Annotated in this window: 35 protein-coding genes; 14 read left to right on the top strand and 21 right to left on the bottom strand. The window is 74.5% G+C overall.

All coding sequences use genetic code 11. From position 1 onward, the window contains the following. The first annotated feature begins 445 nt into the window (after nucleotides 1–445). Together ACWEV0_RS25900 and ptsP are read left to right on the top strand one after the other, a co-directional pair. The gene (locus ACWEV0_RS25900; RefSeq protein ID WP_453151864.1) at nucleotides 446–895 is read left to right on the top strand and encodes a PTS sugar transporter subunit IIA; all 450 of its coding nucleotides are present in this window, start codon (nucleotides 446–448) and stop codon (nucleotides 893–895) included. Between the two features lie 83 nt (nucleotides 896–978). Continuing rightward, complete coding sequence (gene ptsP, locus ACWEV0_RS25895) at nucleotides 979–2,649, top strand: phosphoenolpyruvate--protein phosphotransferase (protein ID WP_453151863.1); 1,671 nt, start codon at nucleotides 979–981, stop codon at nucleotides 2,647–2,649. A gap of 72 nt (nucleotides 2,650–2,721) precedes the next feature. On the opposite strand, the gene ACWEV0_RS25890 is transcribed toward ptsP, so the two are convergent. Further along, nucleotides 2,722–3,648 carry a hypothetical protein gene (locus ACWEV0_RS25890; RefSeq protein ID WP_453151862.1) on the bottom strand — a complete coding sequence of 309 codons (927 nt, stop codon included), beginning with the start codon at nucleotides 3,646–3,648 and terminating at the stop codon, nucleotides 2,722–2,724. Between the two features lie 28 nt (nucleotides 3,649–3,676). Next, nucleotides 3,677–5,005, bottom strand: coding sequence for an MFS transporter (locus tag ACWEV0_RS25885; protein WP_453151861.1), 1,329 nt, complete (start codon nucleotides 5,003–5,005; stop codon nucleotides 3,677–3,679). A 48-nt stretch (nucleotides 5,006–5,053) separates the two neighbouring features. Here ACWEV0_RS25885 and ACWEV0_RS25880 point away from each other — a divergent pair, with 48 nt between their 5' ends. Next, a complete protein-coding gene (locus tag ACWEV0_RS25880; RefSeq protein ID WP_453151860.1) occupies nucleotides 5,054–6,370 on the top strand; it encodes an aminotransferase class I/II-fold pyridoxal phosphate-dependent enzyme in 1,317 nt (438 codons plus the stop codon). Between the two features lie 78 nt (nucleotides 6,371–6,448). On the opposite strand, the gene ACWEV0_RS25875 is transcribed toward ACWEV0_RS25880, so the two are convergent. Further along, complete coding sequence (locus ACWEV0_RS25875; protein WP_453151859.1) at nucleotides 6,449–8,425, bottom strand: acetoacetate--CoA ligase; 1,977 nt, start codon at nucleotides 8,423–8,425, stop codon at nucleotides 6,449–6,451. A 213-nt stretch (nucleotides 8,426–8,638) separates the two neighbouring features. Here ACWEV0_RS25875 and ACWEV0_RS25870 point away from each other — a divergent pair, with 213 nt between their 5' ends. Further along, nucleotides 8,639–11,035, top strand: a complete 2,397-nt coding sequence (locus tag ACWEV0_RS25870) for a glycoside hydrolase family 31 protein (RefSeq protein WP_453151858.1) — start codon at nucleotides 8,639–8,641, stop codon at nucleotides 11,033–11,035. 234 nt (nucleotides 11,036–11,269) lie between these two features. Here ACWEV0_RS25870 and ACWEV0_RS25865 read toward each other — a convergent pair whose 3' ends face one another. Continuing rightward, complete coding sequence (locus ACWEV0_RS25865) at nucleotides 11,270–11,788, bottom strand: NUDIX domain-containing protein (RefSeq protein ID WP_453151857.1); 519 nt, start codon at nucleotides 11,786–11,788, stop codon at nucleotides 11,270–11,272. Nucleotides 11,789–11,856: 68 nt separating this feature from the next. Here ACWEV0_RS25865 and ACWEV0_RS25860 point away from each other — a divergent pair, with 68 nt between their 5' ends. From ACWEV0_RS25860 to ACWEV0_RS25850, 3 genes are all read left to right on the top strand, one after another. Then, nucleotides 11,857–12,714 carry a M15 family metallopeptidase gene (locus ACWEV0_RS25860; RefSeq protein ID WP_453151867.1) on the top strand — a complete coding sequence of 286 codons (858 nt, stop codon included), beginning with the start codon at nucleotides 11,857–11,859 and terminating at the stop codon, nucleotides 12,712–12,714. A gap of 111 nt (nucleotides 12,715–12,825) precedes the next feature. Further along, on the top strand, nucleotides 12,826–13,299 hold the full coding sequence (locus ACWEV0_RS25855) for a Zn-ribbon domain-containing OB-fold protein (protein WP_453151856.1): 474 nt from the start codon (nucleotides 12,826–12,828) through the stop codon (nucleotides 13,297–13,299). After that, on the top strand, nucleotides 13,296–14,483 hold the full coding sequence (locus ACWEV0_RS25850; RefSeq protein WP_453151854.1) for a lipid-transfer protein: 1,188 nt from the start codon (nucleotides 13,296–13,298) through the stop codon (nucleotides 14,481–14,483). The genes ACWEV0_RS25855 and ACWEV0_RS25850 overlap by 4 nt, the downstream gene beginning before the upstream one ends. A gap of 96 nt (nucleotides 14,484–14,579) precedes the next feature. Here ACWEV0_RS25850 and ACWEV0_RS25845 read toward each other — a convergent pair whose 3' ends face one another. From ACWEV0_RS25845 to ACWEV0_RS25830, 4 genes are read right to left on the bottom strand one after another with little or no spacing between them, the layout of a single operon-like run. Then, nucleotides 14,580–15,191: a GTP-binding protein gene (locus ACWEV0_RS25845; protein ID WP_453151853.1), complete on the bottom strand. Its 612-nt coding sequence runs from the start codon at nucleotides 15,189–15,191 to the stop codon at nucleotides 14,580–14,582. Further along, nucleotides 15,172–15,579: a DUF742 domain-containing protein gene (locus ACWEV0_RS25840; RefSeq protein ID WP_453151852.1), complete on the bottom strand. Its 408-nt coding sequence runs from the start codon at nucleotides 15,577–15,579 to the stop codon at nucleotides 15,172–15,174. The genes ACWEV0_RS25845 and ACWEV0_RS25840 overlap by 20 nt, the downstream gene beginning before the upstream one ends. A 26-nt stretch (nucleotides 15,580–15,605) precedes the next feature. Beyond that, on the bottom strand, nucleotides 15,606–16,046 hold the full coding sequence (locus ACWEV0_RS25835; protein ID WP_403796555.1) for a roadblock/LC7 domain-containing protein: 441 nt from the start codon (nucleotides 16,044–16,046) through the stop codon (nucleotides 15,606–15,608). Continuing rightward, complete coding sequence (locus tag ACWEV0_RS25830) at nucleotides 16,043–18,880, bottom strand: sensor histidine kinase (RefSeq protein ID WP_453151851.1); 2,838 nt, start codon at nucleotides 18,878–18,880, stop codon at nucleotides 16,043–16,045. The genes ACWEV0_RS25835 and ACWEV0_RS25830 overlap by 4 nt, the downstream gene beginning before the upstream one ends. A gap of 460 nt (nucleotides 18,881–19,340) precedes the next feature. Between ACWEV0_RS25830 and ACWEV0_RS25825 the strand changes: the two genes are divergently transcribed. Then, complete coding sequence (locus ACWEV0_RS25825) at nucleotides 19,341–19,724, top strand: hypothetical protein (protein ID WP_453151850.1); 384 nt, start codon at nucleotides 19,341–19,343, stop codon at nucleotides 19,722–19,724. A gap of 22 nt (nucleotides 19,725–19,746) precedes the next feature. On the opposite strand, the gene ACWEV0_RS25820 is transcribed toward ACWEV0_RS25825, so the two are convergent. Together ACWEV0_RS25820 and ACWEV0_RS25815 are read right to left on the bottom strand one after the other, a co-directional pair. Then, nucleotides 19,747–20,394 (bottom strand): response regulator transcription factor, encoded by a 648-nt coding sequence (locus ACWEV0_RS25820; protein ID WP_453151849.1) that lies wholly within the window; start codon nucleotides 20,392–20,394, stop codon nucleotides 19,747–19,749. Next, the gene (locus ACWEV0_RS25815) at nucleotides 20,379–21,662 is read right to left on the bottom strand and encodes a sensor histidine kinase (protein ID WP_453151847.1); all 1,284 of its coding nucleotides are present in this window, start codon (nucleotides 21,660–21,662) and stop codon (nucleotides 20,379–20,381) included. The genes ACWEV0_RS25820 and ACWEV0_RS25815 overlap by 16 nt, the downstream gene beginning before the upstream one ends. A gap of 152 nt (nucleotides 21,663–21,814) precedes the next feature. Between ACWEV0_RS25815 and ACWEV0_RS25810 the strand changes: the two genes are divergently transcribed. Beyond that, complete coding sequence (locus tag ACWEV0_RS25810) at nucleotides 21,815–22,258, top strand: hypothetical protein (protein ID WP_453151846.1); 444 nt, start codon at nucleotides 21,815–21,817, stop codon at nucleotides 22,256–22,258. A 7-nt stretch (nucleotides 22,259–22,265) separates the two neighbouring features. On the opposite strand, the gene ACWEV0_RS25805 is transcribed toward ACWEV0_RS25810, so the two are convergent. The 5 genes from ACWEV0_RS25805 to ACWEV0_RS25785 form a co-directional block, all read right to left on the bottom strand. Further along, a complete protein-coding gene (locus ACWEV0_RS25805; RefSeq protein ID WP_453151845.1) occupies nucleotides 22,266–27,026 on the bottom strand; it encodes a hypothetical protein in 4,761 nt (1,586 codons plus the stop codon). A gap of 59 nt (nucleotides 27,027–27,085) precedes the next feature. Beyond that, entirely contained in the window at nucleotides 27,086–27,985 is a 900-nt protein-coding gene (locus ACWEV0_RS25800; protein WP_453151844.1) for a hypothetical protein, read from the bottom strand. Beyond that, complete coding sequence (locus ACWEV0_RS25795) at nucleotides 27,982–28,509, bottom strand: hypothetical protein (protein WP_453151842.1); 528 nt, start codon at nucleotides 28,507–28,509, stop codon at nucleotides 27,982–27,984. Before ACWEV0_RS25795 ends, ACWEV0_RS25800 begins: the two co-directional genes overlap by 4 nt. Next, nucleotides 28,506–30,032: a hypothetical protein gene (locus ACWEV0_RS25790; protein ID WP_453151841.1), complete on the bottom strand. Its 1,527-nt coding sequence runs from the start codon at nucleotides 30,030–30,032 to the stop codon at nucleotides 28,506–28,508. Before ACWEV0_RS25790 ends, ACWEV0_RS25795 begins: the two co-directional genes overlap by 4 nt. Before the next feature lie 107 nt (nucleotides 30,033–30,139). Then, nucleotides 30,140–30,841 (bottom strand): GntR family transcriptional regulator, encoded by a 702-nt coding sequence (locus ACWEV0_RS25785; protein ID WP_453151839.1) that lies wholly within the window; start codon nucleotides 30,839–30,841, stop codon nucleotides 30,140–30,142. 71 nt (nucleotides 30,842–30,912) lie between these two features. On the opposite strand from ACWEV0_RS25785, the gene ACWEV0_RS25780 reads away from it, so the two are divergent. The 3 genes from ACWEV0_RS25780 to ACWEV0_RS25770 are packed head-to-tail and all read left to right on the top strand — an operon-like array spanning nucleotide 30,913 to nucleotide 33,169. Continuing rightward, complete coding sequence (locus tag ACWEV0_RS25780) at nucleotides 30,913–31,677, top strand: LamB/YcsF family protein (protein WP_453151866.1); 765 nt, start codon at nucleotides 30,913–30,915, stop codon at nucleotides 31,675–31,677. Further along, nucleotides 31,674–32,300, top strand: coding sequence for a 5-oxoprolinase subunit B family protein (locus ACWEV0_RS25775; RefSeq protein ID WP_453151838.1), 627 nt, complete (start codon nucleotides 31,674–31,676; stop codon nucleotides 32,298–32,300). Before ACWEV0_RS25780 ends, ACWEV0_RS25775 begins: the two co-directional genes overlap by 4 nt. Next, a complete protein-coding gene (locus tag ACWEV0_RS25770) occupies nucleotides 32,297–33,169 on the top strand; it encodes a 5-oxoprolinase subunit C family protein (RefSeq protein ID WP_453151837.1) in 873 nt (290 codons plus the stop codon). Before ACWEV0_RS25775 ends, ACWEV0_RS25770 begins: the two co-directional genes overlap by 4 nt. A 37-nt stretch (nucleotides 33,170–33,206) precedes the next feature. On the opposite strand, the gene ACWEV0_RS25765 is transcribed toward ACWEV0_RS25770, so the two are convergent. From ACWEV0_RS25765 to ACWEV0_RS25740, 6 genes are all read right to left on the bottom strand, one after another. Continuing rightward, nucleotides 33,207–36,812 (bottom strand): hydantoinase B/oxoprolinase family protein, encoded by a 3,606-nt coding sequence (locus ACWEV0_RS25765; protein WP_453151836.1) that lies wholly within the window; start codon nucleotides 36,810–36,812, stop codon nucleotides 33,207–33,209. Beyond that, nucleotides 36,809–37,696 (bottom strand): SGNH/GDSL hydrolase family protein, encoded by an 888-nt coding sequence (locus ACWEV0_RS25760; RefSeq protein WP_453151835.1) that lies wholly within the window; start codon nucleotides 37,694–37,696, stop codon nucleotides 36,809–36,811. Before ACWEV0_RS25760 ends, ACWEV0_RS25765 begins: the two co-directional genes overlap by 4 nt. Beyond that, nucleotides 37,693–38,814: a glycosyltransferase gene (locus tag ACWEV0_RS25755; RefSeq protein ID WP_453151865.1), complete on the bottom strand. Its 1,122-nt coding sequence runs from the start codon at nucleotides 38,812–38,814 to the stop codon at nucleotides 37,693–37,695. Before ACWEV0_RS25755 ends, ACWEV0_RS25760 begins: the two co-directional genes overlap by 4 nt. A gap of 167 nt (nucleotides 38,815–38,981) precedes the next feature. Then, nucleotides 38,982–40,115, bottom strand: coding sequence for a glycosyltransferase family 4 protein (locus ACWEV0_RS25750; protein ID WP_453151834.1), 1,134 nt, complete (start codon nucleotides 40,113–40,115; stop codon nucleotides 38,982–38,984). A gap of 188 nt (nucleotides 40,116–40,303) precedes the next feature. After that, nucleotides 40,304–41,725 (bottom strand): HEAT repeat domain-containing protein, encoded by a 1,422-nt coding sequence (locus ACWEV0_RS25745; protein ID WP_453151833.1) that lies wholly within the window; start codon nucleotides 41,723–41,725, stop codon nucleotides 40,304–40,306. Nucleotides 41,726–41,966: 241 nt separating this feature from the next. After that, nucleotides 41,967–42,365 (bottom strand): ankyrin repeat domain-containing protein, encoded by a 399-nt coding sequence (locus ACWEV0_RS25740; protein WP_453151832.1) that lies wholly within the window; start codon nucleotides 42,363–42,365, stop codon nucleotides 41,967–41,969. Between the two features lie 344 nt (nucleotides 42,366–42,709). Between ACWEV0_RS25740 and ACWEV0_RS25735 the strand changes: the two genes are divergently transcribed. Then, nucleotides 42,710–42,904 carry a hypothetical protein gene (locus ACWEV0_RS25735; RefSeq protein WP_389213023.1) on the top strand — a complete coding sequence of 65 codons (195 nt, stop codon included), beginning with the start codon at nucleotides 42,710–42,712 and terminating at the stop codon, nucleotides 42,902–42,904. Nucleotides 42,905–42,941: 37 nt separating this feature from the next. Then, the gene (locus tag ACWEV0_RS25730) at nucleotides 42,942–44,567 is read left to right on the top strand and encodes a hypothetical protein (RefSeq protein ID WP_453151831.1); all 1,626 of its coding nucleotides are present in this window, start codon (nucleotides 42,942–42,944) and stop codon (nucleotides 44,565–44,567) included. The last annotated feature ends 308 nt before the right edge of the window (nucleotides 44,568–44,875 follow it).

The following is a 44,875-nucleotide window of genomic DNA, read 5'->3' as shown; positions in this document are numbered from 1 at the left end:
ACTCACCCTCGCGGGCTTTCCTCCGGGCGCTTCCTTCGTTTCCGACTCTATCAGATCTTTCCGATCCGATTTCCTCGGTGCTTTCCGGTCCCTTTTCCTGGCGTTTGCCTTCGGGTCCTTCCGGCGGGGTCAAACACTACCAGGCTTTCTCGGTCCCCCTGACCACATCCTCCGCGAGCATGCAGAGGTGTAGACCACTGAGGTTAGGATCTGGCTTGATAGGTGCTGCGGACCCACGACTCAGCGTCGCGTTGGGGTCACGCAGGAGTACGACAGTACATCCCACCGTCACTTGACGCAAATCGTTTCCGGTAGTCCCTAGGTCCGCCAACCGGTACATCTCGTGCGGAACCGGGACTTCCTATGACATAGGCTTCTCAACCAGTACGCCGTCCAGGACAGGTAGTGACGGCGTAACACCATCTCCGCCCCTGGGAGGCATCCCATGACATCCGTGACGTCGCCACTCGCTGGACGCGCCATCGGTCTCGCCGCTGTACCCGACCCCGTCTTCTCCGGTGCGATGGTCGGTCCCGGCACCGCCATCGACCCCGTCCGTGGGCCCGGCGAGGCGGTGTCGCCCGTCGACGGGATCATCGTCTCTCTGCACCCGCACGCGTTCGTCGTCGTGGACGACCAGGGCCACGGCGTACTGACGCACCTCGGCATCGACACCGTTCAGCTCAACGGTGAGGGCTTCGAGCTCCTCGTGAACAAGGGCGACACCGTGCAGCGCGGACAGGCGGTCGTGCGGTGGAACCCCGGCGAGGTCGAAGCAGCCGGCAAGTCCCCCATCTGTCCCGTCGTGGCGCTCGAGGCCACAACCGACTCCCTCTCCGATCTCGTCGAGGCCGGGGACGTGAAGGCCGGCGACGCGCTCTTCTCCTGGAAGTGACCGCCGGCTCGTCCTTCCGACGAGCGCGCATACGACATTGAACGACGCGGCGGCCCGGCCGCCGCTCTATCGGAGACGGTGAGATGGAGACAACGCTGCGAGGCGTCGGTGTCAGCCATGGGGTGGCCATCGGCGAGGTCCGGCACATGGGCACGGCGGTCCTGGAGCCGCCGGCCAAGCAGATTCCGGCCGAAGAGGCGGAGCGCGAACAGGGGCGCGCCCGTCAGGCCGTGGAGGCTGTGGCCGCTGACCTGATCGCTCGGGGCAACCTGGCCGGCGGCGAGGCCCAGGCGGTGCTCGAGGCCCAGGCGATGATCGCCCAGGACCCGGAGCTGATCGCCGACGTCGACCGTCGGATCGCGGTCGGCAGCACCGCCGAGCGCGGTATCTACGACGCGTTCTCGCACTACCGGGAGCTGCTCGCGGGTGCCGGTGAGTACATGGCCGGCCGGGTGGCCGACCTGGACGACGTGCGGAACCGGATCGTGGCGCGCCTGCTCGGCGTGCCGATGCCTGGTGTGCCGGACAGTGACGAGCCGTACGTGCTGATCGCCCGGGACCTGGCGCCGGCCGACACCGCGCTGCTCGACCCGGCGCTGGTGCTCGGTTTCGTGACCGAGGAGGGCGGGCCGACCAGCCACAGCGCGATCCTCGCGCGGGCGCTCGGTGTGCCGGCCGTGGTCGCGCTGCCGGGTGCGGGCGAGCTGGCCGAGGGGACGGTCATCGCGGTGGACGGTTCCACCGGCGAGATCTTCGTGGAGCCGAGCGAGGAGAAGAAGGACGCGCTGACCCGCGCCGCCGAGGAGCGCAAGGCCGCGCTGGCCGCCTCCAGCGGTCCGGGTGCGACGTCGGACGGGCACAAGGTGCCGCTGCTCGCGAACGTGGGCGGTCCTGCGGACGTGCCGGCGGCGGTCGAGGCCGGTGCCGAGGGCGTGGGCCTGTTCCGTACCGAGTTCCTCTTCCTGGACGACAGCGCCAAGGCTCCGTCCCAGGAGAAGCAGATCGAGGCATACCGCAAGGTGCTCGAGGCGTTCCCCGAGGGCCGGGTGGTCGTGCGCGTGCTCGACGCGGGCGCGGACAAGCCGCTGGACTTCCTGACGCCGTCGGACGAGCCGAACCCTGCGCTCGGCGTCCGGGGTCTGCGGACGCTGCTCGATCACCCCGAGGTGCTTCGGACCCAGCTGACGGCGCTGGCGAAGGCCGCCGAGGGTCTGCCGGTGTACCTGGAGGTCATGGCGCCGATGGTGGCCGACCGTACGGATGCGAAGGCGTTCGCCGACGCGTGCCGTGAGGCGGGGCTGCGGGCCAAGTTCGGCGCGATGGTGGAGATCCCGTCCGCCGCGCTGCGGGCACGCTCGATCCTGCAGGAGGTCGAGTTCCTGTCCCTGGGCACGAACGACCTGGCGCAGTACACCTTCGCCGCCGACCGTCAGGTGGGTGCGGTGTCGCGGCTCCAGGATCCGTGGCAGCCGGCGCTGCTCGACCTGGTGGCGCTGTCCGCGGAGGCGGCCAAGGCCGAGGGCAAGAGCTGTGGTGTGTGCGGTGAGGCCGCGTCGGATCCGCTGCTCGCGTGTGTGCTGACGGGTCTGGGTGTCACCTCCCTGTCGATGGGTGCGGCGTCGATTCCGTATGTGCGGGCGACGCTGGCGAAGTACACCCTGGCGCAGTGCGAGCGTGCGGCGGCCGCGGCGCGTGCGGCGGACACGGCGCACGACGCGCGGATGGCCGCGCAGGCGGTGCTGTCCGGGGAGTGATCCGGCGGGCCGTGACCGGTCCGGTTGTCGATGGGGCTTCCCGCCACGAGGTGGCGGGGAGCCCCTTCGGCGTCAGTGGGGGTGGTGGCCGGTGTCGTCGGGGGTGAGGGGGAAGCCGGCGCAGTAGTCGACGTGGGGTTCAGGGCTGATGGGTTCGCCGGTGCGGGCGTCGGTGCAGTAGGCGTCGAAGACCTCGGCCTCGGTGAGGGCGACGAGCCGGCCGAGGTGGAGACGCCAGCCGTGGAGGCGGTCGGGGGCGCCGGGGGTGCTGGTGCGCAGGACGACTCCGCCGGGGGTGGAGCGGGCGATGCCGGCGGCGAGGACGGTGACGAACTCGGCGCCTTCGGCGGTGTCGAGGAGGGCCGGGCCCGTGCCGTCGCGGGTGGTGTGGAGGAGGGCGATGAGCTGGTCGGCCTCGGCGGGGACGCTGCAGACGAGGTGGTGGGTGCCGGGTCCGGCGGCGTCGAGGAGGCTCAGCAGGAGCTGGGAGGCGCGGTCGAAGGAGGCGCGGCCGATGTCCTGTCCGCAGTCGGCGCAGGTGCCGGCGTCGGTGAGGAGCATGGTGGCGTACTCCCAGGTGGCGCGGCGGACGGCGGTGTCGACGAGGAGCGGGACGAGGGCTTCGAGGGACTGTCCGGTGTAGGTGACGCGGGGGCCGCCGGCGGCGCGTTCGGCGGTGTAGCGGCTGCGGCTGGCGGGGTGGTCGGGGTCGAGGCCGGTGTCGGCGCAGTAGTCGGCGTACTCCTCGGGGTCGAAGAGGGCGACGGTGGTGTGGCCGCCCTGGGCCGCGAGTGTTTTGAGGAGTTCGTCGACGTGGGCGAGGTAGCGGGTGTGGTCGTCGAAGACGAAGGTCTCGTACTGCCGCATGGCGGTGAAGTCCTCCTCATCGGCGAGGAGGGCGACGGTGCCCGCGATCTCGCGGCGCAGCGCGCGGCGGAGCGCGGTCGTGGTGGTGCGGGCCTTGCCGGGTGTGCCGGGTGTGCGGTGGTGCTGGTTCATCTCTCCCCCTGGAAGTGAGCACGGTCGATCAGTGCTCACTCACCGTAACCGTCGGCACTGACAGTGACGGCTGCTCGGTCGTCGGGGCGGCGGGTTCGGCGGGAGCCGCGGGCTCGTTCCGTTCGACGCGGCCGCGGATCAGCCGGTGCTGGGCGGCTCCCGTGGCGACGAGGGCGAGGCCGAGGACGGGCCAGGCGAGGGCGCCGGCGGTCATGACGCCGGTGATGAGGAGGGGTCCGGCGAAGCGCTGGCTGGACTGGGCGAGGCCGTGCACGCCGAGGTAGGAGCCCTGGGCCTCGGCGGGGGCGAGGGCGACGGAGAGTTCCCAGGAGGCGGTGGCGTGGATGATCTCGGCGAAGGTCAGGGCGATGACGGCGACGGCGAGGGCCGTGATGGCGAGGCTGCGCCCGCCGGCCGCGGAGGCGGCGAGGGCGAGGGTGCCGACGACCCAGAGGCCGACGAGCGGGACGATCAGGCGCCGGGCGGCGCGGGTGGTGGCGCCGAAGCGGGCGAGCGGGACCTGGAACAGGACGACGAGGACGGTGTTGAGGACCAGGAGCAGCGGCGCGAGGCCGACGGGGGCGGCGGTGGCGTGGACGATCCAGAGCGGGATGGCGACCTGGAGGATCGTGTCGTCGAGGAAGAGGGCCGCGTCGGTGGCGGTGTAGGCGAGGAAGGTGCGGTCGCGCCAGGGGTTGGCGGGGCGGGCGGCCTTGGGGTGGCCGTCGGTCGCGGCGGCGACGACGCGGGCGGGCGCCGGGGGTTCGGCGCAGCGCAGGGTGAGGACGGCGATGACGAGGTAGGTGACGACGTTGCCGACGAGGAGGAGTCCGTAGGCGCGGGTGCTGCCGGTGGCGAGCGCGGCGGCGGCGCCGAGGCCGCCGAGGGACCAGCCGATGTTGACGGTGGTGCGCTGGATGGCCTGGTAGCGGACGCGGTCGGGGCCGGCGAGCCGGGCGGCGTACAGCTTGATGAGGACGCTGCCGGCGCGGTCGGGCAGGGCGCCGAGGGCCGAGTAGAGGGTGAGGAGGAGGAAGTTGTCCGTGGTGAGGAGGGCGAGGAGGGCGGCGCCGCGCATGAGCTGGGCGGCGGCGATGACCCGGACGAGGGGGAAGCGGTCGGCGAGGCGGCCGGCGAGCGGGGCACCGGCGATGCCGACACCGCCGGCGACGGTCATGAGGAGGCCGACCTGGCCGAGGCCGAGCCCGGACACGTAGGTGAAGTAGAGCGCGGTGCAGCCGGCCCAGAGGCCGGTGCCGGTCTTGTCGATGATGCTGACGACGAGCATCCGGCGGCCGTCGCGGCCTCCGGGTATGCGGTCGAGAGCGGTGCGGTGCCACGCGGTACGACGGCTCACTCGGTTCCCCCTTGACAACGAGTTTTGTATTGATACATAGTTCGGTACGTGGCAACACAATATGCGATCACAGGGGCGACGGCCAAGGGGATTGCCGCGTCCGTCGAGCGCGGGGTGGCCGAGGGCGAGCTCGCGCCGGGCGACGCGCTGCCTCCCGTACGACGGCTCGCCGACGAGCTCGGCGTGAGTCCGGGCACGGTGGCGACGGCGTACAAGGAGCTGCGGCAGCGCGGTCTCGTCGTCACGCGCGGCCGGGGCGGCACGGTGGTCGCGGAGGCGCCGGCAGTGGCCTCGCGGCGCCCGCCGCGGGTGCCGCCGGGCCTGGTCGACCTGGCCGGCGGCCATCCGGACCCGGCCTTCCTGCCGGTGCTGCACCCTCCGGCCGAGGTGCGCCCGTCCTTCGGCTCGCACCGCGCCGCGCCGCGGCTCGGCAGGCTGGAGGAGCTGGCGCGGGCCTGGTTCGCCCGGGACGGCGTGCCGGCGGAGCGGGTGACGTTCGCGTACGGGTCGCTCGACTGCATCGCCCGACTGCTCTCGGTCGAGCTGCGGCCCGGCGACGCCGTGGCGGTCGAGGACCCCGGCTTCCATCATCTCCTCGACCTGGTACCGGCCCTGGGTCTGCGCATGGTGCCGGTCGCCGTGGACCGCGAGGGCATCACTCCCGAGGCCCTCCGCACCGCGCTGAAGGCCGGGGTACGGGCCCTGGTGTGCACCCCGCGCGCCCAGAACCCGACCGGGGCGTCCTTCTCGTCCGCCCGGCGCGACGAACTGGCGGCATTGCTCCGGGAGTTCCCCGAGGTCCTGATCGTCGAGGACGACTACACCGTGGAGATCGAGGCTCCGCCCGCGCCCACTCTCGGCGCGGCGGGTCTGGAGCGCTGGGCGCAGGTGCGGACCGTGTCCAAGCGGCTGGGGGTCGACCTGCGGTGGGCCGCGGTCGCCGGTGATCCGGTGACGATCGCCCGGCACGACGGGCGGATGCTGATGACCTCCGGCTGGGTCAGCCACGTCCTTCAGGAGACGGTCGTCGGGCTGCTGGCCGATCCGGCGGTGTCCCGTCTCGTGGCGGCCGGCGAGGCCGCCTACACGGAGCGGCGGGAGACGCTGATCGGCGCGCTCGGCTCGTACGGCATCCGCGCGACGGGCGGCGGGATCAATGTGTGGGTGCCGGTGCGCGACGAGTCGGCCGTGGTGAACGGGCTGCGGACCCAGGGTTGGTGGGTGGCGGCCGGTGCCCGGTTCCGGATCGCCGCGCCCACCGGCGTACGGATCACGACGGCGACCCTACTGCCCGCGCAGGCCCAGCGGCTCGCGGCGGACTTCGCGGCGGTGCTCGGTGACGCGCAGGCGACCTACGGAGGCTGACCAGGTGCACGGTGAAGGGCCCCGCGCGGGTGCGCGGGGCCCTTCACCGGATGGCTGGCGAGGCCCTTCCACGGCTGCCTACTGGGCGGCCTTGCGGGTGCGGGCCAGCTCCTCGTAGAAGGCGAGCAGGTCGATGTTGTCGACCGAGCCCGGGTTGACCGCCTTGGCCATCGGGGTGCCCTGGAGGAGGCGCTTGACCGGTACCTCGATGCGCTTCCCGGTGAGGGTGTGCGGGACCGCGGGGACCTCGATGATGTCGTCGGGGACGTGGCGCGGGGAGAGTTCGGTGCGGATCGTGCGCTTGATGCGGCCGATCAGCTCCTCGTCGAGGGTGGCGCCGTCGGCGAGGTGGACGAACAGCGGCATCCAGTAGCCGCCGTCCGGTTCCTCCAGGCCGATGACGAGGGACTCCCGGATCTCCGGAAGGCGCTCGACGGCCTCATAGATATCGGCGCTACCCATACGCACGCCCTGTCGGTTCAGGGTGGAGTCGGAGCGGCCGTGGATGATCACCGAGCCGTGGTCGGTGAGGGTGATCCAGTCGCCGTGGCGCCACACGCCCGGGAACATCTCGAAGTAGCTGTCGCGGTAGCGGCTGCCGTCGGGGTCGTTCCAGAAGTGGATCGGCATCGACGGCATGGGGTTGGTGACGACGAGCTCGCCGACCTCGCCGACGAGCGGCTTGCCCGAGGGGTCCCAGGACTGCAGGTCGGTGCCGAGGCAGGCGGCCTGGAGCTCACCGATGTGCACCGGGAGCGTGGGAACGGCTCCTGCGAAGCAGGAGCAGACGTCGGTGCCGCCGCTGACGGAGGCGATCCACAGGTCCTCGCGGACCTCGTCGTGCAGCCAGCGGAAGCCGTCGGGCGGCAGCGGGGAGCCGGTGGTGGCCACGCACTTCACCCGGGACAGGTCGAAGTCCCGGCCAGGGTGCACCTCGGCCTTGGCGCAGGCCATGACGTACGCGGCGGAGGTGCCGTACAGGGTGGCCCCGGTGCGCTCGGCGACGCGCCACTGGGCGCCGGTGTCCGGGTAGCCGGGGCTGCCGTCGTACAGGACGACGGTGGTGCCGGTGAGCAGGCCGGAGACGAGGAAGTTCCACATCATCCAGCCGGTGGAGGTGTACCAGAAGAACACGTCGTCCGGGCCGAGGTCGCAGTGCAGGCCCAGCTGCTTGACGTGCTCGACGAGGATGCCGCCCTGGGACTGCACGATCGCCTTGGGCAGGCCGGTGGTGCCGGACGAGTACAGCACCCACAGCGGGTGCGAGAACGGGACCTGTTCGAAGACCGGCTCGGTGTCGGCGGCGGTCAGCGCGGACCACTCCAGGGCGCCCTCGGGGGCCGGGGTGCCGAGCAGCGGGATGTGCACGACCGCGCGCAGCGAGGGCAGCTCGGCGCGCAGCTCGGCGACGGTGTCGCGGCGGTCGTGCTCCTTGCCGCCGTAGCGGTAGCCGTCGACGGTGAACAGGACGACGGGCTCGACCTGCTGGAAGCGGTCGAGGACGCTGCGGGCGCCGAAGTCGGGGGCGCAGGAGGTCCACACGGCGCCGACGGCGGCGGTGGCGAGGAGGGCGACGACCGCCTCGGGGATGTTGGGCAGATAGCCGCTGACGCGGTCGCCGGGCCGGACGCCGAGGCCGCGCAGTTCGGCGGCGAGGGAGCCGACCTGGCGGCGCAGCTCGGCCCAGGTGACCGGCTTCGGCTCATGTGTCTCGTCCACATGGAGCAGGGCCGTGTCATGGGGGCGCTGTTCGGCGGCGCGCAGTGCGTGCTCGGCGTAGTTGAGGGTGGCGCCGGGGAACCAGTCGGCGCCGGGCATGGCGCGGTCCCCGAGGACGCGCTCGTACGGGGTGGCGAAGCGGAGGTCGAACCATTCGGCGACGGCGGCCCAGAAGGCTTCGAGTTCCTCGACGGACCAGCGGTGCAGGGCCGCGTAGCCGCCGTCGGCGGGCGCTCCGTGGCGCTCGGCCGCCCAGGCCTGGAAGCGGGTGACGGCGGCCGCGGCGACACGGTCCTCGTCGGGCTGCCAAAGCGGCTCGGTCTGCGCTGATGTCATTGGGTCGGCTCCCTGGCTGTACGCGGGGTCTGCGTGTGTCGCGCACGTGCGGGGTGTGCGCGTGACGCGGCTGACAGGGACGATGCCATGTGATCCTCTTTCGCACCAGGGTTCCCCGCCCATGGTCCGGTAGCTGAATATGTGCTCCCACCACGGGTGAACGGCAGTTGAACGAACCTCGCGCGCCCCTTCGCGGATGGCAGGGTGAGCCGCATGGACGGTCGTGAGCTGGTGCGTTCGGTGCGGGAGCTGGGTTCGGTGCAGGGGTTGCGGGCGGTGCGGTCGGCGTGGCGGCAGCGCCGTGCGGACGCGCGGGCGCTGCCGCCGCGCGGTGCGGAGCGGGCCCGGGTGCCCGGTGCGGTGGCGGACGTAGAGCCGCTGCCGGGCGGCGGAATCGTCCGCTTCGCCCGCTCCGAGCTGCGGGTTTCGGTGTCGGCCGGCGGCACCGTGTTCTGGGGTTGGGACGGGGCGGGGCAGCTGCCGTCGTACGCGCTGGCGGGCGAGCCGCCCGAGCCCGACCCGCGGGCCGTCCTGGAGCCGGACACCGACGGCGGCTGGCGAGTGGTGTCGGAGCGGGTGACGGTCGCGGTGTCCCGGCACGGGGCGGTGGAGGTGCGCACGCCGGGCGGGGTGGTGCTGCGCCGGGACCTGCCGCCGCGCTGGTGGGAGCCGGTGCGGGAGAGTCCCATAGGGCGGGGCCGGGCGGAGCGTCCGACAGGGCAGGGCGGGGCGGCGCGGTGGGTGCAGCGCAGCGAGGTGCCGGCGGACGCGCGGTTCTTCGGGCTCGGCGGGCGGGCCGCGGGGCCGCGGCTGCGGGACGGCTCGTACCGGCTGTGGAACACCGACCCCAAGGGGAGCTTCTCCCCCGGCGACGACCCGCTGTACATCACCATGCCGGTGCAGCTGGTGGTCGCCGACGCAGGCACGCATCTGGCCTTCTACGACAACACCTGGGACGGACGGGTGGTCCTCGCCGAGGGCGAGGAGGGCGCCGGGTCCGGGCATGACCGGCCGGGCACCAGCGAGGTGCGGATGGACGGCGGCCCGCTGCGCTGCTGGGTGGTCGTCGGCACGCCCGCGCGGGTGCTGCACGGCTGGGCGGCGCTGACCGGCGCGCCCGCGCTGCCGCCGGCCTGGGCGCTCGGGCCGCAGCACGCACGCTGGGGCTTCGGCAGCGAGCGGGAGGTGCGGCGGGTGGTCGACGGCTACCTGGACCGGGGCCTGCCGCTGTCCGTGCTGCACCTGGACATCGACCACTACGACGGGCACCGGGTGTTCACGGTCGACCGGGAGCGGTTCCCCGATCTGCCCGGGCTCGCGGCGAAGCTGCGCGAGCGCGGGGTGCGGCTCGTGTCGATCGTCGACCCGGCGGTGAAGGCGGAGCCGGGTAATCCGGTCTATGACGGCGGGCGGGCAGCCGGGGCGTTCGTCCGGGACGACCGGGGCGACGAGGTGCGCGGCGTGGTGTGGCCGGGCGAGTGCGCCTATCCGGACTTCACCGATCCGCGGGCGCGCGAGTGGTGGGGCACGCTGTACGAGGAGCGGCTGCGGCAGGGCTTCTCCGGGGTGTGGCACGACATGAACGAGCCGGTCTCCTTCGCCCCCTTCGGCGACCAGACGCTGCCCCGCTCCGCCCGGCACAGCCTGGAGGGCCGTGGCGGCGACCACCGCGAGGCACACAACGTGTACGGGCTGACCATGGCCCGCGCCGGTTACGAGGGGCTGCGCCGACTGCGGCCGGAGGAGCGCCCGTTCCTCTTCTCGCGCTCCGGTTGGGCCGGAATGCAGCGGTACGGGGGGACCTGGTCGGGCGACGTCTCGACGGGCTGGCCGGGGCTCCGGGCCTCGCTGGCGCTCGTCCTGGGGCTCGGGCTGTGCGGGGTGCCGTACTCGGGGCCGGACGTGGGCGGCTTCGACGGCAGCCCGACGCCGGAGCTGTTCCTGCGCTGGTACCAGCTGGGGGCCTGGCTGCCGCTGTTCCGCACCCACGCGGCGATCGACGCGGGGCGCCGCGAGCCGTGGGAGTTCGGGCCCGAGATCCTGGAGCACGCGCGCGCCGCGCTGGCCGAACGGGAGCGGCTGCGGCCGTATTTCGTCTCCCTCGCCCGGCTCGCGCGGATGACGGGGGCACCGTACGTACGGCCGGTGTGGTGGGGCACACCGGAGGACCGCGCGCTTCGGGACTGCGAGGACGCCTTCCTGCTCGGCGACTCGCTGCTCGTCGCCCCGGTGCTCTCGCGGGGCACGGACCGGCGGGCGGTGCGGCTGCCGCGCGGGCGCTGGTACGACACGGCGACCGGCCGGTCGTACGAGGGCCCGGGCCAGGTCCTCCTCGACGCGCCCCTGTCCCGGGTGCCGGTCCTCGCCCGGGCGGGCGCGGTGATCCCGGTGCGGGGCGAGGACGACGAAGAGCTGGTCCTGGAGGTGTGGGCGCCGGCGGCCGGGCGCACGGGCGGCGGACTGGTGGTGCGGGACACCGGGGACGGCTGGGAGCCGGCGGAGATCGAGCGGTACCAGTCACGCCTCGTGGACGGGCGGGTCGTGGTGGAGCGGGTGACGGACGCGGGGGTGGAGGAGGCGGGGCTGCCGGTGCGGGTGCGGGGGCTCTAGGGGTGAGGGGATCCGGGGCGCTGGATCCAATGTCCGGGATCCAGCAGCCCGGACATTGGATCCAAGAGGTCGGATCCAAGAGGTGGGATCCAGGAGATCGGACCCAGGAGATCGGATCCAACAGCCCGGAGGTTGGATCCAGGAGATCGGATCCAACAGCCCGGAGGTTGGATCCAGGAGATCGGATCCAACAGCCCGGAGGTTGGATCCAGGAGGTTGGATCCAACCTCTCTCTCAGCCGTACGCCCCCGCGAAGAAGCGCCGCACCGCCTCCGTGTGCAAGGGGAACGCCAACTCCTCCGGTCCGTACAGCAGGTGGTGGCCGCTCGTCTCGTCCGTCGCGATCGAGGGCGGGAGGGCGGCCGCGGGGCGGGGCGGGAGGAGGCCGAAGAGGAGGAGGTGGCCGGGCGGGGAGCTGAGGGCGTCGGCGAGGCGGACGTCGTCGGCGGCGGCCTCGATGCCGGTCTCCTCGCGCAGTTCGCGGACCACGGCCTCGTGCCAGTGCTCGCCGTAGTCGACGAAGCCGCCGGGCAGGGCGACGCGGCCGACGTGGGGCCGGATGGTGCGGGTGATGACGACGAGGGCGGTGCCGCGGGGGGTGGTGACGGGGAGCAGGGCGACGGCGACCGGGAGGGGGTTGCGGTAGGCGGTGGTGCCGCACGAGGGGCAGGTGCGCGGCCAGTCGGCGTCCGCCGGGTAGCGGGCGCCGCACGCGGAGCAGTGGGCGTGCGGGGACAGCGGGGATTCGGTCACGGGGCCGACGGTATGCGATCACCCTTTCCCGGCGCTGCCGGAACTGGTAGACGGGGCGCATGACTCGACTGACTGGACTCGCCTCCGCTTTCCGCGCGCTCGGCGCGCTCGCCGTCGCCGGTCTGCTCGCCGCCACCGCCGCCGTACCCTCCGCCAGTGCCGCGCCGGGTGCCATGCGGAGTGCGACACCGGGTGCGGCACCGGGTGCGGCGCCGGAGCCCAAGGCCCCGCCGGAGTTCGTGGCGCTCGACCGGGTGGACCGGACGATCCTTCAGGAGATGCGCTATCCGACGGCCCACAACTTCGTCGGCGATCCGGTCGACGGGTACCGGCAGCCGGTGTGCATCCTGACCCGGCCGGCCGCCGAGGCCCTGCACCGGGCGCAGGTGGGGCTGCTGGCCCGGGGCTACACGCTGAAGGTGTACGACTGCTACCGGCCGCAGCGGGCGGTGGACCACTTCGTGCGGTGGGCGAAGGACCTGGCGGACGAGCGGATGAAGAAGGAGTTCTATCCGCTGGTGGACAAGTCGCGGCTGTTCGCGGACGGTTACATCGCGGAGAAGTCCGGGCACAGCCGAGGTTCGACGGTGGACCTGACGATCGTGCGGCTGCCCGCCGCGCCGACTCGCCGCTACGTGCCGGGCGAGCCCCAGGTGGAGTGCTTCAGGCCGCAGGCGGAGCGGTTCCCGGACAACTCCGTGGACATGGGCACCGCTTTCGACTGCTTCGACACGCTCTCCCACACCGACGATCCCAGGATCCAGGGCGCGCAGCGCGCCAACCGGGACCTGCTGCGCGGCGCCCTCGCCGAGCAGGGCTTCGTCAATCTGCCCGAGGAGTGGTGGCACTTCACGTTCAAGCCGGAGCCGTTCCCGTCGACGTTCTTCGACTTCCCGGTGGCGCGGCGGTCGGTCGCCGGGCACTGACGGGAGGCAGGAAGGCACTGACGAGGGGCACGGGCGTCTTCCCACTCCCGCACGGCCGTGCCAGACTTCTGACGCTTCGTCAGATGGTGGACCCGGCGGAAGGGACTACGGATGGCACGCGCGCGCAGGCCGGTGGTGACCGGCTGGTTCACCGGCGACGACGTCCCAGGCAGCGGGTTCCGGCTGCTCGGCACCCGCTGCACCGCCTGCGCGTCGGTCTTCTTCCCGCGCGTGGACGACTGGTGCCGCAATCCGCGCTGCCCCGGCGGGGGCGAGCTGGCCGAGACGCCGCTCTCCCGGCGCGGCACGATCTGGTCGTACACCGACGGCCGCTACCGCCCGCCCGCGCCGTACGTCTCCGATCCGGACGCGCCCTGGGAGCCGTACACGCTGCTCGCGGTGGAGCTTGCGGCCGAGGCCATGGTGGTGCTGGGGCAGGCGGCGCCGGGGGTGCGGACGGCGGATCTGGCCGTGGGCGCGGAGGTCGAACTTGTGCCGGGGGTCCTGGACGAGGACGACGAGCACACCTGGACCACCTGGCACTGGCGCCCGGTGGGCCCGTCGGCGGAAGGGGACCGGGCGTGAACGACATCGCCGTGCTCGGCGCCGGGATGCATCCGTGGGGCAAGTGGGGCCGCAGCTTCGTCTCGTACGGCACGGCGGCGGCCCGGGCCGCGCTCGCCGACGCCGGCCTCGAATGGTCCGACGTCACCTCGGTCGTCGGCGCCGACACCGTGCGCGGCGGCTACCCCGGTTACGTGGCGGGGGCCACCTTCGCGCAGGCGCTGGGCTGGCAGGGCGCGCGGGTGACCAGCGTGTACGCGGCCTGCGCGTCGGGGGCGCAGGCCGTGGGCACGGCCCGGGCGCAGATCCTCGCCGGGCTCGCGGACGTGGTCCTCGTGGTGGGCGCGGACGCGGCGCCGAAGGGTTTCTTCGCGCCGGCGGGCGGCGACCGGCCGGACGACCCGGACTGGCTGCGGTTCCGGATCCTGGGCGCGACCAACCCCACGTACTTCGCCCTCTACGCCCGGCGCCGGATGGCGCTGTACGGGGACACGCCGGAGGACTTCGCCCTGGTGAAGGTGAAGAACGCGGCGGCGGGGGCGCTCAATCCACTCGCCCGGTACCGCAAGGCGGTGAGCGCGGCGGAGGTGGCGGCGTCGGCGGTGGTCGCCGATCCGCTGCGGCTGCTCGACGTCTGCGCCACCTCGGACGGGGGCGCGGCGCTGGTCCTGTCGAGCATGGAGTTCGCGCGGCGGCACGGTCGGCCGGACCCGGTGCGGATCCGGGCGGTGTCCACGGTGACCCCGACCTATCCGAAGGCGGTCCTCGACCTGCCCGACATCGCCACCGACTCGGCCGTCGCCGTCTCCCCCGCGCCGCACACCTTCCGGGCGTCGATCGCCCGTGCGGCGTACGAGGAGGCCGGGCTCGGCCCGGAGGACCTGTCGCTCGCGGAGGTGTACGACCTGTCCACGGCGCTGGAGCTGGAGTGGTACGAGGACATCGGGCTGTGTGCGGCCGGCGAGGGCGCCAAGCTGGTACGGGAGGGGGTCACCGCCCTCGGCGGGCGCGTCCCGGTCAATCCGAGCGGCGGCCTCGCATCCTTCGGCGAGGCGGTGCCGGCGCAGGCCATCGCGCAGGTCTGCGAGCTGACCTGGCAGCTGCGGGGCACGGCCGGCGACCGGCAGGTGCCGGGGGCGCGGGCCGGGATCACCGCGAACCAGGGCCTGTTCGGCCATGGTTCGGCGGTGGTGGCGGTCCGGTAGGACGTAGGGGACGGGCTGGCGGGCCGCGGCGGCCCGGTAGGACGTACGAGACGGGCTAGCGCGTCGCTGAGGTCCGGGTAGGACGTACGGGACGGGCTAGCGCGTCGCGGCGGCCGTGGGGTGTTCGGCCAGGACCAGGGCGTGCTGGACGACGGCGACGAGCACGTTCTTGACGGACTCGCGGTCGCGGGCGTCGCACATCAGCAGTTCGACCTCGGGGTCGAGGTCCAGGGCGCCGCGGACGGCCTCCGCCGGGAAGCGGCGGGCGCCCTCGAAGCAGTTGACGGCGACGGTGAAGGGGATGCCCCGGCGTTCGAAGTAGTCGATGGCGGCGAAGCTGTCCTCCAGGCGCCGGGTGTCGGCGAGGACGATCGCGCCGAGCGCGCCCTGGGCGAGCTCGTCCCACAGGAACCAGAAGCGGTCCTGTCCGGGCGTGCCGAACAGGTAGAGGACGAGGTCGTCCCGGAGCGTGATCCGGCCGAAGTCCATGGCGACGGTGGTCGTGGACTTGTTCTCGATGCCGTGCAGGTCGTCGACCGGCCGGCCCGCCTCCGTGAGGACCTCCTCGGTCCGCAGCGGCCGGATCTCGCTGACCGCGCCCACCAGCGTGGTCTTGCCGACCCCGAAGCCGCCCGCGACGAGGATCTTCAGAGTCGTCGGCTCGACCGGCGGGAGGGTGCGGCTGGTGCTAGAGCGCCCGAAGGCCATTGATCACCTCGCGAAGGATGCTCACGTCCGGCAGTTCGGCCGGCGGAACGGGGCGGGTCACATGGACGAGCTGGTCGTCGACCAGGTCGCCGACCAGGACCCGTACCACCCCCACGGGGAGGTCGAGTCCGGCGGCGAGTTCGGCGATCGACTGCGGCTGCTCGGAGCAGCGTTCGACGATATCCACGTGCTCGGGGGACAGCGTCTGGTCGCGACCCGGGTCGTCGGCCGCCGGTTCGGGCACGACCACCGCGATCAGGTCCATCCGGTGCTGGCCCGCGGCGCTGGTGCGGCCGCGGGTCATCGCGTACGGACGGACCACCGGGCCCGCCTCGTCGTCGTACCAGTGGCCGGCCGCGCCCTCGTGGGACCGGTCCGTGCCTCTCATGCCGTCACTCATGCCGTCCCCCCTACTCATCCTCCGGTGGGCAGCCCGGACCGGGGCGCCGTGGTGAGGTGGGCACCGACCCGCTTGACCATGAGGGTCATCTCGTACGCGACCTGGCCGACGTCCGAGTCGGCGTCGGCGAGCACGGCGAGGCAGCTGCCGTCACCGGCGGCGGTGACGAACAGGAAGGCGTCCTCCAGCTCGACCACGGTCTGCCGGACCCTGCCCGCCTCGAAGTGGCGCCCGACGCCCTTCGCCAGGCTGTGGAAGCCGGAGGCGACGGCGGCGAGGTGCTCGCCGTCCTCGCGGGTGAGGTCCTGGGAGGCGCCGGTGGGCAGGCCGTCGCTGGAGAGCACCAGGGCCTTGCGGATGGAGCCGACGCGCTGGACCAGTTCGTCGAGGAGCCAGTTCAGCTCCCCGTTGCCGTGGGTGGAGCTGTGCGGTGCTGCGGCGTTCGGTGCGGTCATCGACCGTCCCCCTCGGGTGTCGTTCCTGGTGCTGTCGTTCCTGGCGCTGTCGTGTCGGCCGCCGTCGTACCCGGTGCCGTCGTACCCGGTGCCGTCATGTCGGACCCGCTGGTGTCCGGTCCCGTGGTGTCGGGTCCCGCCGGGCAGGCCGGTGTGGCCGGTTCGGCGTTGCGGCGCCGGCCGCGCTGCCAGCCACGCTGCATGGCGGCCATCCGGCTGCGCACCTCCTCGGCGTCACGCTCGAAGGAGTCGGGCTCGGCGGGGCCGGCGGCCGGGAGCGGTTGCTCGCCGGTCCGTTCGCCGCCCTCGCGCAACTGGGGCGCGAGGCTGGCCTGGCGGACGCGGCGGGGCAGCCCGGCGAACGGGGCCGGTCCCTCCTGCGGTCCGGGCGCCGTTCCCGGACCCGTTCCCGTTCCCGTTCCCGGTCCCGGTCCCGGTACGGGGACGAGCGTGGGCGCGGGGCGGACGCGGGCCAGCTCCATCGTGTCCTCGGCGCCGGAGGCGGCGGAGACGGCAGAGGTGCTGGTGCCGCTCCCGGAGTGCGACCGGCCCGGCTCGTCGAGGCGGCGGCCGTGGTCGACGACGAGCGTCGGCGGGCGGCGGCGGGGCAGCGGGACGGGGTCGTCGGCCGACTCGTCGTCCGGGGTCGGGTGGTGCCGGTGCTGGTCGCCGCGGCGGCGGTGTTCGCGGGCCCGGAACAGGCCGCCGCGCTCGCTGTCGGTGTCGAGGAGGTCGTCCGCCCCGCCGAGCAGCTCGTCGAAGGCGTCGCTGCCGAGCGGCGGTTCGAGTTCGACCGGGCCGTCGAGGGCCGGGCTCGGCACCTTGGTGAGCGCGGGGCGCCGGCTGGGCAGTCCGTCCGGCCTGGTGCCGTGCCCGCTCTCGGCGTCCGCGCGGTCGAGGTTCTTGCGGTCCAGGCGGAAACCCGCGCCCTGCGTCTCGGGGGCGTCGGTGAGCAGCGCGGCCGGGATGAAGACGACCGCGGTGGTGCCTCCGTACGGGGAGGGCTGCAGCGAGACCCGGACGTTCTGGCGCTGGGCGAGCCGGCTGACCACGAAGAGGCCGAGGCGGTCGGTGTCGGAGAGCTCGAACTCGGGGGTCTCGGCGAGCCGGAGGTTGGCGTCGAGCAGCGCGTCGGGGTTCATGCCGAGGCCGCGGTCGTGGATCTCCAGGGTGAAGCCGTTGGCGACGCGCTCGCCGAGCACCTGGACGGCGGTGTGCGGGGGCGAGAACACGGTGGCGTTCTCGAGGAGTTCGGCGATGAGGTGGGTCAGGTCGGCGACGGCGGGGCCGCCGACGCCGAGCCGGGGCAGCCGGCGGACCTCGATGCGCTCGTAGTCCTCGACCTCCGCGACGGCGGCGCGGACCACGTCCATGAGCTGGACGGGCTTGCGCCACTGGCGGGAGGGGGCGGCGCCGGAGAGGATCACCAGGCCCTCGGCGTGCCGGCGCATGCGGGTGGTGAGGTGGTCGAGCCGGAACAGGTCGGCGAGTTCGTCGGTGTCCTCGGTGCGCCGTTCCATGGTGTCGAGCAGGGTGAGCTGGCGGTGCAGCAGGACCTGGTTGCGGCGGGCCAGGTTCACGAAGACCTCGGAGACGCCGCGGCGCATGTCGGCCTGCTTGACGGCGGCCTCGACGGCGGCGCGCTGGAGGGTGTTGAGGGCCTGGCCGACCTGGCCGACCTCGTCGTCCTCGTACCGCAGGTGGGGCACCTCGGTCTCGACGTCGACGGGTTCGCCGGCGGCGAGGCGGCGCATGACGCTGGGCAGGCGGACGCCGGAGACCTCCTGGGCCTCCTTGCGCAGCCGGCGCAGGTCGCGGATGAGTTCGCGGCCGATGCGGACGGAGACGATGACCGAGACGAACAGGGCGACGAAGCCGAGGACGCCGGCGATGCCGGCCTTGATCAGCACGTTGTACGCGACGGGCTCGACGCGCTCCTGATAGCGGTCGCCGGCCGCGGTGTTGTCGTGGGCGAGGGCGTCGAGGACCGGCGTCGCCTGCTGCTGCCAGCGTTCGGCGGTGACGGCGCGCGGGTGGTCGGTGGCGCCGGCTTCGATGAGCGACTCCTCCGCCTTGCGCAGCGGCGCGGTGTCGGCGCCGGCCCAGTACTGCTCGAAGCGGTCGCGCTCGGAGACCGGCAGGATCTCCAGGTTGGTCTCGTAGAGCAGCTTGCGGCCGGCGACGAGGTCGGTGAGGGTGCGGACCTCCTCGGCGGTGACGCGTTCGGCGATGAGCGCGGAGACGGCGAGGGCGTCCTCGCGGGAGAGGAGTTCGCGGGCGCGGGTGATGCCGACGAGGGCGCGGCCCTGCTTGTCCATCTCCACGTTCTCCAGCGCGTGGAGGCTGAGCAGGAGGCTGTAGCAGGGGTCGACGAGCCGGCTGTAGAAGTCGAGGGCCTGCATCCGGCCGATGCTGCGGTTCTCGACGGAGCGGCGCAGCGCGGAGAGTCCGTCGAGGCCGTCGAGGACGGTGGCGAGCCGCCGGGCGGTGATCGGGTCCATGTCGCCCTTGACGCCGGGTTCGGCGGCGTTGCGACGGATGAGGGCGATCTGCCGGTCGGTGGCCTCGCGTTGTTCGCGCAGCCGGGTCATGGCCTCGGCGGCGCGGGGGTCGGCGAGGTAGACGAGGGACTGGCGGCGTTCCTTCTGGATGACGCGGGCGGTGTCCTCGATCGGGTAGCCGATCTTCGTGACGATGTAGCCGACGTCGAGGAGCTGACGGGCCTCCCGGCCGGTGAGTACCGTCGCGAAGCCCCACAGACCGGTGAGGGAGACGAGCGGCACGAGCAGCAGTGCCACGATCTTCCGGCGGATGGACTTCCCGCGAAAGCGCATGGCCTCCCCCAGCTCGGCCTCCGCGGCCGCGGAGGCTCCTCACATCGTCGCGACCGGCGTCAACACGTGAGGTCAACACGCGGCGTCAATCTTCGGCTTCAACTAAACGGCGGCGCGAGCCTACTACTGCATCACAGCCATCTCGAAGACACGTCCGGACGATTTTCAGCCGGTCGAGTGAGTGTTGATCATGAGATGTCCCGGTATTCGGGGAGTTGGGTTCCGCGAGTGTGGCGTAGGACACCTGACAGTCCGGTGACAGTCCGGCATTTTCTGCCCCCGGACAGATGGCTGGAATTGTTCGTTCCGCTCGTGCGTGCCGATCGGACGACGGGGACCCCGGCGAAACCTTTTCCCACCCTCGTGCGTCATTCTGTACCGGGGAGGGTTGTGTCCGTGTAAAGCGGCCGAAGACGGGCAGCCGCTCTGAAGACGTTCGGTGGTGGGGAGTGACAGCGCGATGGAGCACGAGGCGCGGCCGGTGCGACAGTTGTGGGTGGAGGACGAGAAGGGCCGGCGCCGGATGCCCGATCCCGTGCGCACGGCCGCGGTCCGGGCCGTGCTGCTGACCTCGGTGACGCTGATCCTGGCGACGGTGGCGTTCTTCTGCTCGGTCACCGGATCGTGGATCGCCTTCCCGGCGACCGTCGCGGCGGTGGCGGGCACGGTGGTGACGACCTGGAGCGTGCTCGACGTGTGGATCACCCGGCAGGTGTGGCGGCAGCGCAACGGCGTCGTGTCGGAGCCGAGCAGCGCGGAGCGCAAGCCGCGGCGCCAGCGCCGCAAGGAGGAGCGGGCCGCCGGACGGAGCACCGACGCGGGGGCGCTGTCGGAAGCGGCCTAGCCCGACTCCCGCCCGACAGCTCCTAGTTGTTCTCCAGGTATGTGAGGACCGCGCGGACGCGGCGGTTGGTGTTGTCGTCGTCGGTGATGCCGAGCTTGCCGAAGAGCGAGGTCGTGTACTTGCCGACGGAGCCCTCGCTGAGGAAGAGGCGGCGGGCGATGGCCTGGTTGGACAGTCCCTCGGCCATCAGGGCGAGCACGGCGTGCTCGCGTTCGGTCAGCCGCTGCCGACCCCGGTCCGGGGCGCCGCCGGACAGCAGCTTCACAATCACGGCCGGGTCCAGGGCGGTCCCGCCGTCCGCGACGCGCTCCAGCGCGTCGATGAACTGGTCGGCGTCGAAGACGCTCTCCTTCAGCAGGTAGCCGACGCCCCCGGAACCGTCGGCGAGCAACTCGCGGGCGTAGAGCTGCTCGACGTGCTGGGAGAGGATCAGCACCGGCAGTCCGGGGATCTCGGCGCGGGCCGTGAGGGCCGCCCGCAGGCCCTCGTCGGCCTGGGCCGGCGGCATGCGGACGTCGATGACGGACACGTCGGGCCGCCAGGTCCGCAGGGCGTCGAGCGTCTCGGGCCCGGTGGCCGCGGTGGCGACCACCTCGTGCCCGAACGCCTCGATCAGACGGACGAGTCCGTCCCGCAGGAGGTAGAGGTCTTCGGCTACGAGTACGCGCATGGCACCGTCATCCTGACACGGGTCGGGCCGCCGGCGGGGCTGGAGATGTCCAGGGTGCCGTCGAAGACCGCGAGGCGGCGGCGCAGTCCGTCGAGTCCGCCGCCGGGCCGAGCGTCGGCGCCGCCGCGCCCGTCGTCCTCGACCTCGGTGACGAGGCCGTGGTCGTCGCGGCCGAGGGTGACGCGGGCGCGGGTGGCCCGGGCGTGCTTCACGGCGTTGGTCAGCAGCTCGGCGACGCCGAAGTAGACGGCGGACTCGACGGGCGGCTCCAGGCGCGGGGCATTCCCCAGGCCCTCGGCGACGGTCGCGGTGACGGTGACGGTGACGTCGAGGGGGACGTCCAGGGCGAGGGCGCGGACCGCGTCGACGAGCCCCCGTTCGTTCAGCACGGGCGGGCTGATCCCCCGGACGAGCTCGCGCAGTTCGGCGAGCGAGGCGGTGGCGCCGGCCCGGGCGTCCCGCATGAGGGCCCTGGCCCGCTCGGGGTCCGTCGCCATCAGCCTCTCGGCGGTGGCCAGGGAGAGCCCGAGCGCGACGAGCCGGGCCTGGGCGCCGTCGTGCAGGTCCCGCTCGATACGGCGGAGCTCCGCGGCCTGCGCCACCGTCACGTCGGCGCGCTGGGCGGTCAGTTCGTCGATCCGGTCGGCGAGGGCCATCGCCCGCGAGGGGCGCAGGAAGCGGACGGCGACCGGCCGGACGGGCCGCCAGGCGTACGGGGCGGAGCCGACGGCCATGAGCAGGCCGAGCGCTCCGGCGAGCCGGGCGGCGGGCTCCGGCCGGGTGAGCCCGAGAACGGCCGCCACCAGCCCGGCCGGCGGGAGGGCCGCGACCGGGCCCGCCGTGCAGGACGCGACGGCGGTGAAGCGGACGTCACGCCAGACGGCCGGGTCGCGCAGGCGGAGCCGCAGCCTCTGGTCCATGAGGGCGTCGCGGCGGGTGCGCTCGTACGAGAAGCCGTTCCACCAGAAGCCGGTGGACAGCCTCGTCACCGGCGTCGCCCGCAGATACCCGTCGGGGAGGACGGTGCCGGTCCAGCGCGCGACGAGGAGGCGGACCGCCCGGCAGACCGGGCGGGCCAGGGCGAAGGTGCCCACGGCCGCCAGCACGAGCGGCAGCAGCCACGACCAGGGGTTGGCCGCTCCCCCGTGGATCCCGAGGGCCACGGCGGCGGCCCACACGGCCGGGACGAGCAGGGTCACGGCCGCGACGAGGCAGGCTCGTACGAATCCCACGCCTGCCCGTGCCGCCCACGCCCCCAGCTGTCTCATGGCTCTCCCCGTCGCGATGCCGATCAGTGGATCCACTGTGCACCGCGCGGGGCCCGCGCAGGGCCTGCTCGGCCGGGGAGTGGGGCCGGCCCCACCCGGTCGTGGGCCCAGGCCGATACCGGGCCCGGGGCCCGCTTCGTAGCGTCGCCGGCATGGAAACCGACACGAATACGAACGTCACCGCCGGACAGCCCGCCGGCGACGCCGCCTTCGGCACCGCCTTCGGCACCGTCAGGCGCTGCTTCGCGCTCTACGGCGCGGTTGCCACCGCCGGTCTCGTCGGCGTCGTCGTCCTCGCGGGCACCGGCCACTCGGTCAACGCCTTCATGTGGATCAGGGCGGTGCTGCTGCCGCTGGTCGCCGTCGTGCTCCACCGGCAGGCCGTCGCCGCCTCGCGGGGCTCGCGGCGGGCCTACGAGCGGGTGAGCCAGGTCTCCGTCGTCCTGCCGGTCGCGATCGTCGGCGTGGACCTGATCCCGGGTGTCTGCCCGCCCTGGTACGCGGCGATGCAGGTGGTCTGCATGCTGCCGGTCGTCGCCGTCGCGGTCGTCTCCCGGGGATCCGCGGTGCGTGCCGCGTTCCCCGGGAAGCGCTGAGCCCTCGTCACTCCTCGGCCGAGGCTGCCGCCTCCACCGGCGTGCGGCGGAACATCCGGGTCGCCGTGATCTCGCCGTGGATGGTCTCGCCCTCCGCACTCGGCTGCGGCAGACCCGGCCGCAGGTGCTCCTCCACGCTGATGTACTTCAGGCCCGCGCGCAGGTCGGCGTCGTTGCGCAGTCGGATGACCAGCGGGAACTCGGCGAGGGCCGTGGTGTCGAACAGGCCAGTCGTGTAGAGCAGCTGGACGCCGAGCGCGTCGGACACGGCCCGCTGGAGTTCCAGGAGGTACGTGGCGTTGGCGCGGCCGATGGGGTTGTCGAGGAACAGGGTGCCGGCGTGCCGGTGCTTGTCGCGGCCGCGGTCGTTGGAGCGGAGCGCGGCCATCGTGCAGTAGAGGGCGATGGCGGCGGTGAGCAGCTGGCCGCCGGAGAAGACGTCGCCCATCTGCCCGACGGGGACGCGCTCGGCGCGCAGCACCGCGTCCGGCTTGAGGATCTCGACGGCGATGCCGCGCGGTTCGAGCGCCGCCTGGACGCCGCGGAGCAGCAGGGACATGCCGTCGCGGCGCAGGTCGGAGTTCTTCTTCACGGCGGCGCGGGTCGCCTCGTCGATCACCTCGCCCAGGCGTTCGGTGAGCGTGGCCTGGTCGGGCTCCTCGAAACGGATGCGCAGGAACTCCTGGCCGGACCACTCCCCCAGGCCCTCGGGCAGCCGGGAGAGGCGCTGGGCGGAGCGGAGCGTGGCGAGCGAGGACTCGACGAGCCCGCGCAGCCGGTCGACGATCGAGTCGCGGTTGCGCTCCAGCTGGGCCAGCTCGTCGGTGAGCACCCGCAGTCGGGGCGCGAACGCCTCGGCCCACTTGGCGGCGTGCTCCGGCAGCGCGGCGGCGGGCAGTTCGCGGATCTGCTGCCGGGCCGGGGTGCGGACCTGCTCGAAGCGGTTGGAGTTGGCGTGCCGGACGAGGATGTCGCCGGCCTCGCGGACGGCGGCGTCGGCGGCCGACAGCTCGGCGGCGCAGCCGCGCAGCGAACGGCGGGCCTCCGCGGCCGAGTCGCGGGCCTCGGCGAGCGGGCCGGGGTACGGCTCGGGCTCGTCGTGCTCCTCCTCCGTGTGGTCGCGGAGCAGGTCGCGAAGGAGCGCCGCCGTCTCGTCGAAGCCGCCGGCGGCGTCCTCGGCGGCCCGGTGGGCCTGGAGCAGTCCGGTGTGGGCGGCGCGCGCGGCCTCCAGGGCGTCGGTGCGGGCGCCGAGTTCGGTGGTGGCGCCGCGCAGCAGGGTCTGGGCGTGCTCGGCGTCGGCCGGGATGAGCTCCTCGGGCAGCTCGGTGTGCGCCTCGCCGTCCTCGGGGGCGAGCCGCTCGGCCTCGCCGCGCAGCCGGCCGAGCTTCTCGCTCGCCTCGGAGGTGCGCGTCTCCAGCTTCTGGACGAGGGCCTCGGCGCGGGCGGCGGCGGCCTGGCGGGACGGGCCGTCGGCGCCGTCGGTGGACTCCAGGAGCTGCTCGGCGCGGGTGCGGACCTTGTTGGTGAGCCGGTCGAGCTCGGCGAGGGCGGCGGACTCGTCGCTCTCGGCGCGGGCCTGCTCGGCGCGCAGGTCGGCGCCGACGCCGACCTTCTCGTACACCTGGGAGGCGGCGCGGTACGCCTCGCGGAGGGTGGGGAGGGCGGCGCGCGGGGCGTCGGCGTCCTCGTCCGGGAGGTTCTCGGGGGCGCCGGCGATCTCGGCGCGCTCGGCGCGCAGCGCGCGGGCGGTGCGGTGGGCGTCGTCGGCGGCGCGCTGGGCGGCGCGGCGGTCCTCGTCGGCGGCGCGGGCGCGCTCCAGGCAGGTCTGGGCGCGGGCCTCGGACTCGGCGGCCTCGTCGGCGAGTTCGCGGAGCTTGGCCTGCCAGGCGGAGCGCTCGCGGAGCCGGAACGCGAGGCCGGCGAGGGCGTCGGCGGCGCGGCGGGCGCGCTGGGCGGCCTCCTGGCGCTCGTCGCGCACCCGGGTGGCGTCGGCGGCGGCCTCGTCGGCCTCCGCCCGTACCGTACGGGCCTCGGCCAGCGCGGCGATCGCGGCCTCGGCGGCCGTGCGGGCGGTGGCGGCGGCGGCCGCGAGCTCGGCGAGCATGCCCGGCGGGCAGTCGGCGCGCCAGGCGCCGATGCGGGCGGCGAGGGAGCGGTCGCCGGTGAGCCGGGCGGCGAGGGTGCGGATCTCCTCGTCGCGGGCGGCGGCGCGGGCGCGCAGCGCCTGGCGCTCCTCGTCGGCGGCGTGCTCGTCGTGCATGGCCGGGTTCGGCGGGACGAGGAAGACGTCCGTCTCCTGACCGGTCTCCGGCGCGGGCACCGGGGCGAGCAGGGCGGCGGCGGTGCCGACGGCGACGGTGGAGCGGGGCAGCAGCGCGGCGCCGCCGAGCACCTCGCGGGCGCGGCTGTACGAGACGGGGTCGGTGATCACAACGCCGTCGACGAGCTCGGGGCGGGCGGCGAGGACGGCCGCGTGGTCGGCCGGGTCGACGGCCTGGGCCAGGTAGCGCCAGCCGGGGAGGGCCGGGATGCCGTGCTCGCCGAGGTACTCGACGGTGGCGAGGACGTCGGGGCCGGGCGGCAGCAGGCCGCCGTCGCCGAGGGCGCCGAGGATGCGGTTGTCGTCGGCGGCGGCGGTGCGCAGGTCGAAGAGCTGGCGCTCGGCGGAGGCGATGGACTGGTCGAGCAGGGCGCGCAGTTCGTCGGCGGTGCGGTCGAACTCGGTGACGGTGAGGGCGCCCTGGGCGGCCTCGGAGTCGGTGGCGAGGCCGAAGGCGGCGCCGGTGGCGGGCGTGCCGCCGGCCGTGGGGCCGGAACTGTCCAGGGCACCGCCGCCGGGCGCACCGGCGGTGTCCCGGCCGTCGGCGGCCGGGATCCGGGCTCGCTGGCCCGGCAGGGGCGAGGCGCTCGTGCCCGGCGTCGCGCCGGGCAGGGAGAGCAGTTCGGCGAGGCGCGGGTCGGCGGCCAGGGACTCGGCGGCGCGCCGCTCGGCGTCGTAGGCGTTCTCGGCGGCCTCGGCGGCGTCGGAGGCGCGGGCGGCGGCGAGTTCGGCGCGGGATTCGGCGGCGGCGGCCTCGCGGGCGCGCTCGGTGGCGGTGCGGGCGGCCTCGCGGGCCGCGTCCCAGGCGGCGACGGTGGTCTTCTCGGCGTCGCTGGCGGCGAGCGCGGCGCGGGCCGGGTCGGCGTCGGGCGCGGTGTCGTCGAGCCAGCCGGCCCGGACGGCCTCGGCGGTCTCCTGCTCGACCTCGGCGAGCCGCTGGCGCAGATGACCGGCCTCGCTGCGGGCCCGCTGGGCCTCGGTGGCGGCGGCGGTGGCGTCGCGGTGGGCGTTCTCGCCGGCCTCCTGGAGGGCGGCCGAGCGCTCCTCCTCCTCGGCGGCGTGGCGCTCGCCCTCCTCGGCGGCGGAGGCGAGGGCCCGGACGAGGTCGGCGGCGGCCTTGGCGCGGGCGGCCAGGGCCGGGGCGGCGTCCCGCTCGGCCTCGCGGATGGCTGCGGCGACGCGCGCGGAGCGGTCGCTCGCGGCGCGGTGGCGGAGCACGGACTCGGCGGCCTGCCAGGCGGAGTGCAGGGTGCGGGCGTCGATGAGCTCGCGGCGCTGCGCGGCGGCGCCCTTCTCGGCGGCGGCGAGGGCCAGCGAGGCGTGCCGGTAGGCGAGTTCGGCGGCGACGAGGGAGGCGCGGCCGCGCGCGGTCTCGGCGTCGGAGACGGCGTGCGCGGCGGAGGTGACCTGCTGGGCGAGTTCGGCGGCGCGGCCGCGTTCCTCGCCGGCGCGGGCGGAGAGCCGGCGGGCGAGGGTGCGGGTGCGGCGCTCGGCGCCGGCGTGCACGTCCCGGGCGCGGGCGCGGGTCTCGGCGGCCTCGACGATTCGGTTGAGGAGGTCGACGGAGCCGGCGGTGAAGTCGCGTTCGGCGGTGAGTTCGGCGCGCCGGCCGAGCTTGTTGCCGAAGCCGCTGACGAGGTCGGCGAGGCCGTCGGTGTCGCGGGTGTCGGTGACGGCGCGCAGCAGCAGGTCGGTGAAGTCGGAGTCCTTCTTGACCGCGAAGAGGCCGGCGGCCTCGCCCTCGTCGGCGTTCATCTCGCGCTGGTAGCGGAAGAGTTCGGGGTCGAGGCCGAGGTCGCCGAGGTGCTCGTTCCAGCGGTCGTGGATCTCCTCCCAGGAGACCTCCAGGTGCGGGTACGCCTTGCCGGCCTCGGTGAGGGCGTCGCGGAAGCCCTTCATGGTGCGGCGGCGGCCGGTGGCGCCGGAGGCGCCCTCGACGGGCGGGCGGACGGAGGTGGCCTCGGCGACGGGGAGGTTGTCGAGGCTGAGCCCGGGGCCGGGGCGGAAGGAGTACCAGGCCTCGGCGAACTTGCGCGGGTCGTTGGAGACCTGGCGGCCGCGCCACTCGCTGACCTTGCCGACGACGACGAGTTCGCCGGTGAGGGTGTGCTGCCACTCCAGGGCGACGTGGCCGCAGTCGTCGGCGAGCAGGAACTTCCGCAGCACGCCGGAGCTGGCGCCGCCGAGGGTGTTGCGGTGGCCGGGGAGCATGACCGAGAAGATCAGCTTGAGCAGGACGGACTTGCCGCCGCCGTTCTCCAGGAAGAGCACGCCGGCGGGGGCGGGGCGGCGCGGCGGGCCGACCGGCTCCTCCTCGAAGAACTCCGCCTGGGTGGGCGCGGGGTGGGGCACGGGCGCGCCGACCCCGCGCAGGTCGAGGACGGTGTCGGCGTAGCGGGCACCGGCCGGGCCGATGGAGTAGAGGCGGACCCGGGACAGCTCGTACATTGCGGCGGACTCTCGTGCTGGGAGTGGTCGGTTACGCGGGGCGGTGACGCGTGGCGCTGTTACGCGTGGAAGGGCAGGCCGGCGTCGGCGGCGAGCTCCAGGTCGTCACCCTCGGGCGGCGGCAGGAGCGTCGCGGAGCCGTCGCTGACCGGGACCACGCCGAGTTCGAGGAGTTCGGCCATGGCGGCGCTGCCGGCCATGTCGCGGACCTGGAGCTGGTAGCGGGCGGTGGTGCGGTAGGAGCCGCCGGACTCGTCGCCGGTGCGCTGGAGGAAGCCGGAGTCGGTGAGGAAGGCGACGGCCTTGCCGACGATGCCGGTGGTGGAACCGGCCAGGCGGCGGGCGTCCTTGGTGGCGCCGGTGGAGCTGCGCCGGGCGTAGATCCGCCAGGCGGCCTCCAGGCCGGGGGCGTCGGTCTCCGGGTCGGTGTTCTCGCCCTGCTGCTCGGCGCGCTCTTCGAGGCGGCGGCACGCCTGGCGGACGAAGGCGTCGACGCCGTTGACGGTGAGGCGGCCGATGTAGCCGTCGTCGGCGAGGTCCTCGGGGCGCGGGAAGGCCATGGTGGCGACGGCGAGGTGGGCCAGGCCGTGCAGGAAGCGGTCGGCGGAGTCGGTGGAGGCGCGGCGGGCGTAGTCGCCCATGCGCACGGCGAAGACGGAGTCCTCGGCGGCGGTGACGGCCATGCCGGCGCGCGGGGAGACCTCCAGGACGACCAGGCCGAGGCCGGTGGCGACGGCGTCGGCGAGCCGCGCGAAGCCGGTGTCCTCGCGGTAGCGGCGGAGCAGTTCGCCGTACTCGGCGTCACGGGCGGGCAGCAGCTTGGGCTGCAGCCCGAACGCCACGAGCCGGGCGGCGTCGGCGGCGTCGGCGGGGGTGAGCGCCGCCGGGGTCGCGGCCGGCGTCTGCGGGGCCTCCGGCTCGCTCCACGCGTCGGTGTGCTCGACGTGGTGTTCGCTCACGGCTGGGGCTCCTCGGTGCGGCGGTTCGGTGACTCGGTTGCGGGGGCGGGGGCGGGCAGGGGCAGTCGTACGGGCGTCACGGTGACGGGCGGCACGGTGGCGGCCGGCTCGGCCGCGGGCCGCTGGTTCCGCGGCAGCGGTACGGGTCGCACGAAGGCCCGCGGGGCGGGCGGGGCCGGGGTGCGGACGTCGACGCCGCGCACCCGGGGCCCGTCGCCGGGCACCGGCTCCTCCGCCGCGTCGCCCGCGCTCGGCCGGGCGACGGTCACATGGGCCACCCGGGGGCCGGGGACGGGTCGGGACGCGGCGGAGGGAGTCGCGTCGGTGGCGGTCGCGTCCGAGGGGCTCTCGCCTCCCGGGGCCGCGTCCGCCCGGGTCTCGTCCTGCGCCGTCTCGTCCTGCAGGGCCTCGCCCGCCGGAGTGCCGTCCGTCAACGTCTCGTCCGCCCGGGTCTCGTCCTGCACCGTCTCGTCCTGCACCGTCTCGTCCTGCACCGTCTCGTCCTGCGGGCCGGGCGGTGTCACGTGGCCTCCGTGCGGTCGGCGGCCATGCCCACGGCGTCGAGGAGGGCGGTGCCGACGATGAGGTCGGCACCGCCGAACTCGTGGTCGTCGAGGGGGGTGCCGTCGTCGACGGCGAAGAGGAGGCGCTCCTCGCCCTGGCGGTACGCGGTGCCGACCGGCGGGCTGGCGGCGTGCACGGCGAGCAGGGCGACGAGGTAGGGCAGGTCGGGGTCGAGGCGGCGGGCGTCGGCGAGGAGGCCGGAGAGCCGGCGCGGCGCGTCGTGCTCCAGGTCGAGCAGCTCCATCGCGGTCGCCAGCTGCTCCTCGCTGAAGCGGCTGTCGTCGGGGGTGGCGATCAGGTCCGGCTCGGGCATCTCGGCGCCGAGGTGCTGGCGCTCCACGGGCGGGGTGAGGAGCAGGTCGACGAGGTCGGTGACGCGGACGGCGGCGGGCGTGCGCAGTCCGGTGCCGTGGGCGAAGAAGGCGTCGGTGACCTTGGTGGCCTGCTCGACGGGGAGCGGCAGGACCGGGGCGACCAGCTGCCCGTAGAGGTCGAGGCCGGTGTAGACGGTCGGCGTGGCGAACGCCTGCCGGTCCTGTTCGGCGCGGAAGAGCGGTCCGGCCTCCAGGAGGCGGGACTGGAGCTGGGTGTGGCGCCGGATGCAGTCCTTGACGATGTCGACGAGCTCGGCGGCGCGCCGCTTGTGCTCCTGGTCCTCGGCCTCGTCGCGGGCCTTGCGGATGTTGGTGAGGATCGCGTTCTCGTGGCGGTAGCGGTCGGCCACGTGGTCGAGCGCCTCGGCGATCATGTCGGGCACGGCGTTGAGCCAGTCGACCGCGCGGACGTTGCGCCGGGTGGCCTCCAGGGTGCGGCGGAGGGTCTCCGCGTACTGCACGGTCCGGTAGCGGGCCTGCTCGGCGGCGAGCTGGGCGTCGGCGAGGCGGCCCCGGCTGATCAGGACCTCCAGCTTGACCTCGGCGGCGATCTGGGCGCTGGTGACGTCGGTGTCGAGCGCGCCGACGAGCACGTTGACGGCCTCGTCGGTGGTGCGCAGGTAGACCCCGCCGCCGTAGCCGGGGACTTCTTCGACGAGCTTGAAGTCGTAGTCGCGGCGGGTGTAGACGCCGTCGGCGCCGAAGGTGCCGTAGACGGCGCGGAAGCCGCGGTCGACGCTGCCGACGTTGATCAGGTTCTCGAGAACCCAGCGGGCGACCCGCTCGTGCTCGGCGGCGGGGCGCTCGGGGGCCTGGGCGGCGACGCGGGGCAGCAGCCTGGCGATTATCTGCTCGTGGTCGGCGCCGGTGTCGAAGTCCATGTTGAGCGTGACCAGGTCGATCGCGGCGAGGGCGACCTCGGCCATCGCGTAGACCGAGTACTCGCCGGCCAGGTTCGCCTTGCGCGCGTCCAGGTCGTGCAGCGGGGCGGTGCACGCGAGCGCGCGGAGCCGCCGCGCGAGCCCTTCGTCGGCGGCCGGACCCTGGGCGGGGCGCGGCCCCGCGCTGAGCTGGGGCGGAGCGAGGTCCGTCGAGGCAGGCGAAGTCACGGTGCACAGATTAGGTCCTCGCACTGACAACGGTCGAAACGGCGCTTATACGGCCCGGGTCAGGGCCCCGGCCCGCACGCCGTACCGCCGCGCACCCGTGAGCCTCGTCACTTCTGGGACGCGTCGACCGCCTTGGCGTACGCGTCCGAGATCAGCGTGCGGGAGTCGTCGAGGTAGCGGGCGAGGAGGTGTTCCGCCCGGCCTCGTTCCCCGGCTCGCAACGCGTCCAGAATCTCCCGGTTTCTTGCGATGTAGGGCTCGTGGAGTCCGCGGGGGTCGTCCACGGTGTGGAAGGCGAGCCGGAGTTCGGCGAGCACGCCCCGCATCAGCTCGTCGGTGCGGGCGCTGCCGGCCAGGGCGACCAGTTCGCGGTGGAAGTGGATGTTGGCGGTGGAGACGCCCGTCCAGTTCCCGGCGGCGGCCGCGCGCTCGCCCTCGGCGACGGCGGCGGCGAGCGCGTCGAGCGGGTACGGCGGCTCGCCGAGGCCGCGCACCACGGCGCACTCGACGAGTCGCCGGGTGCGGTGGATGTCGGCGACGTCGTCGACGGCGAGGACCCGGACGAAGACCCCCCGGTTGAGCTGGTGGACGAGCAGCCGTTCGTGCGTGAGCAGCCGGAACGCCTCGCGCAGGGTGTTGCGGGAGACGCCGAGCGCGCCGCCGATGCCCTCCTCGGAGAGGCGGGTGCCGGGCGGGAAGAAGCCCTCGGCGATGCGGGTGCGCAGGATGTCGGCGACCCGTTCCGCCGTGCTGGTGCGGCCCAGCAGGGCGCGGTCGTTCTCGAGTTCGCCTGATCCGATGCCGTCCATGGTGCCTTTCTTACATCGCGGACCCGAGTCTTGTCGGATTGTTGAACGATCCTTACATTGCATGGATGCCCCTGGACTCGATCGACCTCAACGCCGACCTCGGCGAAGGCTTCGGCCGCTGGACGCTGACCGACGACGAGCGGCTGCTCTCGGTGGTCACCAGCGCCAATGTGGCGTGCGGCTTCCACGCCGGCGACGCGGCCACCATGCGGCGCGTCTGCGAGCTGGCGGCGGAGCGCGGGGTACGCATCGGGGCCCAGGTCTCCTACCGCGACCTGGCCGGCTTCGGGCGGCGCGCCATGGACGTGCCGGCGGCGGAGCTGGCCGCGGAAGTGGCGTACCAGATCGGCGCCCTTGAGGTGTTCGCCCGCGCGGCCGGCTCCACGGTGGCCTATGTGAAGCCGCACGGCGCGCTCTACAACCGGGTGGTGCGTGACGAGGAGCAGGCGGCGGCGGTCGTCGACGGGGTGCTCCTCGCCTCGGGCGCCGCCGGCCTGCCCGTCCTCGGACTGCCCGGCTCCCGGCTCCACGAGGCCGCCGTGAAGGCCGGACTCCCGGTCGTCGGCGAGGCGTTCGGCGACCGCGCCTACCGGGCCGACGGCACCCTGCTGCCGCGGGGGCAGGAGGGCGCGGTGCTGCACGACGCCGACCAGGTCGTCGAACGGGCGGTGTCCATGGCCCGGTCCGGGACGGTCGCGGCCCACTGCGGGCAGCCGGTGGCCGTACGGGCGCGCTCGCTGTGCCTGCACGGCGACACGCCTGGCGCCGTCGACCTGGCCCGGAGGGTGCGGTCCGCGCTGGAGGCGGCCGGGGTCGTGGTGGAGGCGTTCGCATGAGGGCGCGCGAGGTGTTGCGGGTCGGCGAGCACGGGCTGCTCGTGGAGCTGGCGAGCGGCGAGGCCACGGAGGCGTTCCACACGGAGCTGCTGCGCCGCCGCGCGGAGGGCGCGCTGCCCGGCGTACGGGAGATCGTGCCGGCGGCCAGGACGGTGCTCCTGGACGGGGTGGCCGCGCCGGAGCGGCTCGCGGCCGAGCTGCGTTCCTGGGAGGTCTCCGGGCCGCACGCGCGCGCGGCGGCGTCCGTGGAGCTGCCGGTGCGCTACGACGGACCGGATCTGGCCGAGGTCGCCGCCCTGTGGGGGGTGTCCGTGGAGGCGGCGGTGCGCATCCACTCGGAGACCGGGTTCCGGGTCGCCTTCTGCGGCTTCGCGCCGGGCTTCGGCTATCTCACGGGCCTCGGCGCGCGGTACGAGGTGCCGCGCCGGGCCACCCCGCGCACCGCCGTGCCGGCCGGGTCGGTCGCGCTCGCGGGGCCGTACACCGGCGTGTATCCACGGTCCTCGCCCGGCGGCTGGCAGATCATCGGCACGACGGACGCGGCCTTGTGGGACACCGCCCGCGAGCCCGCCGCGCTGCTCTCCCCCGGCACCCGGGTGCGCTTCACGGCGGTCGGCCGGTGACCGGCCGTGCGCTCGCCGTCGTACGGGCCGGGGCGCTGACCACCGTGCAGGACCTGGGACGCCCCGGCCACGCCCATCTCGGGGTGCCGCGGTCGGGTGCGCTCGACCCGGGCGCGGTGCGGCTCGTCAACCGCCTGCTCGGCGACGACGAGGACCGTGCCGTCCTGGAGACCACGCTCACCGGCTGCGCGGTGCGGCCGCGCTGCGCGGTGACGGTGGTGGTGGGCGGGGCGCCGTGCGCGGTGACCGTGGACGGGCGGCCGGCCGCCTGGGGCGCGCCGGTACGGGTCGGGCCGGGGCAGTTGCTCGACGTGGGCGCGGCGGTGCGCGGGCTGCGCTCGTACGTCGGGTTCGGCGGCGGGATCGCCGTCGAGCCGGTGCTCGGCAGCCGCTCCACCGACCTGCTGTCCGGCCTCGGCCCGGCGCCGCTGGCGGACGGGGCGGTGCTGCCGCTGGGAGCGGCCACGGCCGTACGGGGGCGGGCCGACGCTCCGCCCTGGCCGGGCCCGCCGGACGAACTCGTCCTGAGGGTGCGGCTCGGGCCGCGCGACCGCTGGTTCACGCCCGGTGCCCTTCGGGCGCTGTCCACGCGCGCGTGGCGGGTCTCCGCGGCGAGCAACCGCATCGGGCTGCGCACCGAGGGCCCGGCCCTGGAGCGCGCCGTGGCGGGCGAACTGCCCAGCGAGGGCATGCCCTTGGGGGCGGTGCAGGTGCCACCGGACGGGCGCCCGGTGGTGTTCCTCGCCGACCATCCGACGACCGGCGGCTATCCGGTGGTCGCGGTGGTGCGGGAGGAGGACCTGGCGCGGGCGGCGCAGGCGGTGCCGGGGACGGTGGTCCGCTTCGTGCCGCAGCGCTCGGGCGCTTGAGAGCGGAGAGGGCACGGTCAGGAGCTGAAAGCAGGGTTCACAGCGGTGGCGGGCCGTATCCTCCACCGCCGGGAGTGCGGACGACGAGGACGTCGCCGGGGCCGACGTCGGTGGTGTCGACGCCGTCGAGGCGGTCGACGCTGCCGTCGGCGCGCTCCACGGTGTTGGCGCCGAGCGCGCCCGGCTCTCCGCCGGCCATGCCGTACGGGGGGACGCGGCGGTGGCCGGTGAGCAGGGCGACCGTCATGGGCTCCAGGAAGCGGATGCGGCGTTCGACGCCGGCGCCGCCGTGCCAGCGCCCGCGGCCGCCGCTTTCCTCGCGGACGGCGAAGGAGTCGACGCGGACGGGGTGGCGCCACTCCAGGATCTCGGGGTCGGTGAGCCGGGAGTTGGTCATGTGGGTCTGGACGGCGTCGGCGCCGTCGAAGCCGTCGCCGGCGCCGGAGCCGCTGGCGACGGTCTCGTAGTACTGCGTGCGGTCGTTGCCGAAGGTGACGTTGTTCATCGTGCCGGAGCCCTCCGCCTGGACGCCGAGGGCCGCGTAGAGCGCGCCGGTGACGGCCTGGGAGGTCTCGACGTTTCCGGCGACGGTGGCGGCGGGGTGGGCGGGGGCGAGCATGGAGCCGGGCGGGACGCGGACGTCGAGGGGCTCCAGGCAGCCGCTGTTGAGCGGGATGTCGTCGGCGACCAGGGTGCGGAAGACGTAGAGGACGGCGGCCATGACGACGGAGGTGGGCGCGTTGGCGTTGCCGTCCTGCTGGGGTGAGGTGCCGGTGAAGTCGAGGACGGCGGAGCGCTGTGCGCGGTCGACGCGGACGGCGACCTGGACGACGGCGCCGCCGTCGGTCTCGTAGCGGCAGGAGCCGTCGCTGAGCCCGGCGACGATCCGGCGCACGGACTCCTCGGCGTTGGCGCGCACGTGCCGCATGTAGGCGTGGACGACGTCCAGGCCGAACTGGGCGACGGTCTTGCGGAGTTCCTCGATGCCCTTCTCGTTGGCGGCGATCTGCGCGCGCAGGTCGGCGAGGTTGGTGTCGGGGTCGCGCGAGGGGTACGGGGCGCCGGTGAGCAGCGCGCGGGTCTCGGCCTCGCGGAACCTGCCGTCGCGGACCAGGAGCCAGTTGTCGAAGAGGACGCCCTCCTCGTCGACGGTGCGGCTGAAGGCGGGCATGGAGCCGGGGGTGATGCCGCCGATCTCGGCGTGGTGGCCGCGGGAGGCGACGAGGAAGCGCAGTTCGCTCCCTCCCTCGTCGAAGACGGGGGTGACGACGGTGACGTCGGGGAGGTGGGTGCCGCCGTGGTACGGGTCGTTGATGGCGTACACGTCGCCGGGGCGCAGCCCGCCCTCGTTGCGGCGCAGCACCTCCTTGATGGACTCGCCCATGGAGCCGAGGTGGACGGGGATGTGGGGGGCGTTGGCGATGAGGTTGCCGTCGGGGTCGAAGAGCGCGCAGGAGAAGTCGAGGCGTTCCTTGATGTTGACGGAGTGGGCGGTGTTCTCCAGGCGGACGCCCATCTGCTCGGCGATCGCCATGAAGAGGTTGTTGAAGACCTCCAGGAGGACGGGGTCGACGTCGGTGCCGGCGGCGGTGCGGGCAGGGCGCGGGGTGACGCGGCGCAGCAGCAGGTGGCCGCCCTCGCCGGCGGTGGCGGCCCAGCCGGGGTCGACGACGGTGGTGGCGTCGGCCTCGGCGAGGATCGCGGGGCCGGTGACGGTGTCGCCGGGGCGCAGGTCCTCGCGGTGGTGCAGCGGGGTGTCGGCGGGCACTCCGCCGCTGTACATGGTGACGGTGGCGCGGGCGGCGGGGGCGCCCTCACGGGGGCCTTCGGGCCGGCCTGTGGGGACGACGACGGGGCCGTGCGGTCCGGCGGTTCCGACGGCCTCCACGGAGACGGCCTCGACGACGATCGGCACGTCCATGGTGAAGGCGTACCGGTCACGATGGAGGGCTGTGAACCGGGTTTTCATCGCTTCTGCTGGAGCGAGCGGTACCGGCAGGCTCGCGTCGGTACCGGCGTAACGGAGCAGTACGCGCGCGCGGGTGGTGATCGCCTCGTCGGGCAGTCCGTCGGCGCGCAGCTCCTCGCTCGTGCGGTCCGTGAGTTCGGCGCACAGCCGGTCGACGCGTTCGGCGGTGCCGTCGGCGTCGAGTTCGGCCTCGACCGACCGTTCGCGCATGGCGGTGGCGTCGGCGAGCCCGATCCCGTACGCGGAGAGGACGCCGGCGAGCGGCGGTACGACGACGGTGTCGATGCCGAGCGCGTCGGCGACGGCGCAGGCGTGCTGGCCGCCGGCGCCGCCGAAGCTGGTGAGGGCGTAGCGGGTGATGTCGTGGCCGCGCTGGACGGAGATCTTCTTGACGGCGTTGGCCATGTTGAGGACGGCGATCTCCAGGAAGCCGGCGGCCACCTGCTCGGGGGTGCGGCCGCCGCCGACCTCGGCGGCGAGCGCGGTGAACCTCTCGCGGACGACGTCGGCGTCGAGCGGCTGGTCGCCGTCGTCGCCGAACACGGCCGGGAAGTGGTCCGGCTGGATCCGGCCGAGCATCACGTTGGCGTCGGTGACGGTGAGCGGGCCGCCGCGCCGGTAGCAGGCGGGCCCGGGGACCGCGCCGGCCGAGTCGGGGCCGACCCGGTAGCGGGCGCCGTCGTAGTGGAGGACGGAGCCGCCGCCCGCGGCGACGGTGTGGATGCTCATCATCGGGGCGCGCATCCGCACCCCGGCGACCTGGGTGCCGAGTTCACGCTCGAACTCGCCCGCGTAGTGCGACACGTCGGTGGAGGTGCCGCCCATGTCGAAGCCGATGACCCGGTCGAAGTCCGCCTGTTCGGAGGTGCGGGCCATGCCGACGACGCCGCCGGCGGGGCCGGAGAGGACGGCGTCCTTGCCGCGGAAGTGGGCGGCTTCGCGCAGGCCGCCGTTGGACTGCATGAACATCAGGCGGATGCCGGCGAGTTCGCGGGCGACCTCGTCGACGTACCGGCGCAGGATCGGCGACAGGTAGGCGTCGACGACGGTGGTGTCGCCGCGCGGGACGAGCTTGATGAGCGGGCTGACCTCGTGGGAGCAGCTGACCTGGGTGAAGCCGGCGGCGCGGGCGAGTTCGGCGACGCGGGTCTCGTGGGCGGGGTGGCGGTAGCCGTGCAGCAGGACGACGGCGGCGGAGCGCAGGCCGTCGCGGTGGGCGGCGGCGAGGGCGGCGGCGACGGCGTCCTCGTCGAGCGGGGTGACGGTCTCGCCGTGGGCGTCGACCCGTTCGGGGACCTCGATCACGCGCGCGTACACGGCCTCGGGCAGCACGATGTGCCGGTCGAAGAGGCGCGGCCGGTTCTGGTAGGCGATGCGGAGGGCGTCGCGGAAGCCGCTGGTGATCAGCAGGACGGTGGGTTCGCCGCGGCGCTCCAGGAGGGCGTTGGTGGCGACGGTGGTGCCCATCTTGACGACGGCGACCCGGTCGGCGGGCACGGCCTCGCCGGGGCCGAGGCCGAGCAGCAGCCGGATGCCGGCGACGGCGGCGTCGTCGGGCCGGGCGGGGTCGTGGGAGAGCAGTTTGCGGGTGACGAGCCGCCCGTCGGGGCGCCGGCCCACGACGTCGGTGAAGGTGCCGCCGCGGTCGATCCAGAACTCCCAGCGTCCGGTCATGCCCTCATTGTGGCCGCCAGGGCCTGTGCGAGGGCGTGCTCGGCGCGCGCGTCGAGGCGGTCGCGGGTGCCGGTGGCGGCGTGCCGGACCTCGGTGGCGGCGAGGACGAGCAGCTGGGGCAGCAGGTCGCCGCAGCGGCGTACGACCCAGGCGGTGCCGGCCGTCGCCAGCCAGAGCACGGCGTCGGCGCGGGTGGGCGGCGGTTGCCGGGGTTCGCGCGAGGGCGGCTCGCCGTGGGCGAGGCCGCGCTCGCGGAGCAGGGCGTGGAAGGCGGCGGCGATGGTGCGGTGGCCGCGCTCGCCGGGGTGCAGCCGGTCGGCGCTCCACAGGGTGCGGTCGTCGGTCCAGGCGGGCGCGTCCAGGTGCAGATGGACGGCGCCGTAGCGGGCGGACAGTTCGTGCACGACGGCGTTGACGGCCCGCTGGCGGCGGGCGAGGGGCCGGGCGAGCGGCGCGGGCAGGCCGAGCATCCGCCCGGGGTCGGGCAGACAGGCGGTGAGCAGCACGGTGCCGGTCGCGGTGAGTTCGGCGCAGACCCGGTCGAGGCGGCGCGCGAGCAGGCCGATGTCGAAGGTGCGGCGCAGGGTGTCGTTGACGCCGACGACGACGGACGCGAGCTGGGGCCGCAGCGCGAGCGCCGCGGGCAGCTGCGTCTCGACGACGTCCCGGCTCTGCGCCCCGCTCGACGAGAGGTTGCTGAAGGCGACCCGCCCGTGCTCGCCGGCAAGGCTTTCGGCGAGCAGCGCGGCCCAGCCGCGCCAGGCGTCCCCGACGCGGTCGCCGACGCCCTCGCTGAGGGAGTCGCCGAGCACGGCGAACCGGGTGAGCCGGGGCGCGCGCGGCGGCGCGGCCTTCTCCGCCACGTCGGAGCGGCCGGCGGTCATCGCAGCGCCTCCTGGCGGGCGTCGTGGGCGGCGAGGAAGGCGGCGGTGGCGCGGGGCCAGGAGAAGAGTTCGGCGCGGCCGCGCGCGGCGGCCCGGCGGGCGGGTTCGTCGCGGGCGAGGACCGTGCGGACGGCGCGGGCGAAGGAGACCGGGTCGTCGGCGGCGCAGGCGCCCGCGTCGGCGACGACCTCGGGGAGCGCCGAGGAGGCGCTGCAGACGACGGGGGTGCCGCAGGCGAGGGCTTCCAGGGCGGCGAGGCCGAACGTCTCGGCGGGCCCCGGGGCGAGGCACACGTCGGCCGCGGCCTGCAGATCGGCCAGCTCCTCGCGGTCGCCGACATGGCCGAGGAACCGGACCGGCAGCCGCTGCTCCCGGGCCCGGCGCTCCAGGGCGCCGCGCAGCGGTCCGTCACCGGCCACCACGAGCACGGCCCGCAGCCCCTGGGCGCGCAGCACGGCGAGGGCGTCGAGGGCGGTGCCGGGGCGCTTCTCCACGGAGAGCCGGGAGCACATCACGAGCAGCACCGGCTCGCCGGCCGCGTACCTCGCCCGCAGTGCGGTGCTGTGCCGCCCGGGCCGGCAGCGGTCCAGGTCGACGCCGAGCGGCGCGCGGACGACGTTGCGCGCCCCGATCCGTACGAACTCCCGCTCGGCCCACTCGGTGGTGCAGACGATCCGCGAGTACACCCACGCGGTACGGCGGTTGAGCCGGTCGGCCGCCCGGGCCGCGACCGGCGCGGGCAGGCCCCAGGTGCGGAGCACCCCGTCGGCGGTCTCGTGGGAGACCATCACGGAGGGCACCCGGGCGCGCCGGGCCCACTCCCCGGTCCAGCGCAGGGTGGTCCGGTCGGAGACCTCCAGGCGGTCGGGGGCGAGCTCCTCCAGGAGCCGGCGCAGCCGACGGCGGTCGGCGAGGACGCGGTAGCCGCCGGTGCCGGGCAGCTGGGGGCCGGGCAGGGTGATCACCCGGCCCTGCTCGGTCTCCCGGTCGCCCGGCCGGTCGCCGGGGACGACGAGGACGGGTTCGTGACCGGCGGCCAGGTAGCCGCGGCCGAGCTGATCGAGGGCGGTGCGCAGGCCGCCGGAGGTGGGGGTGACGAAGTTGGCGAGCCGCACGATCCGGAGCGGGCCACGGGCGCCGCGACGGTCGCCGCCACGCGTGCCGTCGCCGTGCCGCGTGCCGTCACCTTGCCGCGTGCCGTCGCCTCGGTGCTCGCCCTCGCCTCGGTGCTCGCCGTGCTGGTCGTCGTGCTGGCGGCCGCGGGGGGTGCCGCGACGGGTGTCGTTCACGCCGCCACCGCCGTCCGCTGCCGCAGCACCTCCAGGTAGTGGCCGATCAGCTCGTCGCCGACCGCCTCCCAGGTGCGCTGTTCGACCGCGGCGCGCCCGGCCCTGCCGTACGCGGCCCGGAGCGTCGGAGCGGCGGCCAGCGAGGCGACGGCCTCCCGCAGCGCGCCCGCGTCCTCGGGCAGGACGAGGAGTCCGGTGCGGCGGTGGGCGACCAGGTCGAGGGGGCCGCCGGCGGCGGGCGCGACGACCGGGACGCCGCTCGCCATGGCCTCCTGCACGGTCTGGCAGAACGTCTCGTACGGGCCGGTGTGCGCGAACACGTCGAGCGAGGCGAAGATCCGCGCGAGCTCGTCGCCGGTGCGGCGGCCCAGGAAGACGGCGCCGGGCAGCGCCGCCCGCAGCCCCGGCTCGCTGGGGCCGTCGCCGACGACCACGACCCGGGTCCCGGGCAGCCCGCACGCCGCCGCGAGCAGCTCCACCCGCTTCTCGGGCGCGAGCCGCCCCACGTATCCGACGAGCGTCTCCCCGTCCGGCGCGAGCTCGCGCCGCAGCGCCGCGTCGCGCAGCTCCGGCCGGAAGCGCGCGGTGTCGACCCCGCGGCGCCAGATCCGGACCCGCCCGATCCCGTGCGCCTCCAGGTCGCGCGCGGCGGCGGTCGAGGGCGCGAGGGTCCGGTCGGCCGCGCCGTGCACGGCCCGCAGCCGGCGCCAGGCGGCGGACTCGCCGCCGCCCACGTACGTACGGGCGTAGCCGGCGAGATCGGTCTGGTAGACGGCGACGGCGGGCAGCCCGAGCCGGGCGGCGGCGGTCATCCCGCGCACGCCGAGCACGAAGGGGCTGGCCAGGTGCACGATGTCCGCGCGGTGGGCGGCGATGGTGTGGGCCACCCGGCGGCTGGGGAGCGCCACCCGCACCTGCGGATAGCCGGGCAGCGGCAGCGAGGGCACCCGTACGACGGGGCACGGCGCGTCGGCGTCCGGGTCCGTGGCGGCGGTGGGGACGGGTACGGCCGGGGCGACCACGAGCGGGTCGTGTCCACGGCGGACGAGGTGGCGGGCGGTCTGCAGGGTGGTGTGGGCCACGCCGTTGACATCGGGCGGGAAGGACTCGGTGACGATGACGACACGCATACGGGTGTTCTCGTCGCGTTCGGCGTGTCCCCGTCAAAGTGGATCTGGACGGGCGGGGAACGTCCCATGAGCGTTTACCGCACCGACGGCACGGCGGACGCCGGCGCCCGGTCGGCCGCGGGGATGGCCGGAAGCGGCCACCCCCGTCGTACCGCGGAGGCGCGGAGCCCCGAGGGGGCGTGCGGACCCTAGACCTGGAGGTCCAGGTCCGGTCCTATCCGCTGGCGCACGGCCGTCTGGACCTCCGCCTCCTCGGCGGGGTCGGCGGCGAGGCGGCGCAGTCGCTCGGCGACCCGGACGTCACCGGTCTCGGCGTGCAGGGCCGCGACCTCGCGGGTGGTCTCCTCGCAGTCCCACAGGCATTCGACGGCGAAGCCGGTGGGGAAGCCGGCGTCCGTGGCGGCGAGGGCGCGGGCGGTGCGGCCGCGCAGCTCGGAGGAGGAGGTCTCGCGGTAGACGTGACGCAGTACGGGCGCGGCGCAGGCGATGCCCAGCCGGCCGGCGCCGTCGACGAGGGGGTAGAGCGCGGGGGCGTCGGGGCCCTGGGAGCGGATCGTCTCGCGGAGGGCGCCGAGGACGAGGGGGGAGTCCTCGGAGCCGCCGCGGCAGGCGAGCGTCCCGGCCGCGGCGGCGCCGAGCGCGTCGGGGCGGTGGATCCAGCCGCGGGCCCGGTCGACGGCGGCCTCGCCGCTCATCCGCCGGTACGCGGCGACGGCGGCGTCCGCGACGAGGCGCGGGCCGTCGTTGACGGCGAGTTCGACGAGGTCGAGGACGGCGGGGTCCTGGGCCTCGGCGAGGTAGTGCAGGGCGGCGCAGCGGGCGCCGTCGGGGCCGCTGCGGGCCGCGTCGAGGATGGCGCCGCGGTCTTCGGGGCCGGCGACGGCGACCAGGCAGCGGGCGGCGGGCAGGTACAGCTCGGCGCCGCGCTCGTGGCCCTCCTGGGCCCAGTCGAGGACGGCCCGGACGCTCCAGCCGGGGCGTGGCCCGGTCGGGGTCAGCTGCCGCTGCCAGCGGTCGAATGAGCCCTGTTCGCGGGCGGCCCGGATGCGGGCGCCCACGGATTCGCGCGGGTCCTCGGCCCACAGGCGCCAGGGCCGCGGCTCGTAGGCGTCGCGGACGGTGGCGGCGAGCTCGGCCTCGCCCTCGGCGGTGGCCGGGAAGCGGGCGAGCACGGGCAGGGCGAGGGAGCGCAGGCCCGCGTCGTCGTCGCGCAGCGCGAGCTCGTCCAGGGCCCACGCCCAGTTGGTCCCGGCGGCGGCGTAGCGCCGCAGAAGCAGCAGGGCGTCCTGGCGTCCGTACGAGGCCAGGTGGCCGAGGACGGAGAGCGCGAGCCCCGTCCTTGACTCCTCGTCGTCGAGGTGGTCCTCGGCGCCGAAGAGGTGCGCCTCGATCTCCTCCAGACCTCCGGCGAGGTCCAGGTAGAGCCGGGCGTAGTAGAGGGAGCGGTTCTCGACCCGCCAGTCCTGGCGGGGGTCGTCGAGCACGCAGTGGTTGAGGGCCGCGAGGGCCTCGGCACGTGGCGCGGCGAGCGCGTGCAGGGTGCCGTCGCCGCGGCCCCGCTGCAGCAGACCGAGCAGGGTGCCGCTCGGCGCTATGACTGGATCGAACATGGAAGACGCCTCACATCAAGCTGTCGACACGACCGGGGGGAATCCGGGATGAACCGGGTCAGGCTGTTCGCCTAGGCCGTGCGGCAACATGTCGGGCCGCCCGTCGTCCTGCGCTTGCCAGTGACCATCTTCCTCTGCCTCTCGTCGGTGGCCCCATCCGGGCCCGACGTCATGATGACCCACCCATTTCGCCACCGCGACCACATTTACGGCACCGTCTCACCTGGGGTTCAGCCCGCGTTCACCAAGCTCCGAACAGCTCCAGGAGTTCGGCCTTGCCGAACATCCGCGCCGTGTCCACGGCGGACGGAGTCCCGGCTTCCGGATTCGCCCCGCCGGCGAGCAGGGCCCGGACGACGGCGTCCTCGCCCTTGAAGACGGCGCCGGCGAGCGGGGTCTGGCCGCGGTCGTTGGCGCGGTCGGCGTCGGCGCCGCGGGTCAGCAGGGCGGTCACCGCCTCGGGGTGGCCGTGGTACGCGGCGAGCATGACGAGCGAGTCGCCCTTCTCGTTGCTGAGGTTCGCCGGAACACCGGCGTCGAGGTAGGCGGCGAGGGTCACCGCGTCGCCGGTGCGCGCGAGGTCGAAGACCTTGGAGGCCAGCTCGACGACCTCGGGGTCCGGGGTCTCGTTCTCGCTCATGGTTCACAACCGCCCTTCGTGCTCGACCTGCTAACTGCTCGGCCTGCTACCTGTTGCCTGCTTGACCTGCGACGCACGGCAAGCGCGGCCGTACGAGTGAATCGACAGGGTACTGCCCGCGACACGACATGAGGGGGCCTGTCCGCGGCAAGGATGTTCGCGGTCCGCGACAGCGGGGCGCACTACCGCAAACCATGCGTTTCGCCACCCGACGAGGGACCCGGCATCCGCCGGTCAAGTGAAAACGCGAACGATTCACCCATTTGCACCTTTAGTCATATAGATACTTGCCGTGAATCTGGAAGGACTCATCGTGACTGTCCCCTCAACCAGGAGAACCGCTCATGATCCTGTCCTTCTCAGTCGTCGTCCTGCTCGGCATCGTCTCCTTCCTGTTCTTCAAGAAGGACGGCCTCAAGGTCTCGCACGCGCTGGTCTGCTCGCTCTTCGGGTTCTACCTGGCGGGCACCGCCATCGCGCCGAGCATCACCGCCGGCGGCCAGAGCCTCGCCAGCCTCCTCGGCGGGATCAAGTTCTGACGCCTCTCCACCCCTTCCATCACTCCAGGAGTACGACGTGGCCCGGCGACCACTCCCCCGCATTCTGAGCAGCGGCACCGCACAGATCGCTCGCAGCCGAGAGATCGCGCGCACGGCCGCCGACAGCGCCACCGACGTGCTCCATCCGCTGATCACCATCTCGCGTGGTCTGCGGAAGCTGGCCGCGACCGCGCGCGCCAAGTGGGCCGCGACCCCCAAAGAGCGGCGTGGTCCCACGCTGTTCCTGGTCGCGGCCTGCGTCCTGGTCGTCGCCCTCGTGCCGTACGGACCGCTCCTCGCGCTCGTCGCGCTGATGGGCGCGGCCGCCTGGCAGGGGCGTGAGCGCCCGGTCGTCAAGACCGGGCCGGACGACGCCGAGATCGCCCGGCTCAAGGGCCTCTACGAGGCCCTGGTGCCCTATCTGTCGCTGCCCGAGGACCCCGAGCCGCTCTTCGCGCACGGCGGCGACTGGGCCGCCGCCTTCGGCGACCACGCCTTCGACGAGGACGGGCGGCTCACCCGGCTGCGCATCTCCTACCCCCCGTACTTCACCGACGGCGAGCCCGCCGCCCGGGCGCGCGTCGAGCAGCTGCTGCACGCCAAGTCGGGGCGCGGCCGCGAGTACCTCTTCGACTGGGACGAGGAGGGCAACCGGCTCACCATGCGGGTGCTGCCCGCCTTGCCCACCACCATCGCCGCCCAGCGCTTCGTCACCGTGCCCGGCGAGACCGTGCTCGGCTTCACCGACGCCGACGCCGTGCAGCGGACCGTGCCGGTCCGCGCCTCCGACGGGACGGAGGACGCCCCGGCCGTGGTCTGGCGCACCGGCCCCCGCTCCACCGAGCCGCACCTGCTCGCCGTCGGCCAGCCCGGCAGCGGCACCACCTCCCTGCTCCGCTCGATCGCGCTCCAGGCGCTGCCGCACGGTGACGTCCTCGTCATCGAGGGCGGCGGCACCGGCGAGTACGCGTGCCTGGTCGGCCGGGACGGCGTGCTCGCCGTCGAGTGCGGACTCGCGGGCGCCCTCGCCAGCCTGGAGTGGGCCGCGCACGAGACCGAACGCCGGCTCGTCGCCGCCAACCGGGCCCGCCAGTCCGGCCACCCGGCCCCCGAGGACACCCGGCGCCCGCTCTGGATCCTGCTCGACCGGCCGAGCGTCCTCGGCGACCTCGCCGCCGCCGACGGCCGCCCCGACCCGCAGGACCTGCTCCAGCTGCCGCTCCGGCACGGGCGCGCCGCGCAGGTCACCGTCGTGGTCGCGGAACAGTTCGACAGCCTGGACGCGCTGACGGAGACGGTACGGAGCCACACCCGCGCCCGGGTCGTGCTCGGCCCCGCCGCCCCCGACCAGATCGCCGCCGTCCTCGGCACCCGCCCGCACACCACCCCGGTCCCCGACGTCCCGCCGGGCCGCGGCTACGCCCGCCTCGGCACCGGCCCGGTACTCCGCCTCCAGGTGCCGGCCACCCCGGACCCGTACGACGACGCCACCAGCGAGGCACACCGCCAGGCGGTCCTGGAACTGCTGCCCGAGCGCCGGACGGCCACGGGCGCGGCCACGGAACTCGCCCTGGAGCCTGACCTGGACGCGGACACGGCCCCGACGCTGCGCAAGGAACCGGGGGCGGCGGCGGTGCCGACGCCGGTGCCGGCGGAGGGCTGAGGGCGGATCGGATAGTGGATCCGAGATGTTGGATCCACTGCATTGGATCCAACGTCCGGGATCCCGTATCAACCATCGGTATATCGGATCTGGGACGTTGGATCCCGTAGCCAGGATCCCGGATCTCGTAGCCGGGGTCCCGGATCCCGGGTCCCGGATACGGAAGAGGGGGGGCGCCCCCCCCGGGGTGGGGGCCCCCCCGTTACCCCGCGCCCCGCCGAGGGCCGCGGGCGGCCCCACAGGGTCGGGGGGGGTGACACCCCCCCCCCCCGCCCCCCCCAGCCGCGGGTGGGGAAAGCGGTGCCGGC

The organism is Streptomyces sp. NPDC003943, assembly GCF_053605265.1.
The sequence above is the reverse complement of the archived record's forward strand: the minus strand, read 5'-3'. Positions and strand labels throughout refer to the sequence as shown.

What these genes read in the sequence shown, in the direction of transcription:
- ACWEV0_RS25900 (WP_453151864.1), top strand. Translation starts at nt 446, where the DNA reads ATGACATCCGTGACGTCGCCACTCGCTGGACGCGCCATCGGTCTCGCC.
- ptsP (WP_453151863.1), top strand. Translation starts at nt 979, where the DNA reads ATGGAGACAACGCTGCGAGGCGTCGGTGTCAGCCATGGGGTGGCCATC.
- ACWEV0_RS25890 (WP_453151862.1), bottom strand. Translation starts at nt 3,648, where the DNA reads ATGAACCAGCACCACCGCACACCCGGCACACCCGGCAAGGCCCGCACC.
- ACWEV0_RS25875 (WP_453151859.1), bottom strand. Translation starts at nt 8,425, where the DNA reads ATGACATCAGCGCAGACCGAGCCGCTTTGGCAGCCCGACGAGGACCGT.
- ACWEV0_RS25870 (WP_453151858.1), top strand. Translation starts at nt 8,639, where the DNA reads ATGGACGGTCGTGAGCTGGTGCGTTCGGTGCGGGAGCTGGGTTCGGTG.
- ACWEV0_RS25855 (WP_453151856.1), top strand. Translation starts at nt 12,826, where the DNA reads ATGGCACGCGCGCGCAGGCCGGTGGTGACCGGCTGGTTCACCGGCGAC.
- ACWEV0_RS25845 (WP_453151853.1), bottom strand. Translation starts at nt 15,191, where the DNA reads ATGGCCTTCGGGCGCTCTAGCACCAGCCGCACCCTCCCGCCGGTCGAG.
- ACWEV0_RS25840 (WP_453151852.1), bottom strand. Translation starts at nt 15,579, where the DNA reads ATGAGAGGCACGGACCGGTCCCACGAGGGCGCGGCCGGCCACTGGTAC.
- ACWEV0_RS25835 (WP_403796555.1), bottom strand. Translation starts at nt 16,046, where the DNA reads ATGACCGCACCGAACGCCGCAGCACCGCACAGCTCCACCCACGGCAAC.
- ACWEV0_RS25830 (WP_453151851.1), bottom strand. Translation starts at nt 18,880, where the DNA reads ATGCGCTTTCGCGGGAAGTCCATCCGCCGGAAGATCGTGGCACTGCTG.
- ACWEV0_RS25825 (WP_453151850.1), top strand. Translation starts at nt 19,341, where the DNA reads ATGGAGCACGAGGCGCGGCCGGTGCGACAGTTGTGGGTGGAGGACGAG.
- ACWEV0_RS25820 (WP_453151849.1), bottom strand. Translation starts at nt 20,394, where the DNA reads ATGCGCGTACTCGTAGCCGAAGACCTCTACCTCCTGCGGGACGGACTC.
- ACWEV0_RS25815 (WP_453151847.1), bottom strand. Translation starts at nt 21,662, where the DNA reads ATGAGACAGCTGGGGGCGTGGGCGGCACGGGCAGGCGTGGGATTCGTA.
- ACWEV0_RS25810 (WP_453151846.1), top strand. Translation starts at nt 21,815, where the DNA reads ATGGAAACCGACACGAATACGAACGTCACCGCCGGACAGCCCGCCGGC.
- ACWEV0_RS25805 (WP_453151845.1), bottom strand. Translation starts at nt 27,026, where the DNA reads ATGTACGAGCTGTCCCGGGTCCGCCTCTACTCCATCGGCCCGGCCGGT.
- ACWEV0_RS25785 (WP_453151839.1), bottom strand. Translation starts at nt 30,841, where the DNA reads ATGGACGGCATCGGATCAGGCGAACTCGAGAACGACCGCGCCCTGCTG.
- ACWEV0_RS25775 (WP_453151838.1), top strand. Translation starts at nt 31,674, where the DNA reads ATGAGGGCGCGCGAGGTGTTGCGGGTCGGCGAGCACGGGCTGCTCGTG.
- ACWEV0_RS25765 (WP_453151836.1), bottom strand. Translation starts at nt 36,812, where the DNA reads ATGACCGGACGCTGGGAGTTCTGGATCGACCGCGGCGGCACCTTCACC.
- ACWEV0_RS25760 (WP_453151835.1), bottom strand. Translation starts at nt 37,696, where the DNA reads ATGACCGCCGGCCGCTCCGACGTGGCGGAGAAGGCCGCGCCGCCGCGC.
- ACWEV0_RS25750 (WP_453151834.1), bottom strand. Translation starts at nt 40,115, where the DNA reads ATGCGTGTCGTCATCGTCACCGAGTCCTTCCCGCCCGATGTCAACGGC.
- ACWEV0_RS25745 (WP_453151833.1), bottom strand. Translation starts at nt 41,725, where the DNA reads ATGTTCGATCCAGTCATAGCGCCGAGCGGCACCCTGCTCGGTCTGCTG.
- ACWEV0_RS25740 (WP_453151832.1), bottom strand. Translation starts at nt 42,365, where the DNA reads ATGAGCGAGAACGAGACCCCGGACCCCGAGGTCGTCGAGCTGGCCTCC.
- ACWEV0_RS25735 (WP_389213023.1), top strand. Translation starts at nt 42,710, where the DNA reads ATGATCCTGTCCTTCTCAGTCGTCGTCCTGCTCGGCATCGTCTCCTTC.